Here is a 57,671-nt window from a genome sequence, read left to right on the forward strand (position 1 = left end):
CGTTTTCTGAGACGACCCCAGACAGAAAGATGGATAAGCAGCCAAAGCACAGCCTTGGGCGATATCCCCGTTGAGTTGATGGAAACATCGGGTGGACTGCTCAGGATTCTGTACTTGGACGGCCTGTAGAATTCATCGTAAGAATGACATTTATGAAGCGAGCTCACCTATCAAGTATCGAGGTACTCAGCGACTTCAGCATGCGGTTATTCTTCGTCGGTGGTGAGGCCTACACCATAAATTTTCAGCCATTGTTCGAGGAATCGCTTGGCTTGGCACCACTGCGGGATGCTCGACAGTTTGCCAATGCCACCCTGGTAGAGGGTGAGGGCTGGACAGTAGCGTGGCCCGAACTGGACATCCAGATTGGGGCAGATACGCTGTGGCTGGATGCGCAGGCACAAAATGCCGAAGCCGAAAAAACGCGCATCTTCGCCCAGTGGTGTGCACGCTAAGCGATTAGCCAGTCGCAATCAGCACGGGCGTTGGGCATGACACCGCGAGCCATCAATGCTTCTGGCACAGGCGGTTACGATGCCGGAGTAGAAGTGCTCACTGCTGTTTGAACCTCACAAAAATTTACGCTCGAATTTTTATGGTTCTCGATATTACTACGCATATCTACCACATCCCATACTTGTAACTCCCACGGAAAATAAAAGTTGCTTCTGTTTTTGAAGTACACATGCAAGCCGCGATAGCCCGCTTTATCGCGAAAATACCAGTTTTTCAAGTTCAGCTCATCTTGCCAGTCGTCCAGCACCTCCATGACTGCATCGACTTCATCGGCGGTTAAGATGATGCGTGCAGCAAAAATGTCATTTAACCAATTGTTCACAGGGTATTGGTCTTCGCGACTGGCGTAGCGTTCGAGTTCCTCTTCTATGCGCTCGCGGGTTTTAACACGGTAGAAATATTTGATATCAATATCTGCCGTTATTAAGTAATCGTTGATGCACTCATGCAGGGTTAGACGGTAGCGGTAGATGTGCGCAGCAGGCACATGAGTCATGGTTCTGGAGAGGTTGATTTTCTTTATCTTGCCGGTTTCAAAATAATCGCGTGAAAAGTCATGGTGCAAACGGTTGATTTCACTGACTATTTGTCGAACTTGGTTTACTTTCTTCATTTTAGAAAGCGAACCGCAGTGCAACAAAGCCATTTTTCTGCATCAATACCTGATTAGCCCACCAAAACGGCTTTGTTGCGCAAATAGGTAGAACAAAATATTGTTATATCAACAACTTACAAAGTATCGGCCTCCATGCTTACGCGTAAAGTCGAGATTTTTGCCATCTAAAATACTCTAAGTTATTGATTTCAAACAGATAAATTATGCAACAAAGCCCACCAAAACTGCATGTATGCGTTTATCAATCTTGTACCCGCCGAGGAGTGCTGTTTCCTTGGTAATGTTAAATTGCATGGCAGTACGGGCGACTTCAATGATGGGTTGCGTCACTTTTAGCTGACCACGTTCTTTAAAAAACCGAAGTACGGGTTCCAAGTGCCACAGTGAAGTACTGCCAGTGTGCAGCGGTTCTGGAAAGCTGTCAGTATGCGCAATCATCATTTGACGTACATTTTGCCGAGACATACCCAAGAGGTCGGCCACTTCTGTAAGCCCCACAAAATCAGGGCCGACTTCCACTAGGCGCGCTCCTGGTAGGGTCTTTTTTACGTCCTCGATGGCACTCAAGATGGCAGTTTCCGCACAATCCGCTTCCCGTACAAACTCCAAACCCAAGTGCCCGGCAACACCAATTCCCACCATAGCATCATCGCAACCGGCAGCTCCCAGACGTTCTACAATCTCGTCGTGGTTCGAGTCCTTGGGGTTCAGTTTGAACTGTAGCGTGAATTCGTATTCCATCGTTTACTCCGCAGAAGTGCTGTTCATGTCGTGAGCTGCTATGGCCTGCTGCTTTTTATAGGTCGTACAGTTATCGACCACCCTTTTGAGCTGCTTGGCGAAATTTCCAGGATTCTTCGGGGTACTCCAGATACTGGTGATGCAGAATGTTCCACACCGACAGGCTTTATCGTTGTAGGGACAATACATTTTTCCCCAAGCATGAGCACCACCGACGGCAACTTCCCAACCATGAGCCTCAGCGTGTTGAATAGCGGCCTCAACTTCTTTGTTCGGATGCTTTGCTCGTGCCATGGCTGTTATGATACTGGCCCAGCGCATTGGTTGTCAACTGACAATTTATTGTCACGGCGAGCAGCCTGAGGGTCATCGTCACGCCTGAGCAGCCAATTGCTCGACGATGTGGTGCTCCGTACTGGATGTGGCTCATTCGGTGCTCTCTCCTTCGGGGTCAAACGCAGCCCTCACTGCCCCGACAATCTGTAAGTGCAGGTCAAAAAATGCCCCGCCTTCTTCGAATATCTGAGGCAACGCTTTACGTAACTTGTTGCTCACGACCCAGTTTTCCTGGCGCAACGACCGGATGATGCGGTCAGCATCAGCATTTGGCATTTCGACCACGGCTTTCAAAGCCTGCAGTGCAGCATCGTACTGCCGCAACAACTGTGCCTCATCGGCCATTTCGTGCTCAACCGTTTGGCGCAGCACCGAGCTTAGATAGCGCACCTGCCCAGTTAAGTCCGGATAGCGCCACGCATGCTGGGCATCTTGAATTTGCAAAAACTCAAAATTGGTCTCCACACCATCTTGGCAGGTACGCCGCGGGCCAAAGCGGTAAGCATCAGCATACAGCCGCATGAACGGCTTGGAAAACTGCTCCAGTGCCGCGTCGTAATCAGCACGCCCCCTGGCACTACCCGCAATGGTGGCCGACACCGGCACAATCAGGTTGATGGGCACCGCGTTGTCGGCGGTCAGTAAATGATTGATGAGAAAGCGGTGCACCCGCCCATTGCCATCGGCCAGTGGGTGCAGGTACACAAAAGCAAAGGACACCGCAGCCGCCCGGGCCACCGGGTTGGCACCACGGGTCTTGGTTTCATATGCCTTCAACGCCGTCAACATATCGGCCACCATGACCTCGTCGGGGGCGATGTAGTGCACCACCTGCGCCCGGAAGCTGTTCTCGCCAACGAACACGGGTGATTGGCGAATGCCCACCCGCAGCGCGCGTTCACCCAGTACCGCCTTTTGCAAGGTCAGCAAAGCATCCGGGGTCAGCGGGTCGTCCATGCGCCCACTGAATTCACCTATCGCCGCAGCAAAACGCTTGACGCGGTCGGCCTGGTCGGCTTCGTGCTCAATGGCAAAGCTGGCCCGCGATTCTTTGAAGGTGAGCCATGCTGCACTGCGCAATAACAGCTCGGGGCCATAGGTGTCGTCCAGCGCCTGCACACCTGCAGCCACATCGAACAGCCAACCACGCTCGGCCTCAGGCCCTAGGTACACCATAGGGCAAAACGCTGGGAGGCCTGGAAGGTTGTTATTGATACGCCAGCGGCGAATACGCTCCGGCTTCTGGGCTGTCAAATAGAGGCTCGCATCGATGGCATCTACATACGCCACATTGGCTGCCGTGTCGGGCACGGGCAGTGTATGACCGGTGAACCATTCGTACAAAAACGCGGTGCGGCGGGCATAACGGCCAGTGGGCTCATCTTGCACCCATGCGACCACCTCTGCCGGGCTGATGCGAGCAAACAAGCGCGACAAAAACTCCAGGTTCAGCTGGTCGTATTTCAGGCCAAACTCAAAGTGACCCCGAAAGTTGTCGGCAGGCTGGTACTGCGCTGGCCAAGTCAGCGTTTCACCTTGTGGCGTGATGGCCCGCTGGCGCACCGCACCCAGTCGGCTATGGCTGAACAAAGGCTGAACCAGCTCTATGCCATGCTGCTGCGCCAAGCGCTGAAAGCCCAATGAAGTGTCTGACATGGCCAATATTTGAGTAAGAAGGCCACTATTTTGATATGGAAAACCGCTTCTTACACTAAAACAGTAAAAACTAGGATTGGCGACGTGCATAGGCTTCGTTACACAAGCACTCCGAAAGCAGGTACCAAGGGGAGCCACACTCAAACTTAAGGGTAAACCCTATGTTTTGACGTGAAAACGACTTACCCAAAGATGCAATATCTAAATAGAATTAAGGATGTTTGGACTTTATATACGATAAAAATAATCAAATCTTAGGGATTTTGAAAAAAATGACTCAGCCATCCCCCGAATGCCTCAGTGGCATTGCACCACTTCCTGACCCCATCCGTCAAGCGCAAAGCCCAAAAAAATGGATGTACGTTTCTGAGGGTGAAGCTCAACGTTACGCCAATCGTCAAAAAGCCGAGCTGTCGCGCAAGAAAGCATCGTTCTGGTACGCGTCTAGGACGACTTTGACACTTTTATTGGGCTTGTCGGCTTGGGTCTACGCCTCTGGGGAGATGAACAACGACAAAGGCACGCAGCAGTCGGTCGGTCATCAGGAGACCAAAGATGTCACTGAGGTGCTGTCATCGACAACGCTTGACGCGAAGCAAGTCACACTCAATCAGGCGATTGCGGCGCTGGACGAGGCACACCAAAAGACCCTTCTGCTCAAAAACCAAATCGAACAACTGCAGGAAAAGCTGCAAGCGGTCACAGCGACCCAACAAGATGAAGGTTGCGACTGCCATTCGGCCAAGACTCAGCTGGAGGTCACAACCATCAGCCCAGCCACTCGTCCGCAAATCTGATTTGGTTGCGGCCCTTGGCTTTGGAGCGGTACATGGCATCGTCGGCTCGGCGCAGAATGGCATCGGCGTTGCTTTCCGATGGCCGAAACACCGTCACACCCAGGCTCGCGGTGCATTGGTGCTCCACGGTTTTGGTGGGGCCACCGTTCTTGTCGATGCTGAGCACATAGTTGCGTGCCAAGGTCTCCCGCAGCTTTTCGGCCACGAGCGTGGCTTCTTGGATGGCCATGCTCCAGTCGGGGTTGAGCTCAATGAGCAGCACCACGAACTCGTCCCCACCCAACCGTGCCACCGTGTCTTGCCCGCGCACGCTCGACAACAGCCGGTGTCCCACTTCCTGCAACAAGCGGTCGCCCGCCACATGGCCATGCCGGTCGTTGAGCGGTTTGAAGTTGTCGAGGTCGAGGTAGATGACGGCACCGTGGTGCTGGCTGGGGTGGTGCTGACGTTGCCCGTGGACCGCTACATCGGCCTGGGCATCCCGGTCATTGTCCAAGCTTTCGAGCAACCGTTGCCCGCCTACGATTTTTTGGGCAAGATGGCCTTCACGGTGTTTTCGTTGGGGACAGGCTTCAAGGGCGGTGAAGTCACACCTTTGTTCTACATCGGTGCAACGCTGGGCAACGCATTGGCCCCTGTATTGCAGTTGCCGTTTGCGCTGTTAGCGGGTGTGGGCTTTGTGGCGGTGTTTGCGGGCGCGTCCAACACGCCGATTGCCTCGACCTTGATGGCGATGGAACTGTTTGGGGCCGATGTGGGGGTGTACGCGGCCATGGCGTGTGTGGTGAGCTACCTGTTCTCGGGTCACACCGGCATCTACCGTTCGCAACGGGTGGGCCACGGCAAACACCGCTCTGTGCCCGAGGGCATCAAGCTGGGTGAGTTGTCGGCAAAGAAGCCATCCGCGCCACCCACCGATAGGCTTAGGCCATGACGTTGATGTTGTTGCCCATCGTAGCGGTAGGACGCGAAACCGGTGCCATTTTGGGGCCATAACTTTCGGGTTCCACAGCGCGTGTGCTGCCGTCACGGTTGCCATCGCGGTCCAAACCTGTCATCGGAGCCGATGCCGCTTGGGCCATCTTTTGGAACTGAACCATGTACGCTTGCGATTGACCGGAAGAAACAGCTGCAACCATGATGATGACCTTTTATTTGGTAAAGTAAAAGTTCATTGTGTGGGGTTGAGCTGAAGCTTTGCTGAAGCCCGCATCCAGCCCATTGCACCCACGGTTGCCAGGGAGTCGGTCATGTTGTTGGGCCACTGGTATCCCGCCACCACGCCACCACAAAAGCGATACCCACCAGTACCGCGATGGCGCTGGCGACCAGAACCGCCCCAGCGGCCATGTCTTTTGCCACCCCAATTTCGGGATGTTGGTCTGGATGCAAATGGTCGGTCAATGTCTCCAGGGCCGAATTGAACAACTCCGCGAGCAGCACCAATCCCGTGACCACTACCACGATGGCCCACCACACAGGTGCCGGACGGGCAATGCACAACAGAACCAGAACGCCAACGGCGACGAGCACGTGTGTACGAAAGCTGCTTTCTCGACGAAAGGTCAATGCAATACCTTTGAGCGCGAAGCCCAAGCGTTTGATGAAAGGCTGGCCTTTCATGGGTCGGGAGTCCTTGCGTTGGCGTTGAGCTCTGCCACTCCCCACCAGGCCAGTGCCCAAGCCGTGCCGCCTGCCCAACCCGCCAGCACGTCGGTGGGCCAATGCACCCCCAGGTACACCCGACTACAACCAATCAGCAGGGTCAACAGCACCGCAGCGGCCAGTATGTAGCACTTCAACAGTGTCGATTGCGCCAACCTGGCCAGCATGGCACCCAAGGTCAGGTAGACCAACGCGGACACCATGGCGTGCCCGCTGGGGAAACTCGCCGACAACACCATGTCACCATGCGGAAAAAGCTCGGGTCGCGGCCGATTGAACAGTTCTTTGAGTACAAAGACCATCGCGGTGCCACTGACCGAAGACACCAAGACGAACAGCGCCGAACGCTGCCGCTGCGCCAACACCAAAAACACTGTGGCAATGACTACCACGAGTCCAATCACGGTTTGGCTGCCCAAGGAGGTGATGTCGCGTGCGGCCGATTCCAGCCAAGGTGGTCCCAGTGGTACGCTGGGGTTGTCACTGGCCCGCAACGACAGCATCAGCCACTGGTCAAAGGCGCGGGTTTCACCTTCTTGCACTTCGCCCGCAACTTCAAAAAACACCCAGGCGGCGGCGGCAAACGATGCGGCCACAAAGAGCAAGCGTGGCGTGAGTTTCTCGAAAATGGGCATACAGTGCGTTTCAGCGCCATTGTGCGCTTAGGAGGCGTTGTCCTGAAGTCTAGTGGTCGTGCTCTGCGTGGCCCGACAGGCGACAACCATGGGCAAATGCGGAGCTCTCGAGTTGCAAGGTCACGTGTTTGATGTGGAAATGTTCCTCCAGCTCCTCTTGGGCTGTGGCCAGCAACATCGATGTGTCTGTGCCAGTGTCCGCCACCACCAGATGTGCGGTCAAGGCCACTTTGGAGGTGCTCAGCGCCCAGACGTGCAGGTCGTGGATGCTCACAATGCCCGGCAACGCACTCAGGCAGTCGCGCACTTGCTCAAGGTTCACATGCGGTGGCACGCCGTCGAACAGCAGGTGCACCGACTGCTGGAACAAGCCCCAAGTGCCCATCACAATAATGACGGCAATCAGCAAGCTCATCACCGGGTCCAGCCATGTCCAGCCTTGGTACAGGTACAGGATGCCACCCAGCACCACCCCCAAGGACACCAAGGCATCGGCGGCCATGTGCAAGAAGGCCCCCCGGATATTGAGGTCGTGCTGGTCTTTCATGAACAGCCACGCCGTCAAGCTGTTGACCACGATGCCCACAGCCGCCACACCAATGACCGTCCAGCCTTCGATGGCTTCCGGCGTTTGTAGCCGCTGCAACGCCTCCCAGCCCAGCGAGCCCATGGCCACCAGCAGCAAAACAGCGTTGATAAGCGCGGCCAGGATGGTGCCACGTTGCCAACCATAGGTGTGCTTGGCATTGGGCTTGAGTTGACTGGCCAAGGCTCCCATCCACGCCAGCACCAAACCGGCCACATCGCTGAGGTTGTGGGCGGCATCGGCCAACAGTGCCAGGGAGTTGACCTGCCAGCCGTAAAAGGCCTCGATGGCGACGAACACCATATTCAGCCCGATACCAATGGCAAAGGCCCGGTTGAAGTTGGACGGTGCGTGCCCATGACCATGCGGGTGATGGCTGTGTTCATGCGGGTGGTAGTGTCCACCTTCTGGCCGCGTTGACTGGGTTGGCATTTCGGATTCTTTTTGAACGAGCAGCCGCTGCGGTGGTCGTAAAAACGCGTTGGTCTCGCCCATAGGGCGCTGACTATTACCACCGTAGTATGGCCCATGCTTTCATTGTTTGGTATTATTCGAAAAGTAGAATCAAAGTCCCCTCCCAACAGTGGAGGGCAGTGCTTGGGCCATCTTCATGCCAAGGCCAGCCGTTGACCTATCCCTTTTTTGAGGAACCTACGATGTATCCGAAACTGCTCAATGTCTTGTTTCTGTGCACCGGCAATTCGGCACGCAGCATCATGGCCGAGGCCAAGCTCAGCCAGTTGTCGCTGCAAGCCGAGTTGCACCAGATTGGCACCCAGGGTTGAAGGTCATGGGTATTTTTGAACGATTTTTGACCGTCTGGGTCGCGCTGGGCATTGCGGCGGGCGTGGGGCTGGGGTTGTGGTTGCCGTCGGTGTTCGAGCTGGTCGCGTCTCTCGAGTACGCCCAGGTCAACCTGGTGGTGGCGGTCTTTATCTGGGTCATGATTTACCCGATGATGATTCAGATTGACTGGTCGGCGGTGAAGGACGTGGGCAAGAAGCCCCAAGGCCTGCTGTTGACGCTGGTGGTGAACTGGCTCATCAAGCCCTTCACCATGGCGGCATTGGGCGTGCTGTTCTTCCAGCACCTGTTTGCGCCGTGGGTCGATGCGCCATCGGCCAGCGAGTACATCGCGGGCATGATTTTGCTGGGCGTGGCACCGTGTACGGCCATGGTGTTCGTCTGGAGCCAGCTCGTCAAGGGCGATGCCAACTACACGCTGGTGCAGGTGTCCATCAACGACTTGGTGATGGTGGTGGCGTTTGCGCCGATTGCCGCTTTCTTGCTGGGCGTGACGGATGTGACCGTGCCGTGGGAGACCTTGGTGTTGTCAACCGTGCTGTACGTGGTGCTGCCGCTGGCGGCGGGGATGGTCACACGCCACCTGCTGGCCCGGCGCTCGGCGCACGCGGTGGGCGATTTCGTGGCCCAGCTCAAGCCATGGTCGATTGTCGGGCTGATTGCGACCGTGGTGCTGTTGTTTGGCTTTCAAGCCCAGACCATCATCGAGCAACCCACCGTGATTGGCCTGATTGCGGTACCGCTGGTGTTGCAGACGTACGGCATTTTCTTCATCAGCTGGTGGGCCGCCAAGTGGCTCAAGCTGCCGCACGACATTGCCGGCCCGGCGTGCCTGATTGGTACCTCGAACTTCTTTGAGCTGGCGGTGGCGGTGGCGATTTCGCTGTTTGGCTTGAATTCGGGTGCGGCGCTGGCCACGGTGGTCGGCGTGCTGGTCGAAGTGCCGGTGATGCTGTCGCTGGTGGCGATGGTCAACGCCTGGCGGCCTCAATCTTTCAGGTAACAACCATGACTTCCATTACCATTTACCACAACCCCAAGTGCGGCACCTCGCGCAACACGCTGGCCATGGTTCGTCAAAGTGGCGTCGAACCGCACGTGGTGGATTACCTCGTCACGCCACCCAGCCGCACCGAGCTCCAGGCCTTGCTGCGCGCCATGGGCGTGGGCGTGCGGGCTGTGTTGCGCCAGAAAGGCACGCCGTACGACGAACTCGACCTGGGCAACGCCAATTGGAGCGACGAGCAGCTGCTGAACTTCATTGGCCAACACCCTATCTTGCTCAACCGTCCGATAGTCATCACACCGCTGGGCGTACGACTGTGTCGGCCATCCGAGCGTGTGCTGGAGATTTTGCCCAATCCGCACATTGGCCCGTTCACCAAAGAGGATGGCGAAGTGGTGCCAGCGTGGTCGAGCAAGCTTGCTGACTGACCTCCACCATTTGCTGATGGTTCAGATGGCGTACTGCTGTGGACGGGAAGGAGCGAAAACACTCTGCTAAACGAGCGCCAACGATGGCGCTGAACCATCAACACCACGACAGGGCAGCGCACAATCCTACAATGCACCTATGGAAATTCACTTCACCAGACACGCCACAGCACGGATGGAAGAACGTGGCATCACCGCAGACGAAGTGCGGTCCACGCTGGAAAGTCCGGTGCAGCTGCTCGATGCCAAAGAGGGCAGCAAAGAGGCACAAGGCTGGTTAGAGCGCGACGGCAAACGCTTGTTGTTGCGAGTAATTCACCGTGACGGGGTGGTGGTAACGGTCATTACCGTAATGGCCACCAGCAAACTGGCCAAATATGGAGTAAGCCATGAAATTTGAATACGACCCGCAAGCTGATGCCCTTTACATTCGGATGGCATCTGGCAAAGTGGCCGAAACCGAAGAAGTACGCCCCGGCCTGATGCTTGACTACGACGAGAACGGCAAGATTTTGGGCATCGAAATGCTTGATGTCAGCAAGACCGCCGACAACCCGCGTGAGCTGGCACTGGAAGTAATGACTTCCAACTAAGTACCAGCCTGCAGTGATGCACCACACCACTCAACACTGTGGTGAATTGACGTATATTTTGGTAGTATTCAAAACATGGAAACACTGCACGCCGCCGAGTTGTTGAGCGCCTTGGGCCACGAAGCCCGACTGTCCATCTTTCGCCTGCTGGTGGAGGCCGGTGACGAAGGTCTGTTCCCCGGTGTGATGGGCGAACAACTGGGGCTGGTGCCGGCCACGCTGTCGTTCCACTTGGCGCACCTCAGCCGTGTCGGGCTGATTCAGGGCCAAAAGGAAGGCCGCTTCATCCGCTACAGCACCAACTACACGCAGATGGACGAGCTGCTGGCATTTCTGACGCGCAATTGCTGCCAAGGTAACAGCTGCCTGCCCCAGGCTCAAACGGTGGCCACCACCTCCCAACGGCGTGCCAGCCTGCAAAAGACCGCTGCACGCAAAGCAACCAAAGAACCCAAGGAAACCTGCGCATGACCCCCACCAAAACCGTGCTCGTGCTGTGCACCGGCAACTCGTGCCGCTCACAAATGGGCGAGGCCATTCTCAACCACGACTTGGCGGGCCTGGTGCGTGCCATCTCTGCCGGTACCCAACCGCAACCCAAAGTGGCCGATGGTGCGATTGCCGCACTCAAGTTGCTGGATTTACCCACCGATGGCTTGTATCCCAAAACGGTCGAGGACGTGATGCAAGAACCGATAGACCTCGTGGTCAGCGTGTGCGACAACGCCAAGGAAACCTGCCCCATCTTCCCCGGCCCGGTACAGCGCATCCACGTGGGCTTTCACGACCCGCATGGTGAACCGCTGGAGAGCTTTGTGGCCGTGCGTGACGACATCCGCGCCCGGTTGGTGCCAGCGGTGCGTGCTGCTTTGGGCCTTTGAACCATCTTTACCTCAGGAGACCACCATGAAACAACTCGAAGTGTTCGACCCCGCCATGTGCTGCTCCACCGGCGTGTGCGGTGTGGATGTGGACCCGGTGCTGGCACAGTTCGCCGCCGACCTGCAATGGGTGCAAGACCACGGCATTGCGGTGACGCGCCACAACCTCGGCCAGGAACCCCAAGCCTTCGTGGCCAACCCAGCGGTGGTCAAGGAAATGGAAGCCGGGATGGAGCGTCTGCCCATCGTCGCCATTGACGGCCATATCGTCTCCACCGGCATGTACCCCTCACGTCAGCAACTGGCGCACAAGCTGGGCATTGCGTTGACCACGGCCGAGAAGCCCCGCATCAAGTTGGGCGGTTGCTGCACGCCCAGCTCGGGCTGCTGCTGAAAGGAACACGGCCATGAGCTTGCCTGCGACCTCCACCCGTTTTGTGTTTTTTACTGGCAAAGGTGGCGTGGGCAAGACCTCGCTGTCGTGTGCCACCGGCTTGGCCTTGGCCGAGGCGGGCCAGCAAGTGCTCATTGTCAGCACCGACCCGGCTTCAAATTTGGACGAAGTGCTGGGGGTTGGGTTGGGGCAGGTGCCAACACCCATTCCGGGTGCCAGTGGCCTGTACGCGTTGAACATCGACCCCGAAGCGGCGGCACACGCTTACCGCGAACGCATGGTGGCCCCGTACCGTGGTGTACTGCCTGCCGCCGCCATTGCCAGCATGGAGGAACAGTTCTCTGGGGCCTGTACGGTGGAGATTGCGGCCTTTGACGAGTTCTCCAAACTGTTGGGCGACCCCAGCGCCACCGCAGGCTTTGACCACGTCATTTTCGACACCGCTCCGACGGGACACACGTTGCGCTTGCTGACGCTGCCCTCGGCGTGGGACCAGTTCATTTCGTCGTCCACCGGCGGCGCGTCTTGTTTGGGGCCGTTGGCAGGGCTGGACAAACAAAAGGCGTTGTACGCGGCCACGGTGGCACGGCTGGCCAATGCCGAGGAAACCACCGTGGTACTGGTGGCGCGCGCCGATACCGCCTCCTTGCGCGAAGCCGAACGCACCCGGGCTGAGCTGGCGGAATTGGGCATACGCAACCAGAGTTTGGTCATCAACGGCCTGTTCATCGACACCCCAAGCGACGACCCAATTGCACACGCGCTGACCCAACGCTCCAGCCAAGCCTTGGCGCAACTGCCCGCTGGATTGGCACAGCTGCCGCAGACGCAAATGCCGTTTCTGCCCCGTGGCACCGTGGGCTTGGAGGCCCTGCGCGAGATGAACCACCCCGAGACGGTGGCGGTACCGGTGGGTCACGACATGCCAAACACGCCTTTGCCGCCCGGGTTACGTGGCCTGGTGGAAGACATTTCCGCCACAGGTCATGGTGTGGTGATGACGATGGGCAAGGGTGGCGTGGGCAAGACGACGGTGGCAGCCGCGGTGGCCGTGGCTCTGGCCCAGCGTGGACACCCAGTGGTACTCTCCACCACCGACCCCGCCGCCCACATTGCAGCCACCATCGATGGTGCTTTGCCGGGCTTGACGGTCACGCGCATCGACCCAGCACAGGAAGTGCAGCAGTACACCGCCGACGTGTTGGCCAAGGCGGCACCGCAGCTCGATGCCCGTGGACGTGCAATGCTGGAAGAGGACTTGCGCTCGCCCTGTACCGAGGAAATTGCGGTGTTTCGCGCCTTTGCCCGCACGGTGGACGAGGGGCGCAACGGTTTTGTGGTGCTGGACACCGCACCCACCGGACACACAATTTTGTTGCTCGATGCCGCCGAGGCTTACCACCGCGAGGTGATGCGTACCCAAGGCGACATGCCCGAAGCAGTACGCCAGTTGCTGCCGCGCTTGCGCGACCCCGATTACACGCGCGTCTTTATCGTCACCTTGCCCGAAGCCACGCCCGTCCACGAAGCCGAACGACTGAGCCAGGATTTGGCGCGGGCGGGCATCCAGCCGCACGCTTGGGTTATCAACCAATCGCTGCTGGCCAGTGGCACCCAGCATCCGGTGTTGTGCCAGCGCGGTGGCTACGAGGTGCCGTTCATCCGTCGGGTGGCCGATGCGTTGGCGACGCGTTGTGCCTTGGTACCGTGGCAAGCTCAAGCGCCCGTGGGGGTGGCGGGGCTGGAACAAGTGGTGGCAAGATGAAACCACTACCCATTGTCTGGCAACGGCTGGTGGACGAGGGCCAAACTTGTCCGCGCTGTGCGGGCACCGGGGATGAGGTCGAGCGTGCGTGCGAACAACTGCGCCACCAGCTGAAACCACTGGGCATGGAGCCGGTGCTGGAAATGCGGGAGTTGGACCCGGCGACCTTTGCCGCCCAACCGTCGGAATCCAACCGCATCTGGATTGCTGGCAAGCCGCTGGAGGAGTGGGTACACGCCAACGTCGGCAGCAGCCCATGCTGTTCGGTCTGTGGTGACCAGGAATGCCGCACGGTCGAAGTAGCGGGCCAGCACTACGAAGTGGTACCGGTGGAGCTGCTGGTCAAGGCGGGGCTGATAGCGGCGCTGACGCTGCACGCCCAGTCAGCAGGCACTTGAGACATCACCACTGGCCGCGTACCTCAGGACATCCACACACCTGCTACCAGCGCCGTGAGGGCAACCACAACCACGGGCGATAACTTGCCCAACACCAACAGGCCGTATGCCGCCAGCGCCAAGGCAAAGTCGGGTTTGTTGTGAATGGCACTGGTCCACACTGGGTCGTACAACGCTGCTCCGAGAATTCCCACCACCGCGGCATTGATGCCACCCATCGCGCGTTGGATACCGTCGCGTTGCCGCAAATCCTCCCAGTACGGCAAGGCACCGGCCACCAATAGGAACGATGGCAGGAAAATCGCCAGCAACAACACGGTGCCACCAACCCAGCCGCCCAGTGGCGAAGGCATCGCTGAACCCAAAAAGGCGGCAAAGGTGAACAATGGACCGGGCACCGCTTGTGCCGCCCCGTAACCGGCCAAAAAGACATCGTTGCTGACCGACCCAGCGGGCACCACGGTGGTTTGCAACATGGGCAGCACAACGTGACCACCACCGAAGACCAGTGAACCCGCTTGGTAAAAGTCGGCCACCACACGAACCCACTGGGATTGCGCCAGTCCGGCCAATACCGGCAGGATGAACAACAGCAACGCAAACAAGCCCAACAAAATGGCACCAGTTGTTCGGCCCACACCGTAGCTGCGATGTTGAACGGTGGGCAAGTGCTGCCACGCCAGCCAACGCCAAGCGATGAGCCCGCCGCATCCTATCGCCAATAACTGCGCCCATGCCGATGGCAGCATCAACACCAGCAAAGCCGCACCGACTGCGATACCTGCGCGAAGACGGTCTGGGCAAAGTGATTTCGCCATGCCGCTGACCGCTTGCGCAACGACGGCCACGGCCACCACTTTCAAGCCGTGCACCACGCCAGAGAACACCCATCCGGCCCAATTCAAGACACCAAACGCAAACCACATCAAGGCGATGGCAGAAGGCAAAGTAAAGCCCAGCCACGCCGCCAACGCACCCCACCAGCCCGCGCGGCCCAAACCCAACGCCATGCCGACTTGGCTGCTTGCCGGTCCGGGCAAGAATTGGCACAGGGCGACCAGGTCGGAATAGCTCTTGTCGTCCAGCCATTTGCGCCGTTCCACGAACTCAGAACGAAAGTAACCCAAGTGCGCTACAGGGCCACCAAAGGACGTGAGGCCCAGCTTGAAAAAGGCACATAACACCTCTGCCGGATGGCCTGCCGTCGGCTGTTGTAGCCTCGATGCACAATGTTGACATCCTCCCCGCCATTAATGGCGGGGATTCCCTCTACAGGACGGCCATGCCCGACCGCATCGGCTTGCGCTGACTCATTCAGCAAAGCGCCTACCTCTCGGACTCCCATGCGGGACGGCGAATTACCGGAAATTTCTGTGCTCGGTTCTAACTGCCTAATGGCAAAAGAAGAATTTGGAACTGTTGTCGCAACGGAGGACAGTTTACCACCAAGCAGGCCGTCCCGGCCTGTTCGCTCAGACCTCGGGCTGAACCCCGAGGCTTGCCGCTCAATCTGGAGCAGCATGAACAATCGCACCCACTGCTACGCCCACTACGCCGTCATGGCGCCTCTGTCCACCGTCAAGCAGGCTGATATCGTCTCCTTGCCGCCCCACCACTGGTTTCCTGTAGCCTGGACTGTCCGCTCCTGAGCCTGAGCACGGTCAATGGGCGAGTCTGTCTTAATTTTACGAAGTTCGTCAATTTCTCTCTCATAACCTGAAATAGTTGCTGTCAGTCTATCAAGCTGCCAACAGAGATTCATCACAACCTTATCTTTAACCTCTTGAATTTCCTCGCTACTAGTACCTATAATATTTAAAGCAAAAGTTGATGAATTTGAATTACTAGCAACTAATTTTCTAACTTCTAAATCATCGTCTTTAGACATTAAATCCAGAGCCTCAGGTGGTGAGATACAATTATCAGCAACTGCTCGACGCACACAAACATCATCATCCATTGCAAGCTCTACCAGAATTTCCGCTGGAGTATTATCGTTGTAAGCAACTGCCCTTCTAACTTTAGCAGACTTGTCCTGAGACAATTTGTAGAGAAGCTCAGGTGGTGTAATATAACTAGAATAAGAACTGTGGTTATTGATAGCGATATGCTCCCTAACTTTATAACATTCATCATCGGACAATCGCACTCGAATTTCTTCCGGAGTTTTATTATGCTGAGCTACCATAGCCCTAATTCTATAATCTGTATCTTTTGATAATGTAGCTAAGATATAGCCTGGTGTTTTTGGATTCCAGGCAGCCGCATGACGAGCTTTATAAAACTCAGACCGAGATAACTCAAGCAAATCTTCATCAGATACATCAACCCAATACTCTTCGAAGACAAAATTTGCCACATCAAATTCAAAATCCAAAAGTAGTAGCAAGACTTTTACAGGTATTTTTTTGGGAATTTTATCGGAGTAGTCATTGTCTATGTAATCCAAAATTATCGACCTAATCTCATTGGCCTGATTGCGTTCGGATTTAGTAAAATACTGACCACTTGTTAAATTATTAGATGTTTTTTTCATGATGTTAGGTAAAAAATTAAAATTACAAAGTTATGGCTTTACAGAACTCTCATCCCTTAGAGCGAGGGCTGAGAGTATCGGGTTTTTCTCGTTCATGACGCTGATGACTTGGCCTAACTCTGGACAAATCTTAGAAAGCTTAACCACCAAATGCTTGGGGGCCCATTTTACGAAGATTTTATCATCCTTTTTTGTAACCAGATAGTAATCTTTACTTATAACGGATGCGCCGTATTTACTCATAGAGGTTAAACGTTCCTGCACCAGCATCACGTTCTCATTGATATCATAGCAATCATAATTCAAAACTTTACCCAAAAATCCGTGTCGACGGTGCCACTCACCTTTTTTGTAAGGTCGTGTCAATTTATTAGAAGAAAATGCTTCCTCAAAAAATTTATTTATTCTCAACGTCAAATCTTTAGACATACAGCACAGTGCACCGTACTCATTTCGAATAAATTCTTGTTCTGTATTAATTCTTACCATGGGGTTAGACATAAATCCTCTTCTTTCTATAAATTCATAATTTAGACCGTATGCGTTGTACAAACGCGCACAGCAATGCCAAACTCGAACTAAAAAGTTCAAGCACTTTTTTTCGATAGTCGAAAAAATAGGGGTATCAGCAGGCGGACAGTCTTCTCGTGACATTGAAAATGCCACAGAAAAAGAAATGCCCGCAAGCAACAGCTCAGGCTAAAAAATCCTGAAGTAATCTTGGAGAACGCAAGCGCAAGAATGAACTGAGTATTCGAACTCAAGGCCACGTTGGCTTTTGTTAATTTTTCAAGCTGCGAAGACGCAGCAGCACGCTGTCTTTGTACAATCGTACAGACAAGACCACGAGCTTGAACAAGCTCGATGCCGTCATTGCTTTTTGCAAAGATTCTCATAGCCGCGAAGGCGCGGCAGCGTGACGTTTCTACAGACAGAAATTTGTAGTGACAGATTTTGTCGCAGAAAAATCCAAAGCTTTAGCTGCTTTGTTGTCCAGAATTATAACACAAAATTTGGGCTGCGTACTACTAAGCAACAAAAATTTGACTGCAAGTAATCTAGTGCCACGAGTGAAGTCATAGCCCAGCGCAACGCTCAATCCATCATTGTAGATGAGTCTCAGTCTATAGACTATCTACACCGTTCATTGTTCGCCAGTAGCAGCGATGTTGCCCCCGAAAAGTGGAGTTCTTGGTCGTGTTGAAAATACGAGCAAGGAGTCAGGAAATGTTGGGCAAGCAAATTGTCATGGTTCAATAATTTAGGACACTGCGATAGGGGCCCATTGCTTCCCCCTGAGTACATACGCACATGACAGAAAAGAAACCCCGCAGAGCCTTTGACGCAGCCTTCAAGCTACAAGTGGTCAAAATGGTTCGAGACCAAGGCCTGAGCGTTGGCCAAGTCTGCAAAGACCTGAACCTGGTCGATAGCGCCGTGCGCCGCTGGCTGACGCAGTTTGATGAAGAGATGGCCGGGCGCTGCGGTATTGGCAAGCCCCTGACGGCTGAACAACAACGTATTCGACAACTCGAGGCAGAGAACCGCCAACTCAAGTCCGACAACGAACTGCTAAAAAAAGCGTCGGCCTTCTTCGCCCGGGCAATGAAATGATGCAGACCCTGGTGAACAGCGCAGTCGATGCGAAGAAGGCCAGCACGGCGCAATGCTGCAGGGTGTTTGGCGTGAGCCGCTCGGGCCTGTATGCGGCGCGTCAACGCCAGCGCAGCGCCAAGCCAATCAGCGCGTTGGACGTGCAGGCCAAAGCGGCCTTTGAGGCCAGTGCCCAAAGCTACGGCAGCCGACGCTTGAGCATCGCGCTCAAAGGCCAAGGTCTGGCTGTGGGGCGCTACAAGGCCAGAAAGCTCATGCGCAGCAACGGCTTGCGAGCGCGCTGGCGGCGCAAGTTCATGCACACCACCGATTCGCGCCACAGTTTGCCCGTGGCAGCCAATGTGCTCGAACGCCAGTTCACACCCGAGGCCCCCAATCGGGCTTGGGTCTGCGACATCACCTACGTGCGCACACGCAGCGGCTGGCTGTATCTGGCAGTGGTGCTGGAACTGTTCTCACGCAAAGTCGTGGGCTGGGCCATGGCGCCGAGCATGCCGGCGCAGCTGGTGTGTTCGGCACTGAGCATGGCCATTGCCAGTCGCTGTCCTCCAGCAGGATTGGTGGTGCACTCCGACCGTGGCAGCCAGTACGCCAGTGCCGAGCACCGTGCCTTGCTGGCACGCTATGGCTTCATTGGCAGCATGAGCCGAAAAGGAAATTGCTGGGACAACGCCGTGATGGAACGCTTCTTTCTGAACCTGAAGATGGAGCGCGTTTGGCAGCGCGACTACGCCAACCATGCAGAAGCGCAAGCCGACATCGTCGACTACATCGTGGGCTTTTACAACAGCGTTCGGCTGCATTCAACGCTGGGCTACTGCCCTCCCAACCAATACGAACAGCAGCACCTGGCAAAACCATGAATTTGTAAATTCCCCTATCTCAATGTTCGAAAAAACTTGACCACGACAAATCAGAGCGCGGTACACACAAGATTTCAGGCAGGAAGCTGTCAGGCAAGTCAAGGCAGGGGAGTCCATTGCGGCAGTGGGCAAGACGTTGGGCATCCCCAAGGCCACGCTGGGCAAGTGGGTCAAGCAGTCGGATGTGGGTGGTGGTGCTGCCCAGAAGGCCAGCAGCGTGACATCAGAGCAAATGGAGCTGGCGCGACTGAGGGCAGAGAACGCGCGGTTGCGGTGAAGCTTGCATAAGTGTCCACTTAAAAATAGGTGGACACCATCGTCTCGCATCTCACTCCAAAATCACAGATGACTTTGCCGGACGTTTACCGACCTCTTCAGCCGTCAGGTGGTGGGCTGGAGCCTGCAGCCGCACATGCACACCAGCCTGGTCAAGGACGCACTGGCCATGGCGTGGTGGCGTCGCCGCCCGGCACCCGGACTGATATTCCACAGCGACCGCGGCAGTCAGTACTGCAGCCACGAGTTCCAGGATGCGCTCAAGGACTGAGGGATACGCTCATCCATGAGCCGCAAAGGCAACTGCTGGGACAACGTGCCCACTGAAAGCTTCTGGGGTCGCCTCAAGACTGCCAGCGTGCATAGGCACAAACTTGCCACGCATGAGCAGGCCCGCAAGGCGGTCTTGGACTGGGTGGCGTTCTACAATCACCGCAGGCTGCATTCGTCGATAGGTTATCTCAGCCCCATGCAGTTTGAGCAACGCTGGTACGAGGCGCAGCGTCACGAAGCCGCGTAAACCGTTGGCTAAGAGCTACGCAATTCAGGGGCAACATCAAAAGTGAGTCGAGTTAAGGCTGCAAACCGAGCCACGGTGCAATGCGTTGCCAGACAAGGTCGGCAAGCTCCTTTCCGCGGGCGTTCACAGCGTTAAGGTTCCAGTCGCCATTCACACTGCTGATGGCATGCACGTGAGGCAAGTACTGGCCAGCGTAAATGTTTCCACCTACCTCGGTGACGTCCACGCCAGCATCCGATATAGACTTGAGGATGGCTTTGGCTTCATCCTCCGTCTTTGCAGAAAGCGCAGCGAACAACAAGCGCTTTTGTTCCCAAGGACGGTCGCTGAGGGATGAGTTGCAGCGGGTAGGCACCAACGTCAGGTTGCCTAGTCGCTCAAACTCTTCGTCCTGGTATAGGTCGGGGGACCACCCCTTCGCCTTGGACCGGGGCGCAATGTGCTCGATAGACGCGAACTGCTCGCCGACCCAGGCATCTAGTGTCAACGTCGGGTTGCTTCCTACCTTTCCGCGCGTAAGGCGGCCCTCGGGCCCCTCCACAACGTCGTGGAAGGCAATTAGCAGTACGAAGCGAGCCAGAGTCGTATTAATCTCCCAAAGTGGCTGGACAACCGTCTTCTCAATCCACTCGGTCTTGCCGGGGATGTTCGCACCGTGCTTCTTGCTCTTGCGGTCGGCCTGAAGGCGAGCGACAAGCGCCGCTTGGATAGCCTGAACTGTTGGCAAGGAGCCCTCAACACGCTTTCCCCGAGCCAGGGCAGGAACGCCGTGCTCTAGCGAACCCTCACTCATCAGTGACCGATACACCTCGTCGATGCGGTCAGTTGTGCTGCGCGACGCACGCCACAGAACCGTAAAGGCGGTGACCGCCTGCACGACCTTGCAGAAGGTCTCGAGCGCTTTCTGGCGCTCAGAGGGGTCCTTATAAAGATTAACAGCCGCCGCATACTGCGCAAGCAGCGGCGCAGTAATGGTGTGACCAAAGTCCACCAGAAAGCGAACGCAAAGAGCTGTTGGTTCAGAGAGTACGAGCCCGTCCACCTTTGGCTTGTCCGCACCGTTGACCCACAAATTGTCGAAGAATCGGGACAGTTCAGCTAGGTGACGAATGAACTCCTGCTGCTTCTTGCGGTCGCTGTAGCCGTCAAAAGCCTCGCGCATAAAGCGCCGCTGGTCGGCCAGATTCTTTGAGCGCTTCTCCCCAAGCTCAGCCAAGGCGAAGGCAACAAGCAGGTCTGCCGAACGCTTCTGGCGTTCATCAGCTCGACTCACTTTACGTATGTAGTCGCCTGCAACCTCAAGCTGCTTCTTCTCTTCTGAGGAGTTGTACTGGGTCGTTCCGACCGACTGGACTACCTTGGGTACAAAAGTCTCCAGGGCGGTCAAGGGCTGACCAGTGGTGTTCAGCGCTTCAAACACATCAAAGGCAAAGTCCTCTGAGGTCGCAGTGACAACGACTAGCGTGATTCGTTCGAGCGCAAACTTCGAGAAGAACAGCAGGGAGACTAAGTTGGTTGAAGCTTCCCACCACTTTCTAGACCGGACGTCCTCTGCGGGAGGCTTCTCACTAGCTTGTGTAATTGCATTATCGGTAGAAATCTGCGGTAAAAGAACTAACTCGAGCGCTTTCTTCATCGAGTCGGGAAACTCTTCGCCGAAGAGAGTGTCCTGCTTGTCGTCGTCTCGAACAATGCCCAAGAGCTCCGGGAACTCATCATCACGAGGGAGATTGCGCAGCTTGTCACGCATCACCTTCAACATCTTGATGAAGTGCTTGCGCTGTCCTTCGTTCGGGGCGGTGTCGGTTGAATCCTTCAGCACGACTGAGAACCTCGACCAGTCAGGTTCTTGTTGCTCCCGGAAGCGGACGAACTCAAACAACAGCCAGGCGATGGGCGAGTTGTACATCGCCTTGTCTGCCTCGTAAGACCACGTGTCTACGAAGGCCCGTATCATCTTCGGGAAATGCCTGAACTCGCCCTCGCCGTTATTCTGTCGCTCGGACAGCATCTGGGAGAGCGACCCGCGCATGTCGTTAACGCGTGTCTCCAGCCACTGGCGAGCCTCGTCACTGTCCTTGGCTTTGACCTTCTTCAGCTCAGCCCACTGCACCTCGATTTCGAGCAGGAGTGCTAAACACAGCATCAGCAAGGTAGTCAGACGCTGCTGCCCGTCAATGACCGACATGACCTGCGTATAGACCTGGTTCTTGACCAAGGGGCTGATGGTCGACTTCTTCGAGTCATTCATCGCGATGATGGTCCCGATGAACGTGATGGACTCGTCCGGCCGCTTCAGCAGAGCGTTCAGGCCTTGAATCGTGTCGTCGATGAGGCGCTCAACATTGGTCTTGTCCCACGCGTAGTCGCGCTGGTAGGGTGGGATGTACAAACCGCGACCGTTCTTCGACACGAAGTCGTAGAGACCTTCCGATTCAGCGTCGAATATCTTTTGACCTAGACTAGGCACTTAATTTCCTCCTGTTGTTCGAGTTACTTATGGCAGACGAGGCAGGCTCCACCACCTTCGTCTTCAAGGTACAGGTCGTCGATGTCAATCGGTTCGATGGGGATGACGCGCAATGGGTTGGGCTTGCGGCGTGCCAACTCGCGCTGCTTGCGAGTCTCGAAGTCAGCCTTAATTTCCGCAATGCGTTCGGGCCGCTCCAGGTCCGTTAGCGGCTCTCCTTGACTCCATGTGAAGGGTGACCCATGCTCAAGGGCATTCTTCTCGTAAGCTTTGGCATCCTCAAAGGCCTCGGGATGGTTTTCTTTCAAGCGAACCCATTCAACCTTTTGCTGGAAGAAGCAGAATGTGCAGCCTGAGCGAGAGCGCCACTCGTAGTACTTAGGCAGGCCAAGCCCTGAACCTTCAAGCAACTCGAACACTCCAGGCTTGTCGATACCGTGCTCGCGGAACGGCATACGAACAATCAAGTTCTCATGCTGGGCGACCATACCTTCACGGTGTTCTTCGTCCGCCCGAATCGCAACATAGCTATAGACGGTATCGCCTGCCTCAAGGGACGGCTTAATCCACTGCTTGAAGGGGTCTAGCTTCAGCTTGCGCGTGCACCACCGAGTCTTCGGTGAGGGAAGGTAATTGTTGTACATCCTCAACCAGAAATCGAAGTCTCGGTGCGGATTCAGGTAGTGAATCTTGCGGCCGACGAACCCTTCGAGCTTCCCGAGGAACTCGTAAACCTCGGGCAGCTCCTTACCCGTGTCGGTGAAGAAGTACTCCAGCGGAATCTCGGGATGGTTCAGACTCATGTACACAGCAAGTGCCGCGCTGTCCTTGCCTCCAGAGAGCCCCAGAACGTGACGTTCAGCCATGCTTCTTCCCCTTGTCTTGTTGCTTAATCAGCATGGCACCAGCCTCCGCAAGCGCAGCCAGAATCACCTCCTCGCGCTCGCCTTGGGCTTTTACCAAGAACTGCCTCACCAAGCGGTCAATCGCAGGCGTATCCGACTCAGAGATATCCACGAAACCAGTGGCGTCCAGCCCATGGCTCGCACCGAAGACAACGCCAATCAAGCGACGAGTCGACGGGCGGCCGCGCAGCGGGGCCATAGTCTCTGCCTTGCGGAAGTCCACCGCCCACGCGGCAAGCTTTGCCATGGCAGCGTCAATGTCTCGGTCTACCCAAGCTGCCTGAGGTTTGTCGATGGCCAGACTAATGAGCGACTCAACAGTCTCATCAGACTCGTCATAAGTCCCAAGACGCGTCGCGAATGCGTCAAGCTTGAAGTCGCCCGTCATTCCTTTCACCGTGGCCGCTCGCTTGTGCAGGTCGTCCAGTTGTCGCTCACCATGGTCAAGTGCCCCTAGCAGATGAGCACGCACGCTCGCCAACATGCGGTGATAGGCACCAGACAGCTCGTCGGTGACCGCCTGCAGACGCGTGTTCAACGTAGCCGGGTCTTGGGCTTCAAGCAGCGTAGGCAGGTCAGAGAAGAGGACTCGCAACGGGTCGCTCGCCTTGAGCAGCATCGCTCTAACTTGCTGGGCTCTCGGTGACACGGTCATCGTACGTTTCGTCCAACCGGGCAAGCCAACGACAAGTCCAACCAAGCCACGGGCCACATCCAAGGGTGCCGCGCCGACTTCTGTACTAGACCTGTCGGAGACGGTCTTCGCCAAAGCCTCAACCAGCTTTGCCTTGTCCTTCGAGGCTTCCACATGCTGGAAACGAATGCGACTAGGGTCCAGCGTCCACTCATCGACTACGGCGTCGTTCAGGTCAGGGGTGAAGACGCCATTGACATATAGGGCGAGAGAAGAACGGTTGGCCAGGTAGAAGGCAATCGACAGAATCGGCATGACACCAGCCCGAATACCAAACGGCGGTAGCGCCCAACCGGAGTAGAGCTCCTTGAGCGTAACGGACTTACCTTCAGCGATAAGCTCTGCCTTTGTCTGCCACCAGAAGGTCTCATACGACTTCCCTCGCGCGTTATAGTTCGGGCCACCGAAACCCCAGCCCTCTTTTTCCCGTGAGCGATGGAGTCCGGGGTCGTTCAACACCGTGAAGTACAGACCGGCGTCAGCGGGGAAACCCTCGTAACCAAGCTTGGGCAAGTGACCATGGGTCACCATGCGATTCATCAGGTCCTTGCGGGCCTTGACGGAGTTGCTGGACGGTCCCTCTCGGTTGATGAGCTCACTGAAGATATGCGGAGCCTTCTCGTAGACCTTTTCAACAATGTCTGAGGCGATGACTGAAAGGGCAGTGCTGCTCTTTGTCTCGACAGCGGCACCATGGCTATACCACTTCGAGAGTTCGAACGCGTCCGCTAGCTCTTCCTCAAGCGAGGCTCGGACCGCCTCGATGCGGCCGACGATTTCCCGACGTGCCACGGAATCTCCATCAAGCTCAGGCCTGGTCTTCATCACGCGCTGAGAGGCTGCGAGCTCGAGACTCAACTCGATGATGCGTTCAGCGTTCTTCGGGGTGCCGAGCAATAAGGATTCAATCCTCGTGATTGCGCTTGCGTGGCGCACGCGGTGCTCCGCAGACCGGACAGTCTGGCCGGGAGGGGGCAAACACAGCAGGAATGCTCCCGCACTTGAACCCGTGAGCTCGAACTGCTCGACGACTTTCTCGACTTCCTCTAGCCGGATAATTCCTCGAGTGAACCATCGCATGGTTCCCGTCTTCTGATAATGACGCTTAGCCAGAACTGGCTGCAGGTCACTCAGCGTGGAGATGTGCTCGAGGTCAGGCTCGCCAATCTCTCCCCGTGCGAGGTTGATGGCGCCTTCAATATCAAAGTCCGAGCCGGCATAGATGCCCCAAGCACCTAGGTGCTTACGTTCGATGAGAACCCTCCAGTCCGAGAGTTCCTCGAGAGCCTTGCGAATCTGCTCTTCGTCTACGCCCGGAGTGGAGACGGCAAGGACTGACTCCTCCGCAACCAGGCCAGACCCGTTGCGGAACATCTCAATCAGAGCAATTGTCTTGGTCAGCTTGACGTGTACATCAGTACCCTTGGCCTCAGCTCGCTCGATGGCATCGCAGCATTGAGCCCATCGATGCCCGTCGGGGGAAGCGACGATAGCTAGCTCAAGGTTGGCGCGCAGGTAGTCCCAATACGTCGCAGGGCCGTACATGGCGGACCACTGAGCTTCGTAGCCGTTGAGGAACTCTACGAAGCCGAGAGGCTCGCGAGACGCCAGAAACCCGAACGTGCTTCTCTCGTTTTGTCCGAAGCGACGGCGAGAGATGGGACCGAGCAGTGCTGTAGTGACCGGGTGCAGCGGCCAGCATGCACGCAGCGAGTCCGCCAGTGTCGCAGGCGTTCCAGGACGACGAGTGCGAATTGCTGCGGAAATCTTGTCTGCAAACTTCGAAACTTCGCCTAGAGACGGCGGGTCTTCGACCTTGATGGCCTTGCCAACTAGCTCGATGACCTCATCCGCGGCAGCAACCAGTGGAATATCAACGAACCGGCCTTGCACCTTGGCCCACTCATCGCGTGACTGTCGACCCAGGCGCGAAGCGTAAGCTTCAAACGCTTGGTGAAGGATGCCGACAATGACGAGCTTGCCAGAGCAGCGGCTTGCAGCCTCGGCGAGCTCTTGGAAGAAATAGATATCCCCACCTTCCTGAGCGGACGCCTCAAGAAATTTGCCTAGTTCGTCAATGACGACGAGGACTCCTTGAGGGTGACATTCTGCGGCCTCGACAAGCTCGCCCACGACATCAGGCTGCTTCTTACGTTGGGCAGGCAGACCTCGCGCCTTGGCTAAAGCAGCACTGAGCTCCTGGACAATGTCAGCTCGTTTTCCCACTACAGGCACGACCAGCCAACCGTCGCCCTTGGCCTCGAACGCAGTGTGGACGAGACTGCCATCGGGGAAGCCGAGAAGTTGCTTGGCCTTGGTGCGGACCTTCGGTTGTCCGCCAACCAGTGAGCACAGCATCAAAGCAAGGGATGACTTACCTCCGCCGTACGGGCCAGTCCAGGTGAATGCGCGCTGACGAGTCTCGGTGATTTGCCGCGCCATGCTCTCAAGAAGAGAGCTCGCCGTGCCTTGGCAGATGTAGCCGGAGAGCGCGTCTTCACGCCCGACGTCTGTATCGATTCGAACTGAGCGAAGGAACTGACGAGAGATGGTGACGACATCCGACAGCATCCTCTTCTCGGTACCTGCAGGTCGAGATTGCTTAGGCATAGGCACTTTCCAGGAGCTTGTATTTGTATTCGGTAAGGCTCTTCAACGCAGAGTCCTTGCGAGTGACTTGCCGAATACCTGCTTGTTCAGTCCATTGAATTTGGCCTCGAGTCAAATCCTCAAGTGCCATCAGCCTGTCAGCAACTGCATTCTCATCAAGCTTGAACACGCGACCGGGCGAGCCGTAGTCATAGGCCACTCGGTCGAATGCCATGACCGAGCCCGCGTGAGGCATGCGTTCCCAGTAGTCCAACAGTGCGTAGGCAAAGACTCCATCAGGCAGAGAGCGCTTAGAACCACGACGAAACTCGAAAGCCCCCTTGGCGTTCTGCTGAATGAGCCCGAGCTCGCCGAGCAGTGGCTCACTCATCTCTTCGGGAGAGTTGCCGCCAAGGCGAGGGACGTAGCTTCGGATGCAGCATTCGACGTCACGCTTGAGAGTGGCCATTGAGATGCGGAGCTTATGTTCGGTCACCAACCCAGAGAGCGCATTCACAATGAACTCGCGGTCGAAAACCTGCTGCGCAACATGATTAAAGAGAAACCACCAAGTAGTAGTCTTCTCATGGGTGCTTGCGACTTGCCAATGCATCAGCCACGTTGTTGCGGTGTGCTCACAGTACTCGTCAAGACCATTTTTACTATTGAAAAGCAAGTTGCCGAGACGAGTAGGGATGTACCCCCCTGCGTCTTCGATAATGCCACAGGCCGTTGCCCAAAAACGGATGGACATGGCCATGTTCTTACCCACTCCGAAGCGCACGATGGCCTCTTCGTCGGCAAAGACCGAGCGGGGAGTAGGTTCTTCAAACTGTGTGACCGCGTCGTACGCCTTACGAAGCCACAGCTGACGCAAAGGGAAGGTCTCATGCCCCGAGAACTGTGGAGGGGCGTCGGAAGGTAGCTGAATCATTTTGGGTGCTCGTTTAACTGGATGATATCGCCAGTCTGACCGGCCTGCCACTTGGCGCGGAAACTTTCCCGACGTCTAAAAATAGTTAAAAACTAATAAGTATTATTTTCAATAGTATTCTTAAGTATCTGCACTCGGCCTTCAAAAGCAACCTCTTGTCATCCATGACTGTACGGAATAACAGAAACGCTAGGGATGAGGCTGGCACAGAGCAGGGCTCAAAGTTCAGTCAGGACCTAGCCTCTTTGTCAGCCGGTCAGCGTGGTCGTGGCCGACTCAACCAGTGGTTTAGGCCTCGGTCCGCGCGGAGTCCACATCCAAGGTGAGTCATACACCTCACCAGTGTTCATGTCTGTCCAGCGGACTTTGGGCACCCTCGGGACTTTTGCCGTTTTGGGTAACATTGCTTTGAGCCACAGGGGTAGCATGTTTTTTTGAACGCAATCCTTGGCTGACTCATCGAGCCCCCCGCAACCATACAACCGTGCTGAGATGGGAAGATTGGACTTCCCCCGTTTTAACGGACAGTTTGAAGACTCTCTATGAAGTCTGGGTTGGTGGCGATTGTGTCAGGTTTTGCTGTTCTTGCTCATGGTTCTTCTCGAAGTTGACGGGCGACATCTGGCCCAGGGCTGAATGTCGACGGCGCGGGTTGTACCAAGCTTCAATCCAGGTGAAGACGGCAATGCGTGCTTCGGCCTTGGTCTTTCAATTGCGTCGGGCGATGAGTTCGCACTCCAGGCTGGCAAAGAAGCTCTCGGCCATGGCGTTGTCGTAGGCATCGCCCACGCTGCCCATGGAAGGGCGCACGCCCATCTCGCGACACCGCTGACCAAAGGCCAGGCTGGTGTACTGGCTGCCCTGGTCGGAGTGGTGAATCACGGAGCCGGGCTTGCGGGTATGCAAGGCCATGTTGAGGGCCTCGACCACCAGGTCGGCGGTCATGCGTTCGCCGAAGGCCCAGCCCACGACCTTGCGGCTGTAGACATCGAGCACCACGGCCAGGTAGAGGAAACCAGCCCACAGGTCGGGGGCCGGGCGCTGGCGTTTGTCGCTCTGTGTGGTGACTACATGGCCGCGGCGACGGTTGACACCGCGCATACGGCCTTCGCGTATGAGGCGGGCGATGCGTTTGCAGCTGATATGCATTCCCGCATCGATGAGTTCGGCCTGTACACGTGGCACGCCGTAGGTCTCGTCGCTGTCCATGACAGATATCCCGTAGTATTTGCTGGCCCAGGGCCTGGTTGGCTTGCATACGTGCACACGGTGCATGCTCACGCCAGTCGTAGAAATCGCTACAGGAGACGTTGGGGGTGCGGCACATGGTTTTAACAGGAAGTTCGGCCTGATTTACGGCAATCAGCGCGTAGATGCCGTGAACTGCGTGTCTTTTAGCAGGCCTTGGTGGGCTGTAGCTTCAAATTTAAAACCGCCTCGAACTAAAATTAACTATAAAAAGATATATTATTTTTTGCAATTTTTATTTATTATTGAAATCAAGTATAATCTAAGATGGGTTTAGCGGCCCAAGTCCAGGTGCAGCAAGTTCGCAAACAGCAGACTTTGAAAGGCCATAGCTGCGTGGCCAACATGACTTCCAAGTTCTTTGGTGGGTCGCGTTGGGGCGCCTTTATTGGTGCGCCGGTTCCTGTACCCGGTCCGCTAACCCGACGTGACCTGCCACCCCATATTTAGCGGTATGGCTGGCAGGGTGGACAACTTGTCATACAGGAGCCTTTTATGGCTGACGCAATCACTTCCGCCTTCTCCGTCCTTCACGCTGGACTCCCTCCACTCCACGCCTTCTTCGCTCCACTGGGAGGAATCAAGCAACTTTGTGTGGATGCTCGTTTACTGCACAGCCACCTCAAAATCAACCTGAAGTTCTCGCAGTGGTTCCACGCCAAGGTGCAAAAACACGGGTTCCAAGCTGATACCGACTGGCAGTACGTACCGCACGATTCCAGCCTGGCCATGGCAGGTATGTGCCCTACCTCCGGCGATGTGGTCAAAGAAAGCCGTATGGGGCGCCCGTGCAAAAACTACCTGGTCAGTCTGGAGCTCGCCAAAGGCTTGAGCCTGCTCGAGAGCAACAGTGAGAGCTATGGCGTTTGGAAGCAGCTGATACAACAAGAGCTGTGGTTTAGTAACGCGTTGACAAGCAGCAGCTCCCGTACGGCTTCCAACGACTACATCCGTATCACGACCACCCAAGCTCAAGAGCTTAAAGAACTGGTGCACGCACACGCCCAAAAAACCCAGCAGTCTCATCAAAGCATCTGGGCCCAGTTCCAGCACAATTTCGCGGTCAACAGCTATTTGGAGCTTCCTGCGGAAAAATTCGAGTCCGCCCATGCGTACTTGACGGCTCTGCTGGAAACAGATGCCAGCAAAACGCCGTCGCTGGAACCTCGTGGGCTCACACTGGAAAAAGACATCCAGGCCAAGATACTGGCGCTGGCTGCGGACGTCATCACCTCAGTGGGTGATGCCTTGCGCAAAAACCAGCTTGACCTCGAAAAATACACTCTGCAGCCTGCCTGACCTGCACACTGGCTGGTTCATGCGTGAGCTGGCCAGTATCCAGCGCCACCAAGGTGCTGTTCGTTTCCAAGCTCGATACCCTGGCTACCGAGCTTGGCTTCAAAACCCCTAAAGAACCTGCGGCACCTACATCTCCAACACTTGAGTCAACTTTGGCCCATGTGTTCGTGCAAAAACCCGTCCGCTGCAATAAGTCCTCACCTTCGAGCGTACCAGCAGCCCTGTACAGTCACGTTCCGACTTCGCAGCCATCTCCTCTCTCTTGCGTTTTTCTGGTTCGCCTGCCAAGATGCCGCAGGCTCAAGCCACCGCCCAAACAACGAAGAGTCTCATTGCGCTCAAACCACTGGAGCCTGCGCCCCCCCACCCAAAGCAACTGAATTAGGGTGGAAACTGCTAGAGGCGTGCAGTACCAAGACATCAGCAGTCCGACGCTCATCAAGAGCGCAAGTTCGAGAACCGAGGCAGCGGGTGCTATTTTCCAAGTTGAGTGGCGTTTTCGGCGGGGGCCACAAGGCTATGAACTGGGGTGGTTTGCCGGGCTGGGGGGTCAACGGTGGGCTACCTTCTTTGGGCAAGCGCAGTCGTTAACCTCATCCTGAACTTTCAGCTGCATACAAGTTACAAGTGATGAACCATCTTGGCTGGCTCGAACTTATAGCATTAGGTTTAACCTTAATATTGTCTGACTCCGGAATTGAAGCGCTTCAATTTTGACAAATAGCGCGAGTGTCAGGTACTTTGAAGTTCGAAGTGTCAAAATTTGCTATTGGGGCTCAATCTAGACACCAAATTGAAGCGCCTCAATTTTGAGCTGTGTGCTATCCTTATTGGTCAAAGCACTTACGATATCTTTTACTTATGCTAGAATAGCAAAAGCATCTGAATAGAGTTTGAGAGTAATAACTTTGCTTCCAATCGCTCTATACAACCGAACCATGAAAGCATAAGCATGACTGTTGTAGTTTTTGGCCACGAAAAAGGCGGCGTAGGTAAGACCTCTCTGGCACTGAACTTCACGGCTCTAGCCGCTGAGGATGGCGTTGATGTAGTTCTACTGGACACTGACCGACAGCAATCTGCGGCTAACTGGCTGGGCTTGCGAATGAACTCGCCCGAGCTGCGCAAGATTTCCATCTTGTCGAATACGTCCGACCCGATTTACGAGCTCAACAGTCTCGCTGCTCGATATGAGCTGGTCGTGTGTGATATCGGTGCCTTAAGCTACAAGGCTCTGGTTGAGTGCGGTCTGCTAGCCGACCTCTACATAATCCCGACAGGTACCAGTGACTTGGACTTGACGCCTGCCGAGTCCCTGGTATCTGTAATCCGAAAGCTACCTACGCCAGGTAGGTCTTCCGTAGACGTCCGATGCCTGGTAACGAAGGCCCCCAGCAACCCCAAGTCCACCGAAGTTCTTAAGACGCGAGAACGCTTAGGAGCTAGCGACATTCCAGTGCTAGATACAGTGATTACAGCTCGTAGCGCTTGGCGGAGCATGGCAAACACTGGTAAAGCACTTCATGAGCTCAAAGGTAAGGCCCGTGACGAAAAAGCTGTGGAAGAGGTGCAGGCGCTTTACAACGAAGTAATCCGCATACTTAGCGCGAGAGAAGAACAACGCGCTGCTATCTGAAGTCGAACTTCAGTGTTGTCTTTGTCCCCCGATAGCCCAAAACTGGCTATTCATGTGTAATCGTTAAAATCTTGGAAAGGAGAAGCAATTAGCTACATCTCGTTAATGTAGCTAATTGCTTAAACATACATGGCTACAGCTCCGTTTGTTAAACGTCAACCGCTACCTGAAGGTGAAATCAAAGAAGCTTACAAAGAAAGTCTGAAAGAGCTGAGCACTACTTTGGCTGAGTTGGGCAAAGGTACTTACCTAGCTGATACGGCTCCCGACAAAGTAGAGTGGAAGTCTGGTCAAATCTATGAAGTTCCTTTGCTTCACATTCGAGAAAATCCTGTTAACGCTCGTGAGATTTACTCCAGCGTCAATCTGCAGTCTCTGACCGATTCTATTAAATCGGTAGGCCAAAAGATACCAGCGATTGGGTATGCCGATGCCCAGACTGTTGTGTTGATTGATGGTCATCGTAGATTAGATGCTGCAACCAAGCTTGGGTTAAGCACTCTGACGGTTCAGATAGTAGCGCAACCCGCAAGTGACAAAGAGTTGTACTTGGCCAGCCGATTGGCAAACACCGAACGGCAAGCGCAATCTCCATTGGACGACGCTTTGGTTTGGCGACGACTCCTCGATAGAAAAGTCTTTGAGACTCAGTTGGAGTTGGCACAATTTCTGAAGCTAGACCCGGCCGAGGTTAGCCGAACATTAGCCATAGGCACTCTCTCCGCTACTGTGATTGCGCAACTCAGCGAGTATCCTGTACTCTTGAACTACAGCATGCTAAATGCTCTGCGGGAGTTTGAGCAAAGCCAAGGGTCTGAGAAGACCATAAGTTTTATCCCCGAGATTATCCAAAATGGCTATGGCTATCGCGAAGTCCAAGCGCGACGTAAAAAAATGGAAGGCGCTCGTAGGACACGGGAGACGCCAAAATCAATTCCAGTAACATACCTTCAAGGCAAAGGCACCGTAAAAACCTTTCCAAAAGACGGCCGCGTGGAGTTGGTCATCAAAGGATTGAATCCTGAAGCCGCAGATGAATTTGTAACAAAGTTGAATTCTTTGTTTGCTCAGCCTGCGTCTTGATGCCGTCCAATCTCGATGCTGTGCACGTATCTAGGCTCAGCATCGAGATAAAATATTAAATAGTGTTTTTATCAAAAAACTATTGGTTCTCAATTATGGTATGCTCTTCATCTAGGTAAAAAAGGAGCTTAGCCATGCAAACGTTAGAGAGCTGCGAAGATTTGCTGCCCGATGGCCGCAAGGTACTGCCGTACCTGACGCCTCGGCAGATGGATTGCTTGCGTGCCATCTACTGCTACGCGGTTCGTTACCGAGACTACCCGCGAATCAGCGATGTGGCCATGTTTCTTGGCGTTCAGCCTGTATCTGCTTACAACCTTGCGAACAACTTGATTGAGCGGGGCTATGTCACACGTGTCGCCCGGTTCGGCGGTCGTCGCAGCCTTAGACTTACTCCGGAAGCTCTTGAGAAGCTTGAGTTGGAGTACTCCGAGACCAAAGACGACTCTTGGACTCGCACTATGCAGCCCATAACGCGTCAAGTGACGTGGGGTTCGTCTGCAGCAAACAATACCGTTGCTACCGTTGCAGCGTAACCCCTTAACCTCAACCTAACTCAACAGGTTCCTTGTGTTCGACCAACCCAGCACCATGCACCAAACGCTTAACAGTGTTGTTGCGGGTGTACATGTTGCTCTAATGCATAAGAGACTACCCCAAAAGGCAAAGCCCTACGCAAAGTCGAGAGTGCGTAGGGCTTTTGTTCCGCCCCCACCAATCACGAAGGAAGCAGTTGGAATACCAAACACCAACTTTTACGTCAGTGTCTTCCGTTATTGTAACACCCGCTACAGTTTCGGTTTAACTTGGTGTAAGCGTTTGTTGGTATCCGGATTGCATAGCTTGTGTAATAACTCACATGTCAAATGCTATCGATTTCAACAAAAAATCTGCCTAGTAAGATATTTTTAGCGTCAACTGAAGATATCTTCTCGCATTGGGGCTCTTTTTACGCCTCATCACGCGACCATACAACTGTATGTCGCTCAAGTACCTTCATGTCCGAAATTCAACTTTTCGTGGCTTTAGGTCAACTTCTCATGCCTGTACGTGGATTCTTTGCTCGCCCGCTTGGTGCGGTGGGTTGCGTTGCGCACGTCGCCACGGCTGCTCAGGCTACCTGGAGGTCTACGATGTTTTAGTCGTCTGAAAAAAGAAAACCCTCAAGCGCCAACCTGAGGGTCTCTTCTTGCGCATCCCCCAGCTCACGATAGAGTGAAACCAAAAGCGAAACGCTGATACAAAGTGGTTTCATTCTATCAAATCGGGGGATGCGCGTCAACTGTGTCTTTTTTTTGGAGACAGCGATGACGCTTGTCGAACATGTTCTTTACCCGTCGTTAATCCATCGTGCATGTAGCCTCTTGGATGAGTGGGACTTCTTGAAAAAACAACCTGACGGTTTTTTTAGAGTAATACTTCGTATTGTTAAAAAAATTAATTTAAAGCGCCCCCACGCTGCTGTTTTCGCAAAACGAGCCACATTGGCTATAGAGTCCGGTCAGTCGGTGCAAACCGTTAACAGAGCCATCCGGTGGCTTGAAGCTGAAGGATTTATTACCCGAACGAAAAAAGCTCACCCAGGACTTCGTGGTTCGAGTTCTCCGCTGGTGCCCACCCCCAAGTTTCTAACGCTGCTGATGTTGGACCCCGTCAGCATCAAGCAGTCGTACGCGGAGGCTGAAGCCTACGTGCTGGGCAAATACGCGCTGGACAACGGTTGCTTGCCGCCTGAAGTGGCCTCCAAGAAGAAGAACCGCTCTCGCACAGCATGCACCACCGAACAGGAAGAGGACGGGGCTGGTATAGAGTTGGACGCCCAAGACCTTGTCGACAGCTTAGAGAGCGCCGGCATAAGCCAAAGCCCTGACGACCTCGAAATTTCTTCTGTGCTGGCCGCAGAAGACGAGGCTGTAGCCACCGTGCAACAACCACAACCAGCAGCTACCGAAGCTGCCGCAGAAACAACAACGCCCGTAGCTGCGGTAGAAGTACGGGAAAGCATGGACACCGTTGTGGATACACCAGCCATACCTGCCTTGGCGAATAAATACGAGGCGGCTATCAAGCAGTACAAAGCTGAGACGGCGCAACGTGCTGCCGAACGTGACCATCGCCGAGGCTTTGTGCAGTTCGGTCACGTAAAGATTCCCGCAGACTTGACCTGGTTGGTCGAAAACCTGGGTATGCGTGCCACTGGCGTGCTGCAGCTGATGGGTCTTGCGAAGCAGGCCAATCAAACGTTGTCTGAGGTGGTGAGCGCGGTCAAGAAGTACCTTACCGACTTGGACGGACGCGAAGCCTACGCCTACTTGCGCAAGCTGCTGGGGCTGGGCAAGGACTTCGGCTACAAGGTCCGTGAAACGAACCAGCAGCAGGATGCTAAGGACGAGCGAGCCTACTTGGAGCTCAAGGCAGAGGCTCTGGCCGGTCGGAGCTTTTTCAGCCCCAAGAGCCAAGCACAGTACACCATACAACCAAGTGGCCTTGTCGAGGTTCTGCAGAATGGCAAGCACTCTGCGATGCGCTTGTGCCGAAAATTTCTGGATGCTATCGACACCGGAAAGCTCCGAGCCGTGCGGGCGTAAGCCTTGGGGCTGGCTGATTATGTGTCTGGAAATGGATATCCCTTATCAAAAAGGAATACTACAGTCTTTTAGAAAACATCCAGCTTTGCTGAAATTGCTAAAAAATAGCGATTGGCTAAGTGTAATGTCTAGGCTAGAGTTCTGTTTGACAATGCAGTAACCCAGCTAAACGCGAGTCCTTCGTCACGTGGAGTACAAGCCCCTGATACTGGGTTTGATATTCCTCAAGTACATCAGCCTCCCGTTCTTCGACCCTGCTACACCAAGGAGATTGACCATGCTTCCCACCTACGAAGCCGTGCTACAGCCCAACGGACAGCTGCAATTTTTTGACCTGCCGAGCAATCTGGTTAACCTGCCGCGGCGGGTGTTGGTTACGTTCACCGACGACGCCCCACTGGGCGACACCGCACTGTGTGGTGCCAGCCTGAGCGAACCGGCATTGGCCCAAGACTGGCTGCGCGAAGAAGAGGAGGTCGCATGGGCCCATTTGCAACCCGGCAAGTGATTCTGTTGCCGTTTCCGTTCTCCGACCTGTCGGCCAGCAAGCTCCGCCCTGCCTTGCTGCTGGCCAATGCGGGCAAGGGGGACTGGGTGCTGTGCCAAATCACCAGCAAACCTTACGCCGATGCACGGGCCATCACGCTGACAGAAGCTGATTTTGTGCAAGGGGGCCTGCGATTGACCAGCTATGCACGGGCAGGTAAGTTGTTCACGGCACATGAATCGCCGTTTCAGCGGGTGGCTGGCACACTCCAGGCGGCAGCGCACCAGCACGTGGTCGAGCAAGTCGTCGCCTTGTTGTGTGAAGAAACGCCAGGTACAGAAGCTGGGCGGGCTGGGTGAGCTCAAAACCCGCTTTCGGCAAGTGCAGCTCAAGGCTGCGGTGGCCGTCAACTCAGCTTTGCCCCGGCTTTGCCCCGGTTTTGCTGGGAACTGGGGGGGGTCGACACGGTGGGGCATCAACGGCAATACGCTTGGGGCTAAGGCCTTGTGGCGCAACTCAGTGCCGACCTAATACGTGAGTTTCCCGAGGTGAAGGGGTTTTCAGCGAGCAACCTCAAGTACATCCGGCAGTGGCACTTGTTCTGGAGCGCAGCGCCAATCGGCCAACAGCCTGTTGACCAATTGAGCGCCATCCCTTGGGGCTAAAACCAGGCTATCCTTGCCAAGTGCAAGCAGCCAAGCTCAACTCTATTGCCGAGCCCATGCGCCAGAGCTTGACCTCCAACCAGGGCCGCGAGGTAGCTTGGCACGCTGAAACCGGTGTTACACCTCAGCTTTGAAACCGCCCTTTACAACTCATCAACAAAGCTGCGAAGTTTGTTGCGCGACAGCGCTACCGCAATGCCGTCGTCGATGCGATAGCTGGGGATGCCGAGGCGCATTTCCGGCGGGCGTTCGCGGGGAATGTTCGGATGGCCTTCGTAAAAAGCCACGCAGTGCTGCTGGTCGGCGTGGGTATCGAGTTGCTGTTGGTCGGTGCAGAAATGCACGTCGCGCTGGCAAGTGGTGCAATTCCGCACGTCGTGGTGTTCGGTGGGCAGCAGTTTGAGCCAGTCGGCGCTGCATTCGTATGCCATTGGGCAGTGCAGGAAGGCCTCGCGGAACTGGGGGTAATAGACCAGCTCGGGCCTGCTCTGGGCGCTCATGGTGGTTTCAGCCCAGCAGGTCGCGCACGCTGATGCCGCGACGGGCAAATTCGCGCTTCATCTTGTGCATGGCAATGGTTTCAACTTGCCGGATGCGTTCGCGGGTCAGGGTCTGGCGGCCTTCCTTGGCTGGCTTGTAATAGCGCAAGGCGGCGGTGCTGCTGTCGGGCGCGGAAGGCGTGAGCGTCATGTGGCTACCGTGGTGAATGGTGTCAATACACGGTTGCATGTTTTTGCAAGTCAGTTACAAACTGTTACAACTTTGTACGCTGAAGGCCCTGATGGTGGGCTGTCTCTAGGCGGAGAAAACGGACTTTCGATGCGGATGGCCATGGAAACCAGTTGCATCGTCTTGCAACCGGTTCTCGTTGAGGCAATGGCTTTACTCGTGCTGCAGATTACTGTCAGTTTTCGAAGATGATTTCTCCTCCTTCTTATCAACCCAACAGCACATTTTCACGATAACTTTACCTTTTTCGTTAATTTCCCATGTTTTCACCCGTAACTCTTCTGGGACAGAGGGTTGGCTAAGTTTATCTAGGCTTATTTTTAGTTTTCGGCGAAACTCTGATAAGCTACACTTGGCCCCAGTTAATTCCAGCAAAATGGGCAAGTCTATTGGGTATTCATCGGAATGTGTCAGATAAAAAGCTGATAACCAGCCGGTAAAACCCTTTGCGTACGAAAAGAAAGATTCTGGAATCCAAGTCCAACGGTCGGCTCCGTACAGTTCTGCCACCTCTGTTAATACCCTAAAATGTACGACCTGCTTATCACCTTCTTCTGGAATCTGAAGCTGAACAAGATGCATTGGGTTTAATTTGACCTTGCCAACGCTGAGCATTAGCTCACATCGTTGAATTCTTCCCAGGCTTCTCAAGATGGCACCATATACACGTACGCCGTTTGAGACTTTTAGTAGCTTTGTAAGTTGGTGCAGGGAAATCTGTCGCCAATTTTCATCGGGCGACGAAGAATCTTCTAGTGGATGTTGGGATGACAGTTGAAGAAGTACAGCCAATACCTGACGGTCGTACTCAATTAGACTTGGGCCTTTTATTGTGATTGAGGCATCACCCATGGTTCTAATTCTTGTGTACGATAAATGGTGCTCGTTGTTGTCTCCAATCGCAAACAGGGGTGAGCGTAACAAAAAGTTGGGAAATGCAATTTTAATTTCTTTGCCGCGTTGCATACATGGTATATATACCTTGTCCCCCATTCGTACAGACTGTAGCTGTCGAACCCTATTAAATTCCGCTTCGGTTGCTCGCCTGGACAAAGTTTTTATGTTTGATTTATCCTTTGTCGATGGGAGATTATTGCAGCCAAGCCTTTCCATGACTTCTGCCATGGCCTTTTTTTCTTCATCGTTGTTAACTTTTCCTGTCTTTTCAATGCGTGCAAGCGCTTCTCTTAAAAGTTGGTTTTCGTGAAGTTTTTCTTGCACGAAGTCTAGTTCGTTGTTCATATGCTAAAGTTATTCGAAGTCTAATGAGATTTGTTAAGTGAGTCACGAACCTGAAAGCACAGTCTCAATACTAGCCTAGTTATTCCGACTTAGTTGCTGTGTGGCATAGTTAGTGTGATTCTTAGAAAATTGTAGCACACAATTTTAATGCTCGACCATTAACCATCCAAAAAAAATTTAGGTGGTCGAAGGGGCGTTGAGTTGAGATAGCTTTTAAGGTACACCGTCGCTCTAATGTGTCACGCCTCAAGATTAATGTCTAAGAACTCTTCACCCTGCGTTGATTGAGTTTCTTTATCGAGCCTTGGTACGAAACCGCCAACTTTTTGTGCCTTGGTATCTGTCAGCTGCACGACATGAATGACCAAGGCCAAGGCCAGCTGGTGCTCGAACCGATGTCGGATGAGTTCGCTCATCGGCGACAACGACCACAGTTACGAAGTGAAGCCGTACCGTTGCGGCGCGCCATCCCTCACCGCTTGAGCCAGCCAACGCATCCGTGTCGTGTCGAGCTTGGGCGGTAGACTTGGTTCGACTTGGCACGCAAGGCCTGCTCGCCACCCCTGTAGAAGTCCGGCCGCCACTTGGACATCGTTTGCGTACTTACCCCGTATGTCAACTCCAACGCCTGGGGCTTTATTCCCGCACGACTGGCCTTCACTGCATGAGAGACCGTCGCTTCTGGCGTACGGTGGTGCAATGGACATCGAACGGCTTGGTACCGGCCACGGCAGGCATGCTCTGGATAGCCAATTTCCGACTTTGAGACATGATTTTACATGTGTTTGTAAAAATGTAAGCATGTATTCTGTAAGTTATAAGCCGACCTTGGAACATGGCTTATAGAGGGAAAAGACACTACATAATCAATAATCAATAAGCTCACATAATCTCACCACTGAAGCACTTAGCTGCAGTATCTTCTCCTAAGCTCGTTGCTGTTTGGTTCATGCTCCCAAGCTTGTTGCTGTCCTCATTGCTTACTGACCTGGTTGCTGTTCTTGTTGCCTGCTGACGATGGTTGCTGTTTGGTCGATGCCCCTGCCTTCGTGTGGCCTTTGTTAACGCACGTATAGCTTCAACGCCTCATGCCAACCGTTGTTCCTCAACGCATTCGACCCCGACGATGAAGTCAAGGAAGTTGAGAAGGTGGCCAACTCACGCTGGACTGGACAAGCAGCTCGAAACCGTCAAATGTGGCCGCTTTGAGCAACGTAGCCAGCAAATCACTAAATAACGGATACTTTTTCGGTAGTCTAAGTGATACAATTTAGGTATCAATATGCGTACTTTAGATGGTCGATAACCAAAAATAGCCGCTGAAAACCAAAAGGAAGCCCGCGTGAACGTCTTTGAATTTCGCCAAAACCTGGTCGATGAGTACGAGCAGTTTACGCGCAGCTTTACCCGCATTAAAGCCCAAGACATCCAAGCTTTTGTGGATGCCGAGTACGACTCGCAAAAGTATTGGCCTGAGCCTTTGGTGCAAGTTAACCCTAACTTCCAACCAGGTGGGACGGTAGAAGAATTGTGTGCTGCGGGACAGCTCAGTCCAGCGTGTGCCGAGATTTTTCGTTTTGGCAAGACGGCATCTTCTGCGGGCCAAACGCTGCCGCTGTACCGCCACCAGGTTGAGGCCATCAGCTTGGCCGCCGCTGGTGAAAGCTACGTGCTGACCACGGGCACAGGTTCGGGCAAGTCGTTGTCGTACTTCATTCCCATCATCGATGCCTGCCTCAAGGCCAAGGTCAGCGACAAGGTGCCGCGCACCCGGGCCATCATTGTGTACCCGATGAATGCCCTGGCCAACAGCCAGCTCGAGGAGCTCAAGAAGTTTCTGGGCACCGACCCCGGCACCCGTGCGGTCACGTTTGGCCGATTTACTGGCCAGGAAAGCACCGAAGAGCGTGAGGCGATGAAAGCCAATCCGCCCGACATCCTGCTGACCAATTTCATGATGCTCGAGCTGCTGCTGACGCGGCAAAACGCAATTGACCAGCAAGTGATTGCCAACGCCAAGGGCTTGCGCTTTTTGGTACTGGATGAACTGCACACCTACCGGGGCCGTCAGGGGGCGGACGTGGCGCTGCTGGTTCGGCGTGTGCGTGAGGCCTTGGCCGAACGACTGGTGTGTATTGGTACCTCGGCGACGATGGCCACGGACGGCACTGAGCTGGAGCGCAATGCCAAGGTGGCACAGGTGGCTTCCCGCCTGTTTGGTACCCCGATTCCCACCACCAACGTCATCACCGAAACACTCAAGCGCACGACCCCCGAGATACAGACCTTGGAGACCGTGGCGCCCCAGTTGGCCGAGGCCATTGCGGCTGGTGTTCCGCATGAGCTGGATTTCGATGGCATGGTTCGTCATCCTGTCGCCGTTTGGGTGGAGTTGACCCTGGGCCTGACGTACGAAAGTGGCAAGCCGCGCCGTGCCAAGCCCAAGACGCTGGACCAAGCGGCAGAGTTGCTGGCGACTGCTTCCTGCCTGGACAAGAGCCTGTGCAGCGACTATCTGCAAAAATTCCTGTTGCACGCGTACAGCGTTACCGACGCATCGAACAAGCCCTTGTTTGCCTTCAAGCTGCACCAGTTCATTTCTGGTGGCGGTAAGGTTTTTACAACGCTTGAGGCACCCGGTACCCGCACCGTTACCTTGGAAGGGCAGCAATTTGTTTCGGGTGACCGCAGCCGCCACCTCTACAACGTCCATTTCTGCCGGGACTGTGGCCAGGAATACATCCCGGTCTGGGACCAAGACGGTACCGAGGGGCGCACTTTTTCGGTACGCAGCATCGATGAGCGTGAGCACGAGGACGACGGTGTCAAGGCTGGCTACCTCATGCCCGATGTCTCCGGTACATGGGACGAGGCTAACCTCGAGAGCTATCCTGAAACCTGGGTTGAAGAGCGTGGTGATGGCGAGTGGCGGGTCAAGTCCACGTACAAGAAATACCTGCCCCAGTCCGTCAAAGTACGCTCCGATGGGGTGTTGGCCCATGAGGGTGGCTTGTCGGCTTGGTTCATTCCGGGCAGCTTCCGCTTTTGCTTGTCCTGCGGGGTCACGCACACCACCAGTGGCAAGGATGCTTTGCGCTTGACATCGCTATCCGGTGAGGGTCGAAGCTCTGCGACCACCATGCTGACCCTGTCGGCCCTGCGCTACCTCTACGAGCAAGACCACGAGCTCTCGCCGGAAGCCAAGAAAGTGCTGGGGTTCTCTGACAATCGCCAGGATGCGGCCTTGCAAGCGGGTCATTTCAACGACTTCTTGCAGGTATTACTTACCCGTAGCGCACTGTTTTCGGCACTGGAATCCGCACAAGGGCAAGTGTTGTCGGAAAAGGACATCGCCCAGGCGGTATTTGCGGCACTGGGTTTTGACCGCGATGACCCCGGAGTGCGCGCCGAGTACATGCAGCAGCCCGACATGAAGGGCAGCAACCGCCGCCAGGTGCAGGAGACCATGCGCTCCATCCTGGGCTACCGTATCTTCAACGACCTGCGCCGTGGTTGGCGTTACAACAACCCCAATCTCGAGCAGCTGGGGCTGTTGCACATCGACTACGACGACCTCGACGAACTCGCAGCCGACCCAGCCGAATGGGACGACGCGCCTCAGGTGTTGCGTGTTGCACGACCGCAAGAACGGGCCAAAGTGTTGCGCCTGTTGTTCAGTTTTATGCGCGAGGGGCTGTGCGTGGCATCCCGTTACCTCGACCGCAACGAACTGGAGCAGTTGCGTACGCTCAGTTTTGCCAACCTGCACGAGCCCTGGGGTTTCACGGAAGACGAGCGTCCCGCGTCGGCCAAGTGGTTCGTGACCAGTCGCCCCAAGGACGACGACAAAAAGAACGTTCGCACCAAACGCTACAAGCTCGAGGAATACCTGCTGATTGGCTCCAGCCGCTCCCGTTTGGGTCGAGAGCTGCGTCGAAGCAGCACCTGGGGTGGCAGCAATCCACACTACAAAGATATCAACGACAAGACCTGTGCAGATGTCGTGTGGGCCTTGCTCAAGGCAGCCAAAAGCTACGGCTTGGTGCGCAGCGAGGACACCGACTTTGGCATACCGGGTTGGCAACTCAACGGCAGCTCGATGCGCTGGGGGCTGGGCGATGGCAACAGCGCCCGAAGTGCCCACGACAACCTTTTCTTCCGCAACCTGTACCGCAACATTGCCCGGTTGTTGACCGAGCCTGCACATCGCCTGTTCGACTTCGAAGCCCGTGAGCACACCGCACAGGTGGAGCAGCATGACCGGCTGGAGCGTGAGGCACGCTTCCGTTTTACCGACAAAGACCGGGAAGATTGGCGCAATCGGCATGGGAGCGAGTTGGAATGGTTGCCAGTGCTGTTTTGCTCCCCAACCATGGAGCTGGGAGTGGATATCTCCTCGCTCAACACGGTTTACATGCGCAACGTACCCCCGACACCAGCCAACTACGCCCAGCGCAGTGGCCGTGCGGGGCGTGCTGGTCAACCGGCCCTCGTCATCACTTACTGCGCGAGCCAATCGCCGCACGACCAGTACTACTTCCGCGACCCGGTGCGCATGGTGTATGGCCAGGTCAATGCTCCGACACTGGACTTGGCCAACCGCGAACTGGTGCAAAGCCACTTGCAGGCTATATGGCTGGCTGAAACTGGCAAGAAGCTCGGTAGCAGCATCCGAGACCTGCTAAACATGGAGCAAGCGCAAGAGCTGCCCTTGACCACCGACCTGGCCGATGAACTTGCTCAACCAGCCGCTCAACGCCGTGCGCACGAGCGTGGCCTCAAGGTGCTGGCGATGCTGCAAGACGAACTCACGCCCGACCGCGCACCCTGGTACACACCCACCTGGCCGCAAACGGTGTTCCAGCGTGCCTTTACCGAGTTCAATAGCTCGCTCAACCGCTGGCGCGACTTGTACCGGGCCACCGCACAGGCCATTGAAATCAACTACCGCAAAGAAAACAACCCCGCTGCCAGCGAACGTGAGCGTCGTGAAGCCCAACAACGCCACAACGAGGCCCGCAAACAGCGCGACCTGCTCTTGGCTGGCGAGAGTGCCTTCAACAGCGACTTCTACACCTACCGCTACCTGGCCAGTCAGGGATTTTTGCCAGGCTACAACTTTCCGCGCCTGCCGCTGATGGCCTACATCCCAGCACGTCGGGGCAACATCGGACGCGAGAGCTTCCTGTCGCGCCCGCGCTTCCTGGCCTTGAGCGAGTTTGGCCCCTATAGCCTCATTTACCACGAGGGCAGCCAGTACCGCGTTACCAAGGCTTTGCTTACCATTGGTGGTCAAGACCAGGTGGCCGAAGGTGCCGCATTGCCCACCGAAGTCGTGCGCCTGTGCCCGGCCTGCGGTTATGGCCATTTCCGCACCCAGCGCGATGCCGACCGCTGCATCTCGTGTGGTGGTTCGCTCGAAAACGCCGAGGAAGTCAAGAACCTCTACCGCATCGAAAACGTCTCCACCAGGCGGGCTGAGCGCATCACGGCGAACGAAGAAGAGCGTGTACGCCAAGGTTACGACACCCAGACCACCCTGCAATTTGCCCAAGCCGACGGCAAGCTCCAGATGGTCACTTCGGTGGTGTCGGACGAGCACGGCCCCCTGTTGGAGCTCCAGTATGGCCCCACGGCCACCATCTGGCGCATGAACTACGGCTGGAAGCGGCGCAAGGACAAAAAAGTCCGGGGCTTCATGATTAACCCAATCACTGGTCACTGGGTGGGTGGCGAAAACGAGGCGGGTGATGCTGAGGGTGATGATGCACCACCGGACAAGACACCGCCGCAGCGCATCGTCCCGTTTGTGGAAGACCGGCGCAACATCCTGATTGTGATGCCCCACCCCCGGCTTGGGCTTCTGGCCGAGACCACCTTGGCCACACTGCAGTACGCGCTCAAGCGTGGTATCGAATCGGTCTACCAGCTCGAGGAAAGCGAACTGATAGCCGAGCCCTTACCTGGCCGCGACAACCGCCAGTCCATTTTGTTCTTTGAGGCAGCGGAAGGCGGTGCTGGTGTGTTGACCCGCATTGCCACCGAACCGCAAGCCTTGCGCGCCGTGGCGGCCGAAGCCCTGCAAATCATGCACTTCCGGGCCCCCGTCGATGGTCAGCCATGGAAGAAATCCGAACTCACCCAGGTGTTGGACGAGCACGGGCAACTGCTATGTGAAGCGGGGTGCTACAAGTGCCTGCTGTCGTACTACAACCAGCCCGACCATCCCTTGATTGACCGCCAAGACCAAGAGGCCGGCGGCACCTTGCTCGATATCCTGTGCCGACTCACCACCGCCAGTGCCGATTCGGGCACACAAGGCCGGGCACCTGAGCAGCAAAGTGCGGAACTTGAGCGCATGTCCACCAGTTCGCTGGAAAAAGCCTGGCTGGCCTACGTCGAGCAGCACGGCCACCTCAAGCCCGACCGCGCCCAGCACACCTTGAAGGCTGCGGGTGTCAATGCCGACTTCTTCTACGACGATTACAACTTGGCGGTGTTCATCGATGGCCCACACCACGAAACCGAGAGCCAAAAAGCCAAGGATGCCGAGGCCACCCACAAGCTGGAAGACTTGGGCTTCATCGTCGTGCGCTTCCCCAAAGAGCAAGACCAGTGGCCGGCCATCTTCCAGACCAACGCCGATTTGTTTGGCCCCGACCAGAAAAACTGAATATGAACGCCCCTGTTGCTGAGTTTTACCCCGGCAGTCTCGTCTCTGCCCGTGGCCGTGAATGGATAGTGCTGCCCGAGTCCACGTCCGACACCCTGCGCCTGCGTCCGTTGGGGGGTGGTGAGCGGGACGAATCCCTCATTTACCTGCCGCTGGAGCGTCAGCCTGTTGGCCCCGCTACCTTCCCGTGGCCCAGCGTGGCCCAAGCGCGCAACCACTCGGCCAGCCAGTTGCTGATGGATGCCTTGCAGCTCAAACTGCGCAGTGGTGCGGGCCCTTTCCGCAGCTTTGGCAACATTGCCGTGGAGCCCCGTGCCTACCAACTCGTGCCCTTGCTGATGGCCATGAAGCAGCCCACCGTGCGGTTGCTGATTGCCGATGATGTCGGTATCGGTAAAACGATTGAAGGGGCCCTGATTGCGCGCGAGATGCTCGACCGGGGCGAAATCCAGCGCTTGGCCGTTTTGTGTCCGCCGCACCTGTGCGAACAATGGCAACGTGAACTGGAAGAGCGTTTCCACATCCAGGCCGTGGTGGTACGCACCAGCACCGCTAACCGCCTGGAGCGTGACCTGCCTCCGGGTACCTCGGTGTTCGATGCCCATCCCTTCACCGTGGTCAGCCTGGACTACATCAAGTCCGAGCGCCGTCGTGAGGCCTTCCAACGCTTCTGCCCCGAATTCGTCATTGTCGATGAGGCCCACACCTGCACCCAAGGGGGCCAAGGCCGCCAGCAACGCTACCAGCTGCTCAAAGGACTGGCAGAACACCCCCAGCGCCACATGGTGCTGCTCACCGCTACCCCCCACAGCGGTGATGAGGAGGCCTTCTTCAACCTGTTGGGACTGCTGCGACCAGACTTCACCCAGCTCAAAGACCTGCCACCCGGAGCCCGCACCGACTTGCGTGAAGACCTCTCGCGCCATTTCGTCCAACGCCGCCGCCCCGACATTGCCGAGTGGCAAGATGCCAGTATGTTCCCCGAGCGCAAGACGGCGGAAATCACCTACCGCCTCACCGGTGCCTGGGGCCAGTTGTTCAACGACGTGCTCGATTACGCCCGCGAACTGGTCGAGCGCTCCGAAGGCAAAGGCCAGCGTGAGCAGCGCATGAACTGGTGGGCCGCTTTGGCCCTGCTGCGTTGTATCTCGTCATCACCCCAAGCCGCCGTCAACGCCCTGCGCACCCGGCTCAAAGGTGGCCAGCAAGAAGGCGATGAACTGTCGCTGGAAGAACTGGAAGCCCAAGCCAGCGAGCGCGTGCTGGACGGCCTGGACGATGCCTTGTCCACCGACGACATCGAACCCGCAGCCCAAACCGAAGACAGCGCCCGCTTGCAAGAATTGATTGCGGCTGCCGACAACCTCGCTGGTGCCGCCAACGACCCCAAACTGGCCCAGCTCTATGCGCACCTGCAAGACCTGGTCAAAGCAGGCTTCCACCCCGTGGTGTTCTGCCGCTACATCGCCACCGCCCACTACCTGGCCAATTTCCTGCGCGAGAAATTCAAGCACGCCACCGTCAAGGCCGTCACGGGCGAACTCACTCCGGGCGAACGTGAAGCCGCTGTGGCTGAGCTGGGTGACACCGAGCAACGCATCCTCGTGGCCACCGACTGCCTCTCGGAAGGTATCAACCTGCAAAGCCTGTTCACCGCCGTGGTGCATTACGACCTCAGCTGGAACCCGACCCGCCACGAACAGCGCGAAGGCCGTGTCGACCGCTTTGGTCAACGTGCTCCAGAAGTGCGCACCACCATGTTGTACGGCCAAGACAACCCCGTGGATGGTGCCGTGCTGCAAGTCATCCTGCGCAAAGCCGAAAGCATCCGCAAAGAGCTGGGCGTGCTGGTGCCCATGCCCGACGACGAAGGCAAGCTCACCCAGGCGCTGCTCAATGCCGTGCTCATGCGCAAGCACACCACCGCTGGCCAAAAAGCCCAGATTGGCTTCGACTTTGGCGAACCAGCGCGACAAATCAACACCGTGTGGCAAAGCGCGCGCGAGAAAGCCGCCAAAAACCGCTCCATCTTTGCCCAGCGCCGCCTCAAGCCCGACGACGTGCTGCCCGAATGGCGCAAGTCCGCCGCCGTACTCGGTGGGCCGCAAGAGGTGCAACACTTCGTCACCCGCGCCCTCTCCAAGCTCGGTGCTGGGCTGGAACCCTACAAGAACCACTTCAAGGCACCATTGGGCGAACTGCCACCGGCCTTGAAAGAACGCCTGGCCGCTGAAGGCCTCACGGGCACGGTGCGTATCGACTTCAAGCAACCCACAGCCCAGGACGCCATCCTCATCCAGCGCACCCATCCGCTGGTCGTGGCTCTCGCCGATACCCTGCTCGAACAAGCCCTCGACAGCCAAAACGATGCCGCCGAGGGTGTGGCGCGTGCCGGTGCCGCATTTGTCGACAACGTGCCCCTAAAGACCACCGTGCTGCTGCTGCGCTTGCGCCACCAACTCAGCGTGACCCGCGACGGCCACACCAAGCTCATGCTGTGCGAGGAAACCGTCGCCGTCAGCACCACCGGCTCCGAAGCCTTGAGCGAATTGCCACTGCCCCAAGCCCGCACCTTGCTGGGTACCGAAGCCGTGCGCAACATGCCCTCCGTGGTACGCGACCGCCACATCCAGCAAGCCCTCGACACCTTGCCCAGCTGGCAAAGTGCCCTCAACGACGTGGCCAAAACACGCGCCCAAGCCTTGCTCGCCGACCACCGCCGCGTGCGTGAGGCCGCCGATGCCCGAGGCAGCTACCAAGTCACCGCCAGCTTGCCGGTGGATGTGATGGGTGTTTACGTGCTGGTGCCTGCCACAGTCACTTGCTAAGCAGGCAAATAAATTATTGAATAAATTGAACCTTTTGAATAAAATTCAATAAGAATAAGTTTTTCACCTAAAGCAATGACTTGGAAATTTTACGGCCGTGACATCGAGCTCGACACCATGCGCAAGCTCCTGTCGCGCCAGCGTTGGTTCTTTTGTGCCATCAGTGGTCGCCGCCGCATCGGCAAGACATCCCTGATTCGGGAGGCCTTGCAATCCTTGCCGCAAGTCAGCAAAGCGGTGTACCTGCAAGTGCCAGACAGCGACGAGCGCGATGTCGTTGCGGTTTTTGCCGACGCGCTCAAAGCTGCTGCGCCATTGGGGCTACCAGAGGAAGTCCAGCCCCATAACTTGCGCCGGTTCTCTGACATGGCCAAAGCCATCGGTGCCTTGTGCCGTGCGGGATGGGTGGTTATCTTGGATGAATTCCAGTATTTCAACCGCAAGTCTCTTTCGGCCTTTACCTCCTTGCTGCAAGCCGAGGTAGACCAGCTCACCGGGAGCATCCATGGTGGTATTTTTGTGCTGGGCTCCATCCACACCGAGATGACGGCGCTGCTTGAAGACCGTGGCTCCCCTCTGTACGCCCGCGTCACCGACCGCATGGCTTTGGACCATTGGGACTTTCGAACCTTGTTCCAGGTCTTTGACGACCAAGGTGTCGTTGCACCGCAAGACTGGCTCAGTCTGTGGGGCTTGTTTGAAGGCGTTCCAAAGTTCTACCGGGACTGCGCCAACCAAGGGGTGTTTACAGACTATGACACCGCTGCTGGTGGGGCTGCTATGGGGATGCGTGCCGTGGAGGCCTTGTTCTTCTCCACCTCAGCCCCCTTGGCGGAGGAGGCTGGCACTTGGTTCATGCGCGAGCTGCGGGGTGCCAGCGTTTCCATTTTGCGATTGCTGGCTCAGCAGCAACCCTGCGCCCACCAGCAACTCAGTGAGGCCTACCAGCAAAGCACGGGCGACGAAAAACCAATTGCCAACTACCTCAACACCCTCATTGACCGCTACCGCCTCATTGAGCGTCAGCAGCCTGTGTTCGCGCAGAAGCCTAACAGCCGACAGGCGCGCTACCAAATCAGCGACAACTTTCTGGCCGCTTGGCTCGCGGCGGTGGAGCCCGGTTTTCAAGCGGCGCGGGTTCAACCCATGTCGCGAGCTCTGGAGATAACCTCATTCAAGTTGGCCACCCACGAAGGCTATGTCTTTGAACGCATGGTGCGCAAGCTCATGGCCGAAGCCTCACGCCGGGCCGTGGGCGACTTCGCCTTGACCGAAATGGTCACCGGCTACTGGAACCGTCCCCGCGATGCCGCCCGCTTGATTGAAATCGACATCGTGGCCATGAACGAGACCGAGCGCATCGTGCGCTTTGGCAGCTGCAAGCGCTCTGAAAGCAAACACGACCGCAACTCCTTGGCCAAAACCGAGCAACACATCCAAGACTTCCTGGCCACCAGCAGTGGCAAACGCTTCAAGGGTTGGAAGCAAGAAAAGGCCTTGTACGCCCCCCACTTCACCACCGCCAACCGTCAGGCCCTTGAGCAGCAAGGCTGGGTGTGTGTGGACTTAAATGACTACCGCACTTGGTTGTGCGCCTGATTCGCAAAGATTGCCCATGTCCCGCCCCACCAAGCGCAACGCTACCCAACTCGCCTACACCGCCATCCGCATCGAAGGCGGCCTGATTCCAGCCGAAGAACTCAACCGGCTGACCACCCTGAGCACGCCCGAAGCCACCGAGCAAACCGAAGCCCACTACGACATCCCCCGTGGCCTCAAGCTGCGCGACGAAATCGCCCGCGCCTTCAAAATTGCCCAGGGCCTGTGGCACACCTTCCAGCAACAACGCGCACGCCAAGATGCCCACCCGCAAGACGTGACCGAATTCGGCTGGTTGCTGCACCTGTGCCGCCACGTGCTGGGCATGGGCGACCTCAAGGCCGTGGGCCACATGGCCGCCGCCAGTACCGGTGCCAAAACCTACCAAGTTGGCCACTCTACCCTCAATGGCCGCTTGCCCGTGGTCATGGCCGCCTACAACCAGCCGCTCGACCAACCCGCCGAACGCTTTGGCGACACCAACCCCGACACTGGCCGCACACGCAAACGCAGCCCGTACATGCTGGCGCAAGAAGCCCTCAACGCTTCCAACGACACACTCTGGGCCATCGTCACCAACGGCCTCAAGCTGCGCATCCTGCGCGACAACCCCAGCCTCACGCGCCCGGCCTACATCGAAGTCGACCTCGAAGCCATCTTCACCGAAGACCTCTACGCCGACTTCACCGCCTTTTGGCTGCTGGCCCACGCCACCCGCTTTGGCAAGACACTGCCCAACGGCAACGTGACCGACCCCACCGACTGCCCGTGGGAACGCTGGCGCAACAACGGCCAAAAAAGCGGCGAGACGGTGCGCGCCAACCTGCGCTTCCAAGTCGAAAACGCCTTGCGCAGCCTGGGCACCGGCTTTTTGAGCCACCCGGCCAACACCGCCTTGCGCGCCCAACTGCAAGACCCCGACACCAGCAGCACCACCAAGCAAACCTTCTTTGAAGAACTCCTCAGCCTGGTGTACCGCTTCATCTTCCTGGCCACCGTAGAAGACCGCACCGACCCCAGCACCGGCCGCTCGCTCATCTTCACGCCCGAAGCCACCGACGAACAGCAACAACGCTACTGGCAAGGCTACAGCCTGACCTGGTTGCGCGAACGTGCCGTACGCCGCAGTGCCCACGACACCCACAGCGACCTCTGGCAAGCTCTCGGCATCACCTTCCACGGTTTGGCGATTGGGCAACCAGCACTCGGACTGCCTGCATTGGGGGGCCTGTTTGCCGACGAACAATGCCCGCTGCTCCACGCCGCCCACATCGACAACCGCCACCTGCTGGCCGCAGTGTTCCAGTTGGGCTACTTCCGCCAATCCACGGGCCTCACGCGCGTCAACTACCGCGACATGGGGGCCGAAGAACTGGGCAGCGTCTATGAAAGCCTGCTCGAACTGGTGCCCGACTACCAGCACCTCAGCCAACCCCATGCCGCCCGCTTGGCCTTTGTCGGCGATGACGACGAAGCCAGCAACAAAGGCAACGCGCGCAAGCTCACCGGCAGCTACTACACCCCCGACAGCTTGGTGCAGGAACTCATCAAGAGCGCCTTAGAGCCGGTGATTGCCCAAACCGTCCAAGCCCACCCCGCCGACCCGGTGCGCGCCCTGCTGCAACTGACCGTGTGCGACCCCGCTTGCGGTAGCGGTCACTTCTTACTCGCTGCTGCCCGGCGCTTGGCCGATGAAGTGGCCCAACTGCGTGCCGTGGCCCAAGGTGGCGCACCTACGCCCTTGGATTACCGCCACGCCCTACGCGATGTGGTGGGCCACTGCATCTATGGCGTGGACAAAAACCCGATGGCCATTGCCTTGGCCAAAACCGCGCTGTGGCTGGAAGCCTATACCCCCGACCGCCCCCTAACCTTTATCGACCACCACCTGCAAGTGGGTGATGCACTGCTGGGCGTACTCGACCCGAAAATTTTGGAGCACGGCATCCCGGACGCAGCCTACGCCGTCCTCAGTGGCGACGACAAAACCACCGCCGCCGCCCTGAAAAAACAGAACAAGGCCGAACTCAAAAGCTGGAAGCAAGTGGTGGCCAACGACCTGTTTGCCGCCACCACCTTGGTGCAAGAAGCCAGCGCCGTGGAGCAACTGGCCGACGACACGCTGGACGACATTGCCGCCAAACGCAGTGCTTCGGAAAAAGCCCGCCAGCAGGCCGAACAAAGCACCCTCGCCAAGCTGGCTGATACCTATGTCGCAGCCTTTTTGGCCCCCAAAGTACCCAAAGGGGAAGCGCACATCCCCCTATCGGGCTATTTGTGGGGCTTGATGTACCCCAACGCCAACCAGCCGCCCAAGCCCGAACTGGCCCAAGCCGCACACGACCTGTGCCGCACCCACAGCGTGTTCCATTGGTGGCTGGCTTTTCCGCACATTGCAGACAAAGGGGGCTTCTCGGTGATGCTGGGCAATCCGCCGTGGGAACGTATCAAGCTGCAAGAAGAAGAATTCTTTGCCACCCGCAGCCCCTTGGTGGCCAGTGCCAAGAACAAGGCCGAACGCAGCCAGCGCATCGAGTGGTTGCGCCAAGGCGTACTGCTGCACAACCTGTACCCCGATGTGGAAGCCGCCGAGGGCCTGAGCCCACCCAACCGGGCCGAGATGCGTCTGTATGAAGACTTCATCGCCGCACGACGCGGTGCCGAAGCCGCCAGCCTGTACGCGCACGACAGTGGCCGCTACCCACTGACCGGCGTGGGCGATGTCAACACCTACGCCCTGTTTGCCGAAAGCCTGTTCCAGCTCACCGCCCCGCAAGGCCGCGCGGGTTTTATCGTGCCCACCGGCATTGCCACCGACGACTCCACCAAAGCCTACTTTGGCCACATCTCCCAAACCGGGCGCTTGGCCAGCCTGTTGGACTTTGAAAACAGTGAAGCCGTCTTCCCCGCCGTTCACCGCAGCTACAAATTCAGCCTGATGACGCTGGGTGCTGCCGAAGCCGCGCAATTTGTCTGCTTTGCCACGCAGGTGGCACAAGCCACCGACCCCCGCCGCCGCTTCACCCTTACCCCCGACGAATTCCGCCTGATTAACCCCAACACCCGCACCTGCCCGGTGTTCCGCAGCCAGCGCGATGCCGAACTGACCAAAAAGCTCTGCCGCGCCGCCCCCGTGCTCATCCGCGAGGCCGAAATGGCCGGAGAAGGCAAGGACGCGCGCACCATCCAGCCCGAAGCCAATCCGTGGGGCATTCGTTTTTCAACGATGTTCCATATGTCCAACGACAGCCACCTGTTCGCCGACACCCCCAACGCCACCACACCCGCGCACCACGAACCATCCGCGCCACCAGCCCACACGGCACGCCGCCTGCCGCTGTACGAGGCCAAGATGATTCACCAGTTCGACCACCGCTGGGCCACCTACGTGGACAACCCCGACAAACCCAACGGCCTCGACACCAACGACACCACCCTCACCCAAAAAGCCGACCCCACCTTCACCGTGCGCCCGCGCTACTGGGTGGACGAGCGCGAAGTGCTGGCCCGCATCGCCCGCGTGCCCAACCGCGTGGCCAACGCCTGGTTGGCCTTCAAGAACGCCACCGATGCCGCACTCAGCGACGACGCCAACAACGACGACCTGACCGTATTGGCCCAATGCCGCACCGCCTTGACCCTGGCCGTGGCCAGCTGGGTAGCCGCAGCCCTGTTGCGCCAGCACGTCGCCAACCTCGTGGCCACCAACCCGGCACCGCGCCATGCCACGTCCAGCCCCGGTGCCGACCTCTTTGCCGACACCAGCGCCCCAACCGTGTCGAGCTCCACCGCCGTTGCGCTACCCGAGACCGTAGAAGCGCGCATCAGCCACTGGAGTGCCGCCCAAGCCGTCCAAGCCACCGCGACCACCGAACGCCTGCTGGCCCAGCACTACCCCCCGCTGGCCGAAAGCCTCAAGGCCGACGGCACCAGCGGCAAAAAAGCCCTGCCCCTGTTCCAAAAGTGGGCCTTGCAAGACGACCCCGCACAAGGCCTGGGCCTCAGCGCCGACGAACTCGCCGAACTGGCCCAACACTGCCAGCCGCACACCCCATCACCAGCGGCCACCACCAGCGCCACCGCACCCACCAGCCTGAAACTGAACTTCCTCGACACTTGGATAGACCGCCGCAGCCCGAAGTGGTTGATGGGGTGGCGCAACATTGCACGCAGCACTGACGAGCGCAGCTTCATTTCTGCCGTGATGCCAAGAATTGCGGTTGGTCATTCAATGCCGTTATGGTTCTTTGAACAGTCCACTGCATTGGCAGCCGCATTTTTGGCCAATATGTCTGCTTTGGTTTACGACTACGTTGTGCGCCAGAAGTTAGGCGGCACGAATATGACGTTCGGTTACTACAAGCAATTTCCCGTCCTGCCCCCCGACCGCTACACCGCTGCCGACCTGGCCTACATCGTCCCGCGCGTGCTGGAACTTACCCACACCGCCTACGACATGCAAGCCTGGGCCAACGACCTGCTGGCCGCCCTGCCCAGCGCCGACCCGCGCCCGCCCGAACAACACGGTACCCCGCTGCCCCCCTTCCCGTGGAACCCAGAGCGCCGCGCCCAACTGCGTGCCGAACTCGATGCTTACTACGCCCGCCTCTACGGCCTGACCCGCGAGGAACTGCGCTACATCCTCGACCCAGCGGACATCATGGGCCCCGACTACCCCAGCGAAACCTTCCGCGTCCTCAAAAACAGCGAAATCCGCACCTTCGGCGAATACCGCAGCCAGCGCCTGGTGCTGGCCGCGTGGGACCAGCTGGCCAGTTTGTCGTCTTCGACACAAGCAGTGCATGCTACGTATTCCGAACACGGGATGATTCGAAACCCAGAGGAAGGCAGGCTGGCAGGTCTTGTGACGGTGATGGTTTCAGAACGAACTGAGGGTAGTTCACTGGTGGAAATCCAATCAGCTATAGCTGGATTGACGACCGCAACGTATTACCTAGACTCAGTCGATAGCCCACGCTTTGATGCTCTGCGAGGTTCGCTTGGGATTGCAGACGAAGTGTCGCTTCTGAGCCGCATCCTTCCTATCATCCAGCGCCTCGAAGTCGTCGGCGTGCTGACACGCTCTCTACGGGGAGACGAACCACTCTTTGCACGTGGTTCCGCAACTTTGCCGCGTGAAGTCATTGTATTGCCGGAACACACCGATGCCGCTCGACTTCTTTGGCTGGCCGAGCAGCGCAAGGCGTTACAGGTAGCACAGGGCGTAATGGCGCATGAAGGCATCAAAGCCACTGGCACATAGCAGGATTAATGAAATGTCAACTTGGCTCAGGGATTTTAAACCCGTCCACGCTCAACCTAGGCTATGGGTCGAAACCCTATGGCTCATCGAATCCCGTGAACCGCTTGTATTTACGCGCACGATTGACTTGCACGCAGGGTTAAACATCGTTTGGGCTAAGGAATCGGCGTTAAGCGATGTTTCAGGCTTGTCAAGCGCAGGTCACGGCGTTGGCAAAACTTCGTTGTGCCTGCTTTTCAGGTATGTCCTAGATGACCATGCACCAGCTATCACCACCTTGCGTAGCAAGGCTGCTAGCAGTTTTCCCAAAGGTGGAGTGGCCGCGAAAGTCCATATTGATGGTGCTACTTGGTTGGTTTTTCGGCCGTATGACACCCGTAGCCAGTCAATGGCTGCTCAATGCGATGCCTTAGACCAGATGCTGCTGGCGGGGTCGGTCAATGACTTTGCTAGCTACAGCGCCGCATTGGTGCAGTTCTCCATTGGTCGGCTTGCGGCGAATTCACTTCCAGGAACGAATAAGCCCTTGGAGTGGCGCCACCTTCTCGCCTGGTGTATTCGAGAGCAAGGAACCCGCTTCGACGGCTTCTACCACTGGCGTGAAGGTGAAGGTTTAGGCTTCAAACGTTCTCGGCGCGACCCGCCGCTGCTGGTAAGTTCGATACTGGGTCTGGTGGACTCAGAGTTAAACAAATTGTTGCGCGACATCGAGACCAAACAGAAGCAGGCCAACCAGTGTAAAGCACGTATTCCTGAGTTAGAACGAAAACTTGTTTACGCACGTACACATGCTGAACGTCAACTGCGTTTTCGTGTGAAGGCGAAAGAGGATGAACCAGTATTCATGATGACGGTCGGCGAATCCATCGAGTCGCGTGTTCAAGCGGCCCTTCAGGCTGCAGAGCAGGCTGAGCAGCGCTTCGAAAGCGATGCGGAAAAAATGGAAGAAGCCCTTGCTTTAGAACAAGTGCACCTGCATGAGCTCACCAAGGCCTGCGAACTGGCGAAGCTGGAGGTAGGCATCACCAACGCGCTGATGGATGCAAATCGCGCGGACTTTGAGCGGTTGACCAAGCTATATGACCGATTGAAAGGCCTTGAGGGGCGGTGCGAGCACGGGAATGTCGAGTTCGATGCGTGCGAGCACATCCAGAAGCACAAGAGTTCAGTCAGCATAATTTGGCACCAAGACAAGCGGCAAGTTAAGACAACGGCTCCGGAACTTGCGACCCGCCGCGCAGTCTGGTTAGAAGCGCTGAACAAGGCTGAAATCTCTGCCGCAGCTCAAGTACAGCGCATCTCTGAAAAGAAAGCGGAGCTTCGCCGATTGCGTGTTCGCCTCGCAACCAGTGAGAGCGAGCGAGTATTCTTGAAGCAGTCTTGGGATGAGCTTCGACTACAGCACTTACAAATAGCCCAAGGCGGCGAAATGCCCGAGCTTTTCGAGGCGCAGAGACAACTTCAGGAGTTCGAAGTAGCGCTGAACACCCTTCGGGCTGCTGTAGTCAACCGAAGCTCCAAACAATCGTCGAGAGTCGATGCTATCAAGGTACTGACGGCGACCGTTGCAACCAGATTACTAGGCGCTGCAGGACACGCGCGGTTTATTCAGGGGCACAAGGTTCGTCCTTTTGAAGTAGCTCGGGGAGGTGAAGCTTACCAAGTGCTGGAAGTATTACTTGGCGACATTGTGTGCTTAATAGATTCTGCTGTATCAGAAGTAAGTCATCATCCGGGTTTTTTAGTTCATGATTGTCCGAGAGAAGCAGATATGAGCGAGCGTTTGTACCGAGAATTTTTTCTTGCTGTTGCTGAAGCAGCTGAGCAACTTGGTAATGGACAGACTGTACCATTTCAGTTCATTGTCACGACAACATCACCTCCTCCAGCCGAGCTTAGAAATAGTGATTTCATAGTTCTAGAGTTAGCGCCAGGTGTTAATGAATGTATGCTATTTGGGCGAGAGCTTATGCCAACCTTGAGAGAGTTTGATTTTTAGATAAATAATGACAAATTTTATAATTTTGTTCTGTGTTAAAAAATTACAAAAAATGAAAGCAATATTTCTTCAAGAGAAAACAGGTGCTCAAAAAATATAACTATCTATCAACATGACTCCCCTTGAGCGTATTCGCATCGAAAAAGCCGCCGCCGACTGTGGCTTTGAGCGCACCCCGGTACTCAACGACCAGGGTGCGTTACTGCTGCGCTCAGCCCAGTTTGCCGAGGAAATAGTGGTTCAGTTGGCCCAACCCACCGGGTACCTTTTGAGGGCCTCGTCCGCCCACCTGTTTGCCCAACAACCACCCTGCACCCAATTGCAGGTTCACGGCATCGAACAGCTCTACCAGGTACTCAAACAAGCCGCCACCATTGCCCGCACCACCCCGGAGCAACTGACGGCCCAATTCCACGCCACCACCCAGCACCTGCCCAAAGCCACCGAGGCCGAGCGGTTGGTCGTGCAACGTGTCGGCCAGCAGCTATTCCGAAATGCACTGCTCGATTATTGGCAGGGTCGTTGTTGCGTCACTGGGCTGGACGTGGCCCCCCTTTTGCGCGCTTCCCATATCAAGCCGTGGGCCAAATGCACCTCAGACCAGGAGCGGCTCGATGTCTTCAACGGCCTGCTGCTGGCACCGCACTTGGATGCGCTGTTTGATGGTGGCTGGATTTCCTTCTCCGACCAAGGTGACCTGCTGATTTCCCGACAGCTCAACGCCAAGGCCCGTAAACAGCTGGGCATTGAGCTCAGCTGGTCTATACCCAACCTGACCGCGACGCACGTTAGGTACCTGGCCCACCACCGTGAGCACGAATTCCGCAAATCCTAAAAGACCACTTAGCAAAAGGGGATAATTTTTCGCAAATGCAAAAACCACCCGAAGGTGGTTTTTTAAGCCGCGTAAGCGCGGCGGGTTGCTGTTGCATCAGCGTCAGTGGTTACTCGATAACAAGTGGCCCCAATGACCTTTACCTTCACAGGTATTTTTTCTAAGCCGCGAAAGCGCAGCGGTTGCCGTCACAGCAGTGTCAGTGGTTGCTTGAGAACAAGCGGCTCCAATGACTTTTACCTTCACAGGTATTTTTTCTAAGCCGCGTAAGCGCGGCGG

Annotated in this window: 47 protein-coding genes and 4 pseudogenes; 30 read left to right on the top strand and 21 right to left on the bottom strand. The window is 56.3% G+C overall.

The genetic code is table 11. The features are described 5' to 3' along the window. The first annotated feature begins 152 nt into the window (after positions 1-152). The gene (locus CON76_RS04070; RefSeq protein WP_205758171.1) at positions 153-455 is read left to right on the top strand and encodes a DUF2442 domain-containing protein; all 303 of its coding nucleotides are present in this window, start codon (positions 153-155) and stop codon (positions 453-455) included. Positions 456-529: 74 nt separating this feature from the next. Here the strand turns inward: CON76_RS04070 and CON76_RS04075 are convergent, their stop codons facing one another. The 4 genes from CON76_RS04075 to CON76_RS04090 all read right to left on the bottom strand — a co-directional run bounded on the left by CON76_RS04075 (position 530) and on the right by CON76_RS04090 (position 3,865). After that, positions 530-1,162, bottom strand: coding sequence for a hypothetical protein (locus CON76_RS04075; RefSeq protein ID WP_205758172.1), 633 nt, complete (start codon positions 1,160-1,162; stop codon positions 530-532). 171 nt (positions 1,163-1,333) lie between these two features. Then, positions 1,334-1,873, bottom strand: coding sequence for a helix-turn-helix transcriptional regulator (locus CON76_RS04080; protein ID WP_169928976.1), 540 nt, complete (start codon positions 1,871-1,873; stop codon positions 1,334-1,336). Positions 1,874-1,876: 3 nt separating this feature from the next. Continuing rightward, positions 1,877-2,167: a hypothetical protein gene (locus CON76_RS04085; RefSeq protein ID WP_101102123.1), complete on the bottom strand. Its 291-nt coding sequence runs from the start codon at positions 2,165-2,167 to the stop codon at positions 1,877-1,879. Between the two features lie 132 nt (positions 2,168-2,299). Continuing rightward, entirely contained in the window at positions 2,300-3,865 is a 1,566-nt protein-coding gene (locus CON76_RS04090) for a Fic family protein (protein ID WP_101102124.1), read from the bottom strand. Between the two features lie 221 nt (positions 3,866-4,086). Between CON76_RS04090 and CON76_RS12745 the strand changes: the two genes are divergently transcribed. Continuing rightward, complete coding sequence (locus tag CON76_RS12745) at positions 4,087-4,662, top strand: hypothetical protein (protein WP_145995321.1); 576 nt, start codon at positions 4,087-4,089, stop codon at positions 4,660-4,662. Here CON76_RS12745 and CON76_RS04100 read toward each other — a convergent pair. Continuing rightward, positions 4,634-5,170: a GGDEF domain-containing protein gene (locus CON76_RS04100; RefSeq protein WP_338063675.1), complete on the bottom strand. Its 537-nt coding sequence runs from the start codon at positions 5,168-5,170 to the stop codon at positions 4,634-4,636. The genes CON76_RS12745 and CON76_RS04100 overlap by 29 nt on opposite strands. Here CON76_RS04100 and CON76_RS13030 point away from each other — a divergent pair. After that, a pseudogene (locus CON76_RS13030) lies at positions 5,078-5,596 on the top strand (chloride channel protein); the annotation flags it as partial. The gene CON76_RS04100 and the pseudogene CON76_RS13030 overlap by 93 nt on opposite strands. On the opposite strand, the gene CON76_RS12750 reads toward CON76_RS13030, so the two are convergent. The 4 genes from CON76_RS12750 to CON76_RS04115 all read right to left on the bottom strand — a co-directional run bounded on the left by CON76_RS12750 (position 5,586) and on the right by CON76_RS04115 (position 7,980). Next, positions 5,586-5,801, bottom strand: a complete 216-nt coding sequence (locus CON76_RS12750) for a hypothetical protein (RefSeq protein ID WP_145995322.1) — start codon at positions 5,799-5,801, stop codon at positions 5,586-5,588. The pseudogene CON76_RS13030 and the gene CON76_RS12750 sit on opposite strands and share 11 nt — an antisense overlap. A 109-nt stretch (positions 5,802-5,910) precedes the next feature. After that, positions 5,911-6,285: a diacylglycerol kinase gene (locus tag CON76_RS04105; protein WP_101102090.1), complete on the bottom strand. Its 375-nt coding sequence runs from the start codon at positions 6,283-6,285 to the stop codon at positions 5,911-5,913. Then, positions 6,282-6,962, bottom strand: coding sequence for a phosphatase PAP2 family protein (locus tag CON76_RS04110; protein ID WP_101102091.1), 681 nt, complete (start codon positions 6,960-6,962; stop codon positions 6,282-6,284). Before CON76_RS04110 ends, CON76_RS04105 begins: the two co-directional genes overlap by 4 nt. Before the next feature lie 49 nt (positions 6,963-7,011). Continuing rightward, positions 7,012-7,980: a cation diffusion facilitator family transporter gene (locus CON76_RS04115; RefSeq protein ID WP_101102125.1), complete on the bottom strand. Its 969-nt coding sequence runs from the start codon at positions 7,978-7,980 to the stop codon at positions 7,012-7,014. A gap of 224 nt (positions 7,981-8,204) precedes the next feature. On the opposite strand from CON76_RS04115, the pseudogene CON76_RS04120 reads away from it, so the two are divergent. From CON76_RS04120 to CON76_RS04165, 10 genes and pseudogenes are all read left to right on the top strand, one after another. Beyond that, positions 8,205-8,291, top strand: a pseudogene (locus CON76_RS04120) (arsenate reductase/protein-tyrosine-phosphatase family protein); the annotation flags it as partial. Between the two features lie 47 nt (positions 8,292-8,338). After that, a complete protein-coding gene (gene arsB / locus CON76_RS04125) occupies positions 8,339-9,355 on the top strand; it encodes an ACR3 family arsenite efflux transporter (RefSeq protein ID WP_101102092.1) in 1,017 nt (338 codons plus the stop codon). A 5-nt stretch (positions 9,356-9,360) separates the two neighbouring features. Beyond that, complete coding sequence (gene arsC / locus CON76_RS04130) at positions 9,361-9,786, top strand: arsenate reductase (glutaredoxin) (protein ID WP_101102093.1); 426 nt, start codon at positions 9,361-9,363, stop codon at positions 9,784-9,786. Positions 9,787-9,925: 139 nt separating this feature from the next. Beyond that, a complete protein-coding gene (locus CON76_RS04135; RefSeq protein ID WP_101102094.1) occupies positions 9,926-10,186 on the top strand; it encodes a DUF4258 domain-containing protein in 261 nt (86 codons plus the stop codon). Continuing rightward, positions 10,176-10,379 (top strand): DUF2283 domain-containing protein, encoded by a 204-nt coding sequence (locus CON76_RS04140; protein WP_101102095.1) that lies wholly within the window; start codon positions 10,176-10,178, stop codon positions 10,377-10,379. The genes CON76_RS04135 and CON76_RS04140 overlap by 11 nt, the downstream gene beginning before the upstream one ends. Positions 10,380-10,454: 75 nt before the next feature. Next, positions 10,455-10,850 carry an ArsR/SmtB family transcription factor gene (locus CON76_RS04145; protein ID WP_101102096.1) on the top strand — a complete coding sequence of 132 codons (396 nt, stop codon included), beginning with the start codon at positions 10,455-10,457 and terminating at the stop codon, positions 10,848-10,850. Then, on the top strand, positions 10,847-11,260 hold the full coding sequence (locus CON76_RS04150) for an arsenate reductase ArsC (protein WP_101102097.1): 414 nt from the start codon (positions 10,847-10,849) through the stop codon (positions 11,258-11,260). The genes CON76_RS04145 and CON76_RS04150 overlap by 4 nt, the downstream gene beginning before the upstream one ends. A gap of 25 nt (positions 11,261-11,285) precedes the next feature. Continuing rightward, complete coding sequence (arsD, locus tag CON76_RS04155) at positions 11,286-11,654, top strand: arsenite efflux transporter metallochaperone ArsD (protein WP_101102098.1); 369 nt, start codon at positions 11,286-11,288, stop codon at positions 11,652-11,654. Positions 11,655-11,667: 13 nt separating this feature from the next. Beyond that, positions 11,668-13,419 carry an arsenical pump-driving ATPase gene (gene arsA / locus CON76_RS04160; RefSeq protein WP_101102099.1) on the top strand — a complete coding sequence of 584 codons (1,752 nt, stop codon included), beginning with the start codon at positions 11,668-11,670 and terminating at the stop codon, positions 13,417-13,419. Further along, positions 13,416-13,817, top strand: a complete 402-nt coding sequence (locus CON76_RS04165) for a DUF2703 domain-containing protein (RefSeq protein ID WP_101102100.1) — start codon at positions 13,416-13,418, stop codon at positions 13,815-13,817. The genes arsA and CON76_RS04165 overlap by 4 nt, the downstream gene beginning before the upstream one ends. 23 nt (positions 13,818-13,840) lie before the next feature. Here CON76_RS04165 and chrA read toward each other — a convergent pair whose 3' ends face one another. The 3 genes from chrA to CON76_RS12760 form a co-directional block, all read right to left on the bottom strand. Next, entirely contained in the window at positions 13,841-15,001 is a 1,161-nt protein-coding gene (gene chrA / locus CON76_RS04170; protein ID WP_101102101.1) for a chromate efflux transporter, read from the bottom strand. Positions 15,002-15,366: 365 nt separating this feature from the next. Next, positions 15,367-16,353, bottom strand: coding sequence for a hypothetical protein (locus CON76_RS12755; RefSeq protein WP_145995323.1), 987 nt, complete (start codon positions 16,351-16,353; stop codon positions 15,367-15,369). 30 nt (positions 16,354-16,383) lie between these two features. Continuing rightward, positions 16,384-17,007, bottom strand: a complete 624-nt coding sequence (locus tag CON76_RS12760) for a hypothetical protein (protein ID WP_169928979.1) — start codon at positions 17,005-17,007, stop codon at positions 16,384-16,386. 657 nt (positions 17,008-17,664) lie between these two features. On the opposite strand from CON76_RS12760, the gene CON76_RS04180 reads away from it, so the two are divergent. The 3 genes and pseudogenes from CON76_RS04180 to CON76_RS13815 form a co-directional block, all read left to right on the top strand. After that, positions 17,665-18,830, top strand: a protein-coding gene (locus tag CON76_RS04180; RefSeq protein WP_101102103.1) for an IS3 family transposase whose coding sequence is annotated in 2 segments (ribosomal slippage) — positions 17,665-17,938 and positions 17,938-18,830 — 1,167 coding nt in all. Because the reading frame shifts where the segments join, the coding sequence is not laid out codon by codon here. 49 nt (positions 18,831-18,879) lie between these two features. After that, positions 18,880-19,107 carry a transposase gene (locus CON76_RS13810; protein WP_420812904.1) on the top strand — a complete coding sequence of 76 codons (228 nt, stop codon included), beginning with the start codon at positions 18,880-18,882 and terminating at the stop codon, positions 19,105-19,107. Between the two features lie 90 nt (positions 19,108-19,197). Beyond that, positions 19,198-19,626 (top strand): annotated as a pseudogene (locus CON76_RS13815) (IS3 family transposase); the annotation flags it as partial. A gap of 52 nt (positions 19,627-19,678) precedes the next feature. On the opposite strand, the gene CON76_RS04190 reads toward CON76_RS13815, so the two are convergent. The 5 genes and pseudogenes from CON76_RS04190 to CON76_RS04210 form a co-directional block, all read right to left on the bottom strand. Then, positions 19,679-22,096, bottom strand: a complete 2,418-nt coding sequence (locus CON76_RS04190) for a DUF262 domain-containing HNH endonuclease family protein (protein ID WP_101102104.1) — start codon at positions 22,094-22,096, stop codon at positions 19,679-19,681. Positions 22,097-22,119: 23 nt separating this feature from the next. Then, entirely contained in the window at positions 22,120-22,962 is an 843-nt protein-coding gene (locus tag CON76_RS04195; RefSeq protein WP_101102105.1) for a phosphoadenosine phosphosulfate reductase domain-containing protein, read from the bottom strand. Then, positions 22,955-26,305 (bottom strand): ATP-binding protein, encoded by a 3,351-nt coding sequence (locus CON76_RS04200; RefSeq protein WP_240592762.1) that lies wholly within the window; start codon positions 26,303-26,305, stop codon positions 22,955-22,957. Before CON76_RS04200 ends, CON76_RS04195 begins: the two co-directional genes overlap by 8 nt. Continuing rightward, a complete protein-coding gene (locus CON76_RS04205) occupies positions 26,298-27,218 on the bottom strand; it encodes a DUF4007 family protein (protein WP_101102106.1) in 921 nt (306 codons plus the stop codon). Before CON76_RS04205 ends, CON76_RS04200 begins: the two co-directional genes overlap by 8 nt. A 540-nt stretch (positions 27,219-27,758) precedes the next feature. Next, a pseudogene (locus CON76_RS04210) lies at positions 27,759-28,421 on the bottom strand (IS3 family transposase); the annotation flags it as partial. Between the two features lie 540 nt (positions 28,422-28,961). On the opposite strand from CON76_RS04210, the gene CON76_RS04215 reads away from it, so the two are divergent. The 8 genes from CON76_RS04215 (at position 28,962) to CON76_RS13820 (ending at position 36,224) form a co-directional block, all read left to right on the top strand. Continuing rightward, positions 28,962-29,765, top strand: coding sequence for an antA/AntB antirepressor family protein (locus CON76_RS04215; RefSeq protein ID WP_101102108.1), 804 nt, complete (start codon positions 28,962-28,964; stop codon positions 29,763-29,765). 952 nt (positions 29,766-30,717) lie between these two features. Continuing rightward, the gene (locus CON76_RS04220; RefSeq protein WP_101102109.1) at positions 30,718-31,401 is read left to right on the top strand and encodes a ParA family protein; all 684 of its coding nucleotides are present in this window, start codon (positions 30,718-30,720) and stop codon (positions 31,399-31,401) included. A gap of 129 nt (positions 31,402-31,530) precedes the next feature. Further along, complete coding sequence (locus tag CON76_RS04225; protein WP_101102110.1) at positions 31,531-32,484, top strand: ParB/RepB/Spo0J family partition protein; 954 nt, start codon at positions 31,531-31,533, stop codon at positions 32,482-32,484. A 134-nt stretch (positions 32,485-32,618) separates the two neighbouring features. Then, a complete protein-coding gene (locus CON76_RS04230; protein WP_101102111.1) occupies positions 32,619-33,020 on the top strand; it encodes a helix-turn-helix domain-containing protein in 402 nt (133 codons plus the stop codon). Between the two features lie 771 nt (positions 33,021-33,791). After that, positions 33,792-35,072: a hypothetical protein gene (locus tag CON76_RS04235; RefSeq protein WP_145995325.1), complete on the top strand. Its 1,281-nt coding sequence runs from the start codon at positions 33,792-33,794 to the stop codon at positions 35,070-35,072. Between the two features lie 277 nt (positions 35,073-35,349). Then, positions 35,350-35,580, top strand: coding sequence for a hypothetical protein (locus CON76_RS04240; RefSeq protein ID WP_101102113.1), 231 nt, complete (start codon positions 35,350-35,352; stop codon positions 35,578-35,580). Next, positions 35,553-35,918 carry a MazF family transcriptional regulator gene (locus CON76_RS04245; protein WP_101102114.1) on the top strand — a complete coding sequence of 122 codons (366 nt, stop codon included), beginning with the start codon at positions 35,553-35,555 and terminating at the stop codon, positions 35,916-35,918. The genes CON76_RS04240 and CON76_RS04245 overlap by 28 nt, the downstream gene beginning before the upstream one ends. 147 nt (positions 35,919-36,065) lie before the next feature. Continuing rightward, positions 36,066-36,224 (top strand): DUF1016 N-terminal domain-containing protein, encoded by a 159-nt coding sequence (locus tag CON76_RS13820; RefSeq protein ID WP_205758174.1) that lies wholly within the window; start codon positions 36,066-36,068, stop codon positions 36,222-36,224. Positions 36,225-36,367: 143 nt separating this feature from the next. Here CON76_RS13820 and CON76_RS04255 read toward each other — a convergent pair whose 3' ends face one another. From CON76_RS04255 to CON76_RS13035, 4 genes are all read right to left on the bottom strand, one after another. After that, entirely contained in the window at positions 36,368-36,724 is a 357-nt protein-coding gene (locus CON76_RS04255; protein ID WP_101102115.1) for a hypothetical protein, read from the bottom strand. A 7-nt stretch (positions 36,725-36,731) separates the two neighbouring features. Continuing rightward, a complete protein-coding gene (locus tag CON76_RS04260) occupies positions 36,732-36,953 on the bottom strand; it encodes a hypothetical protein (protein WP_101102116.1) in 222 nt (73 codons plus the stop codon). A gap of 153 nt (positions 36,954-37,106) precedes the next feature. Further along, positions 37,107-38,195 carry a hypothetical protein gene (locus CON76_RS12770; RefSeq protein ID WP_145995326.1) on the bottom strand — a complete coding sequence of 363 codons (1,089 nt, stop codon included), beginning with the start codon at positions 38,193-38,195 and terminating at the stop codon, positions 37,107-37,109. Positions 38,196-38,434: 239 nt separating this feature from the next. Then, positions 38,435-38,611 (bottom strand): hypothetical protein, encoded by a 177-nt coding sequence (locus CON76_RS13035; RefSeq protein WP_169928981.1) that lies wholly within the window; start codon positions 38,609-38,611, stop codon positions 38,435-38,437. A gap of 926 nt (positions 38,612-39,537) precedes the next feature. On the opposite strand from CON76_RS13035, the gene CON76_RS04265 reads away from it, so the two are divergent. The 6 genes from CON76_RS04265 (at position 39,538) to CON76_RS04290 (ending at position 57,392) form a co-directional block, all read left to right on the top strand. After that, positions 39,538-44,868: a DEAD/DEAH box helicase gene (locus tag CON76_RS04265; RefSeq protein ID WP_101102117.1), complete on the top strand. Its 5,331-nt coding sequence runs from the start codon at positions 39,538-39,540 to the stop codon at positions 44,866-44,868. Positions 44,869-44,870: 2 nt separating this feature from the next. Then, a complete protein-coding gene (locus CON76_RS04270; RefSeq protein ID WP_101102118.1) occupies positions 44,871-47,696 on the top strand; it encodes a helicase-related protein in 2,826 nt (941 codons plus the stop codon). 75 nt (positions 47,697-47,771) lie between these two features. Continuing rightward, positions 47,772-49,295 (top strand): ATP-binding protein, encoded by a 1,524-nt coding sequence (locus tag CON76_RS04275; RefSeq protein ID WP_101102119.1) that lies wholly within the window; start codon positions 47,772-47,774, stop codon positions 49,293-49,295. A 16-nt stretch (positions 49,296-49,311) separates the two neighbouring features. Then, positions 49,312-54,558: an Eco57I restriction-modification methylase domain-containing protein gene (locus CON76_RS04280; protein ID WP_101102120.1), complete on the top strand. Its 5,247-nt coding sequence runs from the start codon at positions 49,312-49,314 to the stop codon at positions 54,556-54,558. After that, positions 54,530-56,557 carry a coiled-coil domain-containing protein gene (locus tag CON76_RS04285; protein ID WP_240592763.1) on the top strand — a complete coding sequence of 676 codons (2,028 nt, stop codon included), beginning with the start codon at positions 54,530-54,532 and terminating at the stop codon, positions 56,555-56,557. Before CON76_RS04280 ends, CON76_RS04285 begins: the two co-directional genes overlap by 29 nt. Before the next feature lie 112 nt (positions 56,558-56,669). Further along, complete coding sequence (locus CON76_RS04290) at positions 56,670-57,392, top strand: HNH endonuclease (RefSeq protein WP_101102122.1); 723 nt, start codon at positions 56,670-56,672, stop codon at positions 57,390-57,392. Positions 57,393-57,671: the final 279 nt, after the last annotated feature.

Source organism: Macromonas bipunctata, from assembly GCF_002837135.1.
Lineage (GTDB): Bacteria > Pseudomonadota > Gammaproteobacteria > Burkholderiales > Burkholderiaceae_C > Macromonas_A > Macromonas_A bipunctata.

Excerpts from the sequence above, each read along its gene's own strand:
- CON76_RS04070 (WP_205758171.1), top strand. The coding sequence starts at position 153 with ATGAAGCGAGCTCACCTATCAAGTATCGAGGTACTCAGCGACTTCAGC.
- CON76_RS04075 (WP_205758172.1), bottom strand. The coding sequence starts at position 1,162 with ATGGCTTTGTTGCACTGCGGTTCGCTTTCTAAAATGAAGAAAGTAAAC.
- CON76_RS04080 (WP_169928976.1), bottom strand. The coding sequence starts at position 1,873 with ATGGAATACGAATTCACGCTACAGTTCAAACTGAACCCCAAGGACTCG.
- CON76_RS04085 (WP_101102123.1), bottom strand. The coding sequence starts at position 2,167 with ATGGCACGAGCAAAGCATCCGAACAAAGAAGTTGAGGCCGCTATTCAA.
- CON76_RS04090 (WP_101102124.1), bottom strand. The coding sequence starts at position 3,865 with ATGTCAGACACTTCATTGGGCTTTCAGCGCTTGGCGCAGCAGCATGGC.
- CON76_RS12750 (WP_145995322.1), bottom strand. The coding sequence starts at position 5,801 with ATGGTTGCAGCTGTTTCTTCCGGTCAATCGCAAGCGTACATGGTTCAG.
- CON76_RS04105 (WP_101102090.1), bottom strand. The coding sequence starts at position 6,285 with ATGAAAGGCCAGCCTTTCATCAAACGCTTGGGCTTCGCGCTCAAAGGT.
- CON76_RS04110 (WP_101102091.1), bottom strand. The coding sequence starts at position 6,962 with ATGCCCATTTTCGAGAAACTCACGCCACGCTTGCTCTTTGTGGCCGCA.
- CON76_RS04115 (WP_101102125.1), bottom strand. The coding sequence starts at position 7,980 with ATGCCAACCCAGTCAACGCGGCCAGAAGGTGGACACTACCACCCGCAT.
- arsB (WP_101102092.1), top strand. The coding sequence starts at position 8,339 with ATGGGTATTTTTGAACGATTTTTGACCGTCTGGGTCGCGCTGGGCATT.
- arsC (WP_101102093.1), top strand. The coding sequence starts at position 9,361 with ATGACTTCCATTACCATTTACCACAACCCCAAGTGCGGCACCTCGCGC.
- CON76_RS04135 (WP_101102094.1), top strand. The coding sequence starts at position 9,926 with ATGGAAATTCACTTCACCAGACACGCCACAGCACGGATGGAAGAACGT.
- CON76_RS04140 (WP_101102095.1), top strand. The coding sequence starts at position 10,176 with ATGAAATTTGAATACGACCCGCAAGCTGATGCCCTTTACATTCGGATG.
- CON76_RS04145 (WP_101102096.1), top strand. The coding sequence starts at position 10,455 with ATGGAAACACTGCACGCCGCCGAGTTGTTGAGCGCCTTGGGCCACGAA.
- CON76_RS04150 (WP_101102097.1), top strand. The coding sequence starts at position 10,847 with ATGACCCCCACCAAAACCGTGCTCGTGCTGTGCACCGGCAACTCGTGC.
- arsD (WP_101102098.1), top strand. The coding sequence starts at position 11,286 with ATGAAACAACTCGAAGTGTTCGACCCCGCCATGTGCTGCTCCACCGGC.
- arsA (WP_101102099.1), top strand. The coding sequence starts at position 11,668 with ATGAGCTTGCCTGCGACCTCCACCCGTTTTGTGTTTTTTACTGGCAAA.
- CON76_RS04165 (WP_101102100.1), top strand. The coding sequence starts at position 13,416 with ATGAAACCACTACCCATTGTCTGGCAACGGCTGGTGGACGAGGGCCAA.
- CON76_RS12755 (WP_145995323.1), bottom strand. The coding sequence starts at position 16,353 with ATGAAAAAAACATCTAATAATTTAACAAGTGGTCAGTATTTTACTAAA.
- CON76_RS12760 (WP_169928979.1), bottom strand. The coding sequence starts at position 17,007 with ATGTCACGAGAAGACTGTCCGCCTGCTGATACCCCTATTTTTTCGACT.
- CON76_RS04195 (WP_101102105.1), bottom strand. The coding sequence starts at position 22,962 with ATGGCTGAACGTCACGTTCTGGGGCTCTCTGGAGGCAAGGACAGCGCG.
- CON76_RS04200 (WP_240592762.1), bottom strand. The coding sequence starts at position 26,305 with ATGCCTAAGCAATCTCGACCTGCAGGTACCGAGAAGAGGATGCTGTCG.
- CON76_RS04205 (WP_101102106.1), bottom strand. The coding sequence starts at position 27,218 with ATGATTCAGCTACCTTCCGACGCCCCTCCACAGTTCTCGGGGCATGAG.
- CON76_RS04215 (WP_101102108.1), top strand. The coding sequence starts at position 28,962 with ATGGCTGACGCAATCACTTCCGCCTTCTCCGTCCTTCACGCTGGACTC.
- CON76_RS04220 (WP_101102109.1), top strand. The coding sequence starts at position 30,718 with ATGACTGTTGTAGTTTTTGGCCACGAAAAAGGCGGCGTAGGTAAGACC.
- CON76_RS04225 (WP_101102110.1), top strand. The coding sequence starts at position 31,531 with ATGGCTACAGCTCCGTTTGTTAAACGTCAACCGCTACCTGAAGGTGAA.
- CON76_RS04230 (WP_101102111.1), top strand. The coding sequence starts at position 32,619 with ATGCAAACGTTAGAGAGCTGCGAAGATTTGCTGCCCGATGGCCGCAAG.
- CON76_RS04235 (WP_145995325.1), top strand. The coding sequence starts at position 33,792 with ATGACGCTTGTCGAACATGTTCTTTACCCGTCGTTAATCCATCGTGCA.
- CON76_RS04240 (WP_101102113.1), top strand. The coding sequence starts at position 35,350 with ATGCTTCCCACCTACGAAGCCGTGCTACAGCCCAACGGACAGCTGCAA.
- CON76_RS04245 (WP_101102114.1), top strand. The coding sequence starts at position 35,553 with ATGGGCCCATTTGCAACCCGGCAAGTGATTCTGTTGCCGTTTCCGTTC.
- CON76_RS04255 (WP_101102115.1), bottom strand. The coding sequence starts at position 36,724 with ATGAGCGCCCAGAGCAGGCCCGAGCTGGTCTATTACCCCCAGTTCCGC.
- CON76_RS04260 (WP_101102116.1), bottom strand. The coding sequence starts at position 36,953 with ATGCAACCGTGTATTGACACCATTCACCACGGTAGCCACATGACGCTC.
- CON76_RS12770 (WP_145995326.1), bottom strand. The coding sequence starts at position 38,195 with ATGAACAACGAACTAGACTTCGTGCAAGAAAAACTTCACGAAAACCAA.
- CON76_RS13035 (WP_169928981.1), bottom strand. The coding sequence starts at position 38,611 with ATGAGCGAACTCATCCGACATCGGTTCGAGCACCAGCTGGCCTTGGCC.
- CON76_RS04270 (WP_101102118.1), top strand. The coding sequence starts at position 44,871 with ATGAACGCCCCTGTTGCTGAGTTTTACCCCGGCAGTCTCGTCTCTGCC.
- CON76_RS04275 (WP_101102119.1), top strand. The coding sequence starts at position 47,772 with ATGACTTGGAAATTTTACGGCCGTGACATCGAGCTCGACACCATGCGC.
- CON76_RS04280 (WP_101102120.1), top strand. The coding sequence starts at position 49,312 with ATGTCCCGCCCCACCAAGCGCAACGCTACCCAACTCGCCTACACCGCC.
- CON76_RS04285 (WP_240592763.1), top strand. The coding sequence starts at position 54,530 with ATGAAGGCATCAAAGCCACTGGCACATAGCAGGATTAATGAAATGTCA.
- CON76_RS04290 (WP_101102122.1), top strand. The coding sequence starts at position 56,670 with ATGACTCCCCTTGAGCGTATTCGCATCGAAAAAGCCGCCGCCGACTGT.